59 protein-coding genes and 1 other RNA gene (1 of these 60 running past the window's edge) are annotated in these 57671 nt (G+C 40.3%); 9 read left to right on the top strand and 51 right to left on the bottom strand.

All coding sequences use genetic code 11. The features are described from left to right. Together HCJ66_RS03065 and HCJ66_RS03060 are read left to right on the top strand one after the other, a co-directional pair. Positions 1–181: the end of a CocE/NonD family hydrolase gene (locus tag HCJ66_RS03065; RefSeq protein WP_187131838.1), read on the top strand. 1580 nt of this gene lie to the left of the window's left edge; the window shows 181 of its 1761 coding nt (coding positions 1581–1761); its start codon lies beyond the left edge, outside the window; its stop codon occupies positions 179–181. 67 nt (positions 182–248) lie between these two features. Beyond that, positions 249–1148: a LysR family transcriptional regulator gene (locus tag HCJ66_RS03060; RefSeq protein ID WP_187131837.1), complete on the top strand. Its 900-nt coding sequence runs from the start codon at positions 249–251 to the stop codon at positions 1146–1148. Positions 1149–1242: 94 nt separating this feature from the next. Here the strand turns inward: HCJ66_RS03060 and HCJ66_RS03055 are convergent, their stop codons facing one another. The 10 genes from HCJ66_RS03055 to HCJ66_RS03010 all read right to left on the bottom strand — a co-directional run bounded on the left by HCJ66_RS03055 (position 1243) and on the right by HCJ66_RS03010 (position 10318). Continuing rightward, positions 1243–1503 (bottom strand): YiaA/YiaB family inner membrane protein, encoded by a 261-nt coding sequence (locus HCJ66_RS03055; protein WP_187131836.1) that lies wholly within the window; start codon positions 1501–1503, stop codon positions 1243–1245. A gap of 70 nt (positions 1504–1573) precedes the next feature. Next, a complete protein-coding gene (locus HCJ66_RS03050) occupies positions 1574–2056 on the bottom strand; it encodes a hypothetical protein (protein WP_187131835.1) in 483 nt (160 codons plus the stop codon). Between the two features lie 102 nt (positions 2057–2158). After that, positions 2159–2746: a hypothetical protein gene (locus HCJ66_RS03045; protein ID WP_187131834.1), complete on the bottom strand. Its 588-nt coding sequence runs from the start codon at positions 2744–2746 to the stop codon at positions 2159–2161. A 221-nt stretch (positions 2747–2967) separates the two neighbouring features. Then, complete coding sequence (locus tag HCJ66_RS03040; RefSeq protein ID WP_187131833.1) at positions 2968–3222, bottom strand: hypothetical protein; 255 nt, start codon at positions 3220–3222, stop codon at positions 2968–2970. A gap of 244 nt (positions 3223–3466) precedes the next feature. Then, positions 3467–3733, bottom strand: an RNA gene (gene ffs, locus HCJ66_RS03035) — signal recognition particle sRNA large type. A gap of 104 nt (positions 3734–3837) precedes the next feature. Next, positions 3838–6441 carry an alpha-mannosidase gene (locus HCJ66_RS03030; protein WP_187131832.1) on the bottom strand — a complete coding sequence of 868 codons (2604 nt, stop codon included), beginning with the start codon at positions 6439–6441 and terminating at the stop codon, positions 3838–3840. Positions 6442–6456: 15 nt separating this feature from the next. Further along, positions 6457–7563, bottom strand: coding sequence for a PTS fructose transporter subunit IIC (locus tag HCJ66_RS03025; protein WP_187131831.1), 1107 nt, complete (start codon positions 7561–7563; stop codon positions 6457–6459). A 12-nt stretch (positions 7564–7575) separates the two neighbouring features. Further along, complete coding sequence (locus HCJ66_RS03020; RefSeq protein WP_036060685.1) at positions 7576–7896, bottom strand: PTS fructose transporter subunit IIB; 321 nt, start codon at positions 7894–7896, stop codon at positions 7576–7578. Continuing rightward, a complete protein-coding gene (locus tag HCJ66_RS03015) occupies positions 7893–8357 on the bottom strand; it encodes a PTS sugar transporter subunit IIA (protein WP_187131830.1) in 465 nt (154 codons plus the stop codon). Before HCJ66_RS03015 ends, HCJ66_RS03020 begins: the two co-directional genes overlap by 4 nt. Then, entirely contained in the window at positions 8357–10318 is a 1962-nt protein-coding gene (locus HCJ66_RS03010) for a BglG family transcription antiterminator (protein WP_187131829.1), read from the bottom strand. The genes HCJ66_RS03015 and HCJ66_RS03010 overlap by 1 nt, the downstream gene beginning before the upstream one ends. A gap of 157 nt (positions 10319–10475) precedes the next feature. On the opposite strand from HCJ66_RS03010, the gene HCJ66_RS03005 reads away from it, so the two are divergent. Next, on the top strand, positions 10476–11333 hold the full coding sequence (locus HCJ66_RS03005) for a GRP family sugar transporter (protein ID WP_187131828.1): 858 nt from the start codon (positions 10476–10478) through the stop codon (positions 11331–11333). 193 nt (positions 11334–11526) lie between these two features. Beyond that, a complete protein-coding gene (locus tag HCJ66_RS03000; RefSeq protein WP_187131827.1) occupies positions 11527–12444 on the top strand; it encodes a hypothetical protein in 918 nt (305 codons plus the stop codon). Positions 12445–12635: 191 nt separating this feature from the next. Here the strand turns inward: HCJ66_RS03000 and HCJ66_RS02995 are convergent, their stop codons facing one another. The 6 genes from HCJ66_RS02995 to HCJ66_RS02970 all read right to left on the bottom strand — a co-directional run bounded on the left by HCJ66_RS02995 (position 12636) and on the right by HCJ66_RS02970 (position 17729). Then, positions 12636–12908 (bottom strand): hypothetical protein, encoded by a 273-nt coding sequence (locus HCJ66_RS02995; protein ID WP_187131826.1) that lies wholly within the window; start codon positions 12906–12908, stop codon positions 12636–12638. Beyond that, positions 12905–13267, bottom strand: coding sequence for a hypothetical protein (locus HCJ66_RS02990; RefSeq protein ID WP_187131825.1), 363 nt, complete (start codon positions 13265–13267; stop codon positions 12905–12907). Before HCJ66_RS02990 ends, HCJ66_RS02995 begins: the two co-directional genes overlap by 4 nt. Next, positions 13264–14499: a hypothetical protein gene (locus tag HCJ66_RS02985; protein WP_187131824.1), complete on the bottom strand. Its 1236-nt coding sequence runs from the start codon at positions 14497–14499 to the stop codon at positions 13264–13266. The genes HCJ66_RS02990 and HCJ66_RS02985 overlap by 4 nt, the downstream gene beginning before the upstream one ends. Continuing rightward, the gene (locus HCJ66_RS02980; protein WP_187131823.1) at positions 14499–14891 is read right to left on the bottom strand and encodes a DUF1310 family protein; all 393 of its coding nucleotides are present in this window, start codon (positions 14889–14891) and stop codon (positions 14499–14501) included. Before HCJ66_RS02980 ends, HCJ66_RS02985 begins: the two co-directional genes overlap by 1 nt. 588 nt (positions 14892–15479) lie before the next feature. After that, entirely contained in the window at positions 15480–15851 is a 372-nt protein-coding gene (locus HCJ66_RS02975) for a hypothetical protein (RefSeq protein ID WP_187131822.1), read from the bottom strand. Positions 15852–16181: 330 nt separating this feature from the next. Beyond that, entirely contained in the window at positions 16182–17729 is a 1548-nt protein-coding gene (locus tag HCJ66_RS02970) for a gluconokinase (protein ID WP_187131821.1), read from the bottom strand. A gap of 259 nt (positions 17730–17988) precedes the next feature. On the opposite strand from HCJ66_RS02970, the gene HCJ66_RS02965 reads away from it, so the two are divergent. Next, positions 17989–19101, top strand: a complete 1113-nt coding sequence (locus HCJ66_RS02965; RefSeq protein ID WP_187131820.1) for an S-(hydroxymethyl)glutathione dehydrogenase/class III alcohol dehydrogenase — start codon at positions 17989–17991, stop codon at positions 19099–19101. Beyond that, positions 19094–19936: an S-formylglutathione hydrolase gene (fghA, locus tag HCJ66_RS02960; protein WP_281384381.1), complete on the top strand. Its 843-nt coding sequence runs from the start codon at positions 19094–19096 to the stop codon at positions 19934–19936. The genes HCJ66_RS02965 and fghA overlap by 8 nt, the downstream gene beginning before the upstream one ends. A 47-nt stretch (positions 19937–19983) precedes the next feature. On the opposite strand, the gene HCJ66_RS16080 is transcribed toward fghA, so the two are convergent. The 9 genes from HCJ66_RS16080 to tadA all read right to left on the bottom strand — a co-directional run bounded on the left by HCJ66_RS16080 (position 19984) and on the right by tadA (position 29941). Next, complete coding sequence (locus HCJ66_RS16080) at positions 19984–20541, bottom strand: MFS transporter (protein ID WP_246438527.1); 558 nt, start codon at positions 20539–20541, stop codon at positions 19984–19986. Continuing rightward, positions 20528–21037 carry an MFS transporter gene (locus tag HCJ66_RS16075; RefSeq protein WP_246438524.1) on the bottom strand — a complete coding sequence of 170 codons (510 nt, stop codon included), beginning with the start codon at positions 21035–21037 and terminating at the stop codon, positions 20528–20530. The genes HCJ66_RS16080 and HCJ66_RS16075 overlap by 14 nt, the downstream gene beginning before the upstream one ends. Before the next feature lie 22 nt (positions 21038–21059). Continuing rightward, positions 21060–21860, bottom strand: a complete 801-nt coding sequence (locus HCJ66_RS02950) for an HAD family hydrolase (RefSeq protein ID WP_187131819.1) — start codon at positions 21858–21860, stop codon at positions 21060–21062. Positions 21861–21999: 139 nt separating this feature from the next. Continuing rightward, positions 22000–22992: an ROK family protein gene (locus tag HCJ66_RS02945; protein ID WP_187131818.1), complete on the bottom strand. Its 993-nt coding sequence runs from the start codon at positions 22990–22992 to the stop codon at positions 22000–22002. Between the two features lie 137 nt (positions 22993–23129). Beyond that, on the bottom strand, positions 23130–24869 hold the full coding sequence (gene cydC, locus HCJ66_RS02940; RefSeq protein ID WP_187131817.1) for a thiol reductant ABC exporter subunit CydC: 1740 nt from the start codon (positions 24867–24869) through the stop codon (positions 23130–23132). Then, positions 24869–26584 (bottom strand): thiol reductant ABC exporter subunit CydD, encoded by a 1716-nt coding sequence (gene cydD / locus HCJ66_RS02935; protein ID WP_187131816.1) that lies wholly within the window; start codon positions 26582–26584, stop codon positions 24869–24871. The genes cydC and cydD overlap by 1 nt, the downstream gene beginning before the upstream one ends. After that, complete coding sequence (gene cydB, locus HCJ66_RS02930; RefSeq protein ID WP_187131815.1) at positions 26584–27597, bottom strand: cytochrome d ubiquinol oxidase subunit II; 1014 nt, start codon at positions 27595–27597, stop codon at positions 26584–26586. The genes cydD and cydB overlap by 1 nt, the downstream gene beginning before the upstream one ends. A gap of 1 nt (position 27598) precedes the next feature. Next, positions 27599–29023: a cytochrome ubiquinol oxidase subunit I gene (locus HCJ66_RS02925; protein WP_181675900.1), complete on the bottom strand. Its 1425-nt coding sequence runs from the start codon at positions 29021–29023 to the stop codon at positions 27599–27601. A gap of 444 nt (positions 29024–29467) precedes the next feature. Next, positions 29468–29941, bottom strand: coding sequence for a tRNA adenosine(34) deaminase TadA (tadA, locus tag HCJ66_RS02920; RefSeq protein ID WP_187131814.1), 474 nt, complete (start codon positions 29939–29941; stop codon positions 29468–29470). 317 nt (positions 29942–30258) lie between these two features. Between tadA and HCJ66_RS02915 the strand changes: the two genes are divergently transcribed. The 3 genes from HCJ66_RS02915 to HCJ66_RS16450 all read left to right on the top strand — a co-directional run bounded on the left by HCJ66_RS02915 (position 30259) and on the right by HCJ66_RS16450 (position 32615). Then, positions 30259–31842, top strand: a complete 1584-nt coding sequence (locus tag HCJ66_RS02915) for an acetate--CoA ligase (RefSeq protein WP_187131813.1) — start codon at positions 30259–30261, stop codon at positions 31840–31842. 72 nt (positions 31843–31914) lie between these two features. Next, the gene (locus HCJ66_RS02910) at positions 31915–32355 is read left to right on the top strand and encodes a GNAT family N-acetyltransferase (RefSeq protein WP_187131812.1); all 441 of its coding nucleotides are present in this window, start codon (positions 31915–31917) and stop codon (positions 32353–32355) included. Continuing rightward, entirely contained in the window at positions 32352–32615 is a 264-nt protein-coding gene (locus tag HCJ66_RS16450) for a type I toxin-antitoxin system Fst family toxin (protein ID WP_425489602.1), read from the top strand. The genes HCJ66_RS02910 and HCJ66_RS16450 overlap by 4 nt, the downstream gene beginning before the upstream one ends. Before the next feature lie 133 nt (positions 32616–32748). Here HCJ66_RS16450 and HCJ66_RS02900 read toward each other — a convergent pair whose 3' ends face one another. From HCJ66_RS02900 to HCJ66_RS02775, 26 genes are all read right to left on the bottom strand, one after another. Beyond that, positions 32749–32979 carry a hypothetical protein gene (locus HCJ66_RS02900; protein WP_187131811.1) on the bottom strand — a complete coding sequence of 77 codons (231 nt, stop codon included), beginning with the start codon at positions 32977–32979 and terminating at the stop codon, positions 32749–32751. Further along, positions 32969–33532, bottom strand: coding sequence for a VanZ family protein (locus HCJ66_RS02895; RefSeq protein ID WP_187131810.1), 564 nt, complete (start codon positions 33530–33532; stop codon positions 32969–32971). Before HCJ66_RS02895 ends, HCJ66_RS02900 begins: the two co-directional genes overlap by 11 nt. Before the next feature lie 15 nt (positions 33533–33547). Continuing rightward, positions 33548–33976: a hypothetical protein gene (locus HCJ66_RS02890; protein ID WP_187131809.1), complete on the bottom strand. Its 429-nt coding sequence runs from the start codon at positions 33974–33976 to the stop codon at positions 33548–33550. A 397-nt stretch (positions 33977–34373) separates the two neighbouring features. Continuing rightward, a complete protein-coding gene (locus HCJ66_RS02885) occupies positions 34374–36080 on the bottom strand; it encodes a DUF6119 family protein (protein WP_187131808.1) in 1707 nt (568 codons plus the stop codon). A 441-nt stretch (positions 36081–36521) separates the two neighbouring features. Then, positions 36522–36773 (bottom strand): hypothetical protein, encoded by a 252-nt coding sequence (locus HCJ66_RS02880; protein WP_187131807.1) that lies wholly within the window; start codon positions 36771–36773, stop codon positions 36522–36524. Positions 36774–36779: 6 nt separating this feature from the next. Further along, on the bottom strand, positions 36780–38261 hold the full coding sequence (locus HCJ66_RS02875) for a T7SS effector LXG polymorphic toxin (RefSeq protein ID WP_187131806.1): 1482 nt from the start codon (positions 38259–38261) through the stop codon (positions 36780–36782). Next, a complete protein-coding gene (locus HCJ66_RS02870) occupies positions 38258–38473 on the bottom strand; it encodes a hypothetical protein (RefSeq protein WP_187131805.1) in 216 nt (71 codons plus the stop codon). The genes HCJ66_RS02875 and HCJ66_RS02870 overlap by 4 nt, the downstream gene beginning before the upstream one ends. A gap of 10 nt (positions 38474–38483) precedes the next feature. Next, the gene (locus tag HCJ66_RS02865) at positions 38484–38780 is read right to left on the bottom strand and encodes a TIGR04197 family type VII secretion effector (RefSeq protein ID WP_187131804.1); all 297 of its coding nucleotides are present in this window, start codon (positions 38778–38780) and stop codon (positions 38484–38486) included. 157 nt (positions 38781–38937) lie between these two features. After that, a complete protein-coding gene (gene mazE, locus HCJ66_RS02860) occupies positions 38938–39168 on the bottom strand; it encodes a type II toxin-antitoxin system PemI/MazE family antitoxin (RefSeq protein WP_187131803.1) in 231 nt (76 codons plus the stop codon). Between the two features lie 319 nt (positions 39169–39487). Further along, positions 39488–40195, bottom strand: coding sequence for a DNA alkylation repair protein (locus tag HCJ66_RS02855; RefSeq protein ID WP_187131802.1), 708 nt, complete (start codon positions 40193–40195; stop codon positions 39488–39490). A gap of 48 nt (positions 40196–40243) precedes the next feature. Beyond that, positions 40244–40708 (bottom strand): nuclear transport factor 2 family protein, encoded by a 465-nt coding sequence (locus HCJ66_RS02850; RefSeq protein ID WP_246438521.1) that lies wholly within the window; start codon positions 40706–40708, stop codon positions 40244–40246. A 194-nt stretch (positions 40709–40902) separates the two neighbouring features. After that, complete coding sequence (locus HCJ66_RS02845) at positions 40903–41142, bottom strand: hypothetical protein (protein ID WP_187131801.1); 240 nt, start codon at positions 41140–41142, stop codon at positions 40903–40905. 628 nt (positions 41143–41770) lie between these two features. After that, a complete protein-coding gene (locus tag HCJ66_RS02840) occupies positions 41771–42235 on the bottom strand; it encodes a MarR family winged helix-turn-helix transcriptional regulator (protein WP_187131800.1) in 465 nt (154 codons plus the stop codon). After that, the gene (locus HCJ66_RS02835) at positions 42228–42647 is read right to left on the bottom strand and encodes an SRPBCC family protein (protein ID WP_187131799.1); all 420 of its coding nucleotides are present in this window, start codon (positions 42645–42647) and stop codon (positions 42228–42230) included. Before HCJ66_RS02835 ends, HCJ66_RS02840 begins: the two co-directional genes overlap by 8 nt. Positions 42648–42883: 236 nt before the next feature. Next, on the bottom strand, positions 42884–43129 hold the full coding sequence (locus tag HCJ66_RS02830; protein ID WP_187131798.1) for an MFS transporter: 246 nt from the start codon (positions 43127–43129) through the stop codon (positions 42884–42886). Positions 43130–43240: 111 nt separating this feature from the next. Continuing rightward, positions 43241–44509, bottom strand: a complete 1269-nt coding sequence (gene ltrA, locus HCJ66_RS02825) for a group II intron reverse transcriptase/maturase (RefSeq protein ID WP_187131797.1) — start codon at positions 44507–44509, stop codon at positions 43241–43243. A 561-nt stretch (positions 44510–45070) separates the two neighbouring features. Beyond that, the gene (locus HCJ66_RS02820) at positions 45071–45796 is read right to left on the bottom strand and encodes an ABC transporter permease (protein ID WP_187131796.1); all 726 of its coding nucleotides are present in this window, start codon (positions 45794–45796) and stop codon (positions 45071–45073) included. Continuing rightward, complete coding sequence (locus HCJ66_RS16300) at positions 45786–46649, bottom strand: ATP-binding cassette domain-containing protein (protein WP_187131795.1); 864 nt, start codon at positions 46647–46649, stop codon at positions 45786–45788. Before HCJ66_RS16300 ends, HCJ66_RS02820 begins: the two co-directional genes overlap by 11 nt. Positions 46650–46983: 334 nt before the next feature. Further along, positions 46984–47223 carry a helix-turn-helix transcriptional regulator gene (locus HCJ66_RS02810; RefSeq protein ID WP_187131794.1) on the bottom strand — a complete coding sequence of 80 codons (240 nt, stop codon included), beginning with the start codon at positions 47221–47223 and terminating at the stop codon, positions 46984–46986. A 307-nt stretch (positions 47224–47530) separates the two neighbouring features. Next, complete coding sequence (locus HCJ66_RS02805) at positions 47531–48634, bottom strand: zinc-binding alcohol dehydrogenase family protein (protein ID WP_187131793.1); 1104 nt, start codon at positions 48632–48634, stop codon at positions 47531–47533. 11 nt (positions 48635–48645) lie between these two features. Next, entirely contained in the window at positions 48646–51381 is a 2736-nt protein-coding gene (gene lanM, locus HCJ66_RS02800) for a type 2 lanthipeptide synthetase LanM (protein WP_187131792.1), read from the bottom strand. After that, positions 51362–53533, bottom strand: coding sequence for a peptidase domain-containing ABC transporter (locus HCJ66_RS02795; protein WP_187131791.1), 2172 nt, complete (start codon positions 53531–53533; stop codon positions 51362–51364). Before HCJ66_RS02795 ends, lanM (HCJ66_RS02800) begins: the two co-directional genes overlap by 20 nt. Before the next feature lie 2 nt (positions 53534–53535). After that, positions 53536–56457 (bottom strand): type 2 lanthipeptide synthetase LanM, encoded by a 2922-nt coding sequence (gene lanM / locus HCJ66_RS02790; protein ID WP_187131790.1) that lies wholly within the window; start codon positions 56455–56457, stop codon positions 53536–53538. Between the two features lie 17 nt (positions 56458–56474). Continuing rightward, positions 56475–56663 carry a class II lanthipeptide, LchA2/BrtA2 family gene (locus HCJ66_RS02785; RefSeq protein WP_187131789.1) on the bottom strand — a complete coding sequence of 63 codons (189 nt, stop codon included), beginning with the start codon at positions 56661–56663 and terminating at the stop codon, positions 56475–56477. Between the two features lie 28 nt (positions 56664–56691). Next, complete coding sequence (locus tag HCJ66_RS02780) at positions 56692–56889, bottom strand: plantaricin C family lantibiotic (protein WP_222717392.1); 198 nt, start codon at positions 56887–56889, stop codon at positions 56692–56694. A 441-nt stretch (positions 56890–57330) separates the two neighbouring features. Further along, positions 57331–57671: IS3 family transposase (locus tag HCJ66_RS02775; protein ID WP_187131788.1), on the bottom strand; the 341-nt coding region annotated here is incomplete at its 5' end.

Below are 57671 nucleotides of genomic sequence, written 5' to 3'. Positions count from 1 at the left end.
TCCACTTGGTTTATCTTATGAAGCTGGCGAAACACTGCGAATTGTTGTCAGTACAAAAGACGAACTTGGATCGGTTATGCCAGGAACACCAGGCTGTACACCGGATAATAAAGGCATTCACATTCTTCATACTGGTGGAGAGTACGCTTCTTATCTTCAATTACCTGTGATGCCCAAATAACTTGTAGATTCAAGGGGTTAACTTTATAATAAAACTACTACCAATACTAGTTTGGAATGGAGTTATTATGAAGTTAACCACCTTGAATTATTTCGTTAAAGTTGCGACGGAGAGTAGTTTTACAAAAGCTTCTGAAAAGCTGTATATTTCGCAACCGACTTTAAGTAGGCACATACAAGAATTAGAGGCCGAGTTAGGTGTAGCGCTGTTTATTCGGCGTAACCACACGATTACATTAACACGTGCCGGTGAACAGTTTCTAGCAGAAGTGAACGATATTTTAACACGCGTTGAGAAGTTGGCTCACATGTTTGATGAGCAAGTGAATCTGGATAAAACAGCCCAAATTATAAAAATCGGTTATCTGCCCAATTTCAATATGAGCAAAATGTATGAACTATTGGAGCATTTTAAAATGAGCCATCCTCATGTTTCATTTTTAATGAAGCAAGATACACCGATGAAGCTAGCTGACGGGCTTTTGAGCGGCGAGTATGATTTGGTTTTTAATTTATTAACTTATTTTCAATCTAATGATGCGCTTGAGACAGCGGTATTCCTAGAAAATCATTTACAAATCGCTATGCCTGTTCATCACGCCTTAAGTTATAAGAAAAAGTTGCGGTTTTCAGATTTAAGTCAGGAAACGTTTATCTTACTTGAAAGACAGCAGTCGCCAGTTATTGTGGATTATGTAGTCGGACAAGGCCTCAAAAATGGGTTCAATTTGAAGGCGAATTCTTATGTGAAAGACCTTGATGAGGGACTATCTTTGGTTTCTGTGGGAAAAGGTTCGGCTTTCTTATATTCCGGGATGAATGACGGGACACTGGAGGACAAATATCGGATTAAGATTGTTGACTTAGAAAGCGATAGTGACGATCAAAATATTGTTGCTGCTTTTGATCGAGATCATGAAACCGATCTTCTTTTAGATTTATTCACGTTTATACAGAGGGATTTGTAGTTTAAAAAGATATAAAAAATGGTTCTATAATCAATATCGAGGCAAGATTAATCTTCCTTCGCATTGATTATAGAACCATTTTCTACGTCTCACCTTATTCCTCAGCGTCTTCTACGTCTTTCGCGCGGAACATCTGGTTGTAACGCTCTTCATCTTCTTGGTTGTCACGCACGACTTTAGCCACTGTAAAAGCAGATGAAATCAAGCCGATTGAACCCATGAGATAGTACCCTTTGACCATTAGTGGCTCTTTCAACGTTGCTAGACCAATGACTGTAAGTGTTAGGAACGCTAGGAACGAACCCCACGCTAACATAACAAATGCTGGTGAATTACGATATGCTTTTCTTTTCACATTATCACTCCCTCTTTATTAATTATACCAAGTTTATAGTAAAAAGGATAGGGAATTTTTACAGGGATTATTAGTTAGCTTTAGGATAGGAAAGTAGTGCGCTGTATTCTTGGGATTCTGCGTCATTAGGATCAATCCAATTCCCAAAAACGCTCATGTTCACGGTCACTTCCCCGCGATCGTAGTGAAAAATATAATACCAATCTGTACTTTGTGGGTCATTTGTATTTTTCTTTTCGCGGATTTCTTTGTTGTCCTTGTTGTAAGTGATGTAGTAATTATTTTCTTCGTGCTTCGGGTTTTCAAGATAGGCTTTCCACTTCGCCATGTCTTTTTTGGTCGTTATAATTCGACCGTAACCGCCGCTTTTAAAATCGTAGCTAAGTTCACTTATGTCAATAATATCATCAGTTGGAATGCCATATGCCGCGATTTTTTCGTTGATCGCGGTACTCGCCTTCGCTTTGTTGCTTGTGAAAATGGTGGCTGGGATGGCGATGATGCAGATGACTGCTAGCGCTACGATTCCCCATGTTTTTTTTGTGAACTTCATTTTTTCGACTCCTCGTGTGGTCAATTCGTGATTAACGCTATGATTCATTATAACACAAGATTACATGAAAAAAGCGCCCAAATTAGGACGCATTTTGCTTTATTAGTAGATTCCTTTTTCATTAAAACCGTTTACAAAAAGTTGAATATCCGAGAAATAAAAGGCATTCACATAATCTTCGTTTTGAATTGCGAAATCGTACTTGCCTTCTAGATTGGGTTTGGTATCGGAATGCGGATTCCATTCCACGCTTTGTTCTATGGAAAAGAATGTGTAAGGCTCGCCCGCAAATGCTTGGCTGTTTACCTTGATGCCTGCTTTAGCGGCTTCGTCTGTTGTTAGCTTTTTCAACTTCTGAGCAGGTATTGATTTTACACCTTCCACGACCATATTTTCAATAGAGATTGGTAATAGAATAGTGTAGTAGTAAGGGGTTGTGATGGTTTGGAATTTATCGTAAACAGTGTCTTTCATTGCTAGGATGACACTAAACTTCCCCTCGGTACTTGTCATTGTTTTTGTAAACTTAGTTAGAATAATGTTATCGATATCTATTTTGTCTTGCATATCATCGATGGTCACTACTTTTTTTGATGGTTTTAATGGTTTTTCTGAAGTATTTTCAGAGCATCCTGTGATGACGATGAGAGTAAGGATTAATAGTGTAGTTAGTAATTTTCTATACTTCATTATTAAAACTCCGCTTATGTACTTCTAATACTTGCATGTATATGATAGCTTTATTTCACTGTATTATCAACATCTAATGCACCCCTTTTGTTTGAAATGATCAATTATATCTAAATTGGCGATCTTTTTTAAATCACGAAAAGTTCCATTATTTTTGATGGGTTTACAGATCAGAATGAAAAACGCCAAACCATCAGAGGTCGGCGCTTCTGTTTCGTTGTTTATTCCTCTAACTCGACTACTCGATATTTCTTAAAGTTAACCACTGTACGTACTGGTGCATTGTGTTCTTTTTGCAAGTCTTCGTCAATCGCTACTATGGCTGAGTTGATTAGCATCTTTTCGATTCGGCCGAAGTACAATTTATCTTCACGTTCCCACGTCACATAATCCTCTATTTCCCCTTGTATTTCCGGGTTCAACTTTGGAGATTTCCGCAGTTCTAGTAAATTCACACCTTGATTTTCTGCTGGCATTTCATTCACCTCTTTTGTCTAGTATAGCCTATATTGGGGGAATTAGATAGGGCTGAGTGTCATAAGTGTGGTGGCAGGCGGTTACTATTCTTTGTTTGGAGGCGGTCGAACAGGCACTGGGGGATTACCTGCTCGCTTCGCTCTCATGCATATTGGAGTTGTAACTCACTTCGTTTGAACAACTCCAACAAAAAAGCCTCCTCTCAATGAAGAAAGAAGGCTTGTATCGTTTTAAATTATAATGCCATGCACCTTATTCTGGCGATGTATCCATCTGCGTTACCTTTGCAGTTAGCTCAGCCCAGGCGACCTCACGGCACATGGAAAGCACTGATTAATGCTGCTTCCTTCCGGACCTGACATGGTTCACAGGTTCCCATTGCGCAAGACCCAAACGTCAACACCACTTACAAAGGGCTGACCAAACAGGTACAAAGCCTCGATAAGGAATTCAACCCCACTAGAGCGGATTGTGGGTTACAGGGCTCCGCTACGTCCCCATCTAGCATGACAAATTAGCTGCCATTTCAAAAACGGCTCACTTATAAATATACCTTTATTTCATGGAAAAGGCAAGTAAGAACTTGATTTGTGTGTTGATTTTATCGTTTCTTTTTAAAATGGGAGTCGTAATGTGATAGCGTCATAGGCCGGGATTGTAAAGTCTTGGTTTGTGATGGGTTCTTCTAGTGCATTTATCAGCGTTATACTGCCTTTTGTTAGGTGCGATGGATCGATTGTTTGTGGTTTGTTCGTCGGGTTTTCGATTCGGATGATGTATTTGTCTGACTCGTAATAGGATGGGTAACAGGCGGAGATGAGGTAGGATTTTGGCATGTCGCTTAGTTGTAAGGTGCGTTTTAGGCCTCGTTTCCGTTCTGTTTTTTGGATTTTATTGTCCAAACGGTGCAGGAAATAGTTGTAGGATTGGCGTTGATAGGAAACTGTTGTTTGGTTGAATGCTCTGGTGCGTTGGGCGGTTTCATGCTCGTCGAATCCTTGTGTGCCTAGATAGATGGCTAGGGAGAATGTATGGTCGCCGATTAGTTGGGCGCCTTCTGTCGGGATTAGTACGTGACCTTTTTTTGTTGTGTCGCCTGATGCTCGGCCAGGACGGTAAGCGAGATTTGGTTTGCCGAGTTGACCTGTCGTTGCGAGTAGCGTCAGCGCCAACTGGTCGCCGGATTGTTGGTACTCTTTGATGCCTCGCGTGAAGATAGTACAGCTCTTCGTTTCGCTAGTCAGCGTCACACTTTGTTCGAGCGGCTCAATGTCGACCGGCTTTTCGCTGTATGTGTCTTGCCAATTCGCTGGGACGCCAGGCTGTCTCTTGATGTAGCCGAATGGGAGGGACGCGATATTCGTGTCGGTTTTCACGCCGGTATTTATTTTTAGACGCAGGCGGTGGCTGTTGATTTGATTATTCACTTCTAATTTGCAATGAAGTAACGCGCTATCTCGACTCAATTCCAAGGTCATTTTCACCCAAAGTTCGGCTTGTTTGCCGTCTGGTATGAGTCGGTCTTCCAGATCAAATGGCATCGCATGGACGCCGGTCAAAATTAATCGCTCAACTTGGCGTGATTTCTCTGTTGTTGCTTCTGTAAATCGGAAATCGCATGGGACATCGTTTGCTAATGGGGAATAGTCATAGGTATCACCTGCATTGGCGGCATCTTCTAACTCGATAAAAGCAGGGTGTTTCTCGCCAGTTGCCGTCTCAAGATGAATGGCGCTGTCTTCGAAAGTAATTTTGTAAAACGGGTTGCTAATGGAGGTATTCGTGACTGGTTTCATTTCTTCGAGTGCCGTTTCGCTGTCTTCAAAAGTCAGAACGCGGTAGCCCAGACCTGGAATCTCGATTTTCAGTCTCACTTGCAAAACATAGTATCCCGGCTCTTCAATAAAGCGATTTCCAGCTGGCGTTTCCTCTAGCACATCTTCTCTTGATTCGATATATTCCGATTGAACAACCATCGCATCTGAGCATTCTGGAAAGTGGATGTGCTTGTTTTTCGTGATGACTTGTACTTCTTTGTAGCTATCAAACGTGGCAAGTTCCGTATTGAAAACGAGGATTTCATTAGCTTCGAGTTCTAGATCGTCCGCGATTTTTTTCACGATGGTGTTCTCGATGCTGTCGCACAATTCGTCGGCTTCCTTCATTCGGTGCATGATATCTTCTACGACAGGGTCGGAAACGCATCCTGCCAAGCTATCGTGCGCCTGTCCTTCCAGTAGTTTTTTCCACGTATGCATCAGTAAACGTTCACTGATTGGGATTCCCGATGCTTTAGCGATAACGAGTAGTGGTTCGATGCGTGTCAGTAATTTTTGCTCTAATTCTGCGCTTTTCAACTTGATGTTCATGCGGCTGGAGCCAATCGTTTTGTGCACCCGAGCTAAAACTGGGCTTCTGAATTCGCCACGATATTCCTCCAAATCAGGCAATGTTTTGACGTACGCGATGAAATCTTGATATGTGCTGAGTTCGTAGGAATGGCGTCCCATCTTGTTTATTGCTGCTAATTTCTCTGAAAAATTAGTAATGATGTTCAGCTGGTCATTTCCCGATGGAATCAGGACTTCTTGCGTGGCGCTGTATTTTGCAATGAAATCAATTGCCGGATCAAGACGCCCATCCACATATGCCGTTGTCGGCTCAAGCAACATCCCCGTTCCGTATCCTTGCGGCATATTAATCGCGTAAATCTGCGCCGCGTCACCCAGCCCGCTCCATTTGAAATAGGTAGACTGGACTTGTTCGCCAAGATGAATCCCACGCCAGAATATGATGTTATCAAACCCCGCCTGACTAAGTAGCGTCGGCATTTGCGCGTTAAATCCGAACGTATCTGGCAAATAACCAATTTTCATATAATTGCCGTATTTTTTACTATCAAAAATTCCAATCATCGCGTTTCGCAAAATTGCTTCGCCATGCGCAAAAAACGCGTCTGTTTGCGTGAACCATGGCCCGATAAAAAGTTGTTTTGCGGCGATTAATTGCTTAATATCGTCCAGTTTTTCCGGATATAATGCGACATAATCGTCCAAAATCGATAATTGGCCGTCCAATACGAAATTTGCCTCTGGGTGTGCTTGCAATTCCTCGATAACCTCTGTAAAAAGTTGTTCGCTTAAAACCAGCGCGTCGGCGGATGTGAAATACCACTCGCGGTCCCAATGCGTATGATTGACAATGTGTGCTTTAACCATGATTACCTCCGTTTTTTAAGCTTCCCATTCTGCTTCATCAAAATCATCTTCCTCGACTGTGTACGATTCTTCCTGACCAGCGCTATCTTTCCGTAAAGCAACGGACATTCCTGCTACGACGAACGTTCCAACTGCGATTGCTAAAATATAGAACCACCAGTTTTGCACAGTGAACCAGCCATAAAAACCGCTGATTGGTGCTTGGTTAATCGCGCCAAGTCCTACTGCCAACGCACCGCCGATTGCCGAACCAATCACGGTTGCCGGAATGACTTTTAGCGGGGATTCTACAGCGAATGGAATCGCGCCTTCACTAATACCAACAAGCCCCATGATTAGAGAGGATTTCCCAGCTTCACGCATTTCAGTGTTGTATTTTCGTCTTGCAATCAATGTTGCCAGACCCAGACCTAGTGGCGGAATAATAATCGCGACTTGTGCGGCAGTATTCGGAGCATAAATTCCACTCGTCAAAAGGGCCATTGCGGTCGTAACTGCGGCCTTGTTTACCGGCCCGCCTAAGTCAAATCCAACCATCGCGCCAATAATTGCCGCCATCAAAATTTGATTCGTTCCTGACATGCCGTTTAACCAAGTTTCAAGCGCTTTATTCAAGTCGGCAAACGGAATTCCGACGACATAATTTATAATGAGTACAGTAATCAGCGTCCCAAAAACAGGCACTAAAAAGACAGGGACAATAGATGCTGCCGATTTTGGTAATTTGACGTATTTTTTAATCAATAGACACGTGTAGCCTGCGATCAAACCAGCTGCAAGTGCACCAAGGAATCCTGCACCAATATCACGGGCCAGCAAACCGCCGACAAGTCCAGGTGCGATACCCAATTTATCCGAAATCGAATAAGCGATAAACGCTGCAATGACAGGGAACATCATGCTTAGCGCCAGTCCACCAAAGCCATCTAAACTATGCAACAGCGAAATAATACCGTTCGTACTATCTGCATATTTCGGATCCCAAATGTCCGTAATTCCGTAAAATGAACCACCAACACGCGCAATCGCCATAATCACCGCACCCGCAATAACGAGTGGAATCATATATGAAATACCTGTTAAAACATGTTTTTTAAGCTCGCTCCCAATTTTTCTAAACATAGTCGTTTCCCCCTATTTCTCATCGATTAGTTTCAGTGCTTCGTTAATCACTTTTTCGGCGTCTTTAATCGGCGCGCTTACAGGAACTTCCAGAATCGTTTTCCCCGCAAAACGCTCGCTATTTCTCACTTTCGTATCCACTGCAAAAATCACAACTTCACCGATATTTACGTCTTTTTCGGTTAGTTCATTCTCGATTCCAGTCGCGCCTTGGGTTTCCACCTTGATTAAGTCGCCCATCTTCTTTGCGCCTTTTTTGAGTGCTTGCGCTGCCATATATGTGTGGGCTACACCTGTTGCACATGCGGTTACTGCGATTATTTTACGTTTCATACTTCTACCACTCCTTCGTTTAAAATACGGATTACTTCTTCCTTGGCTCGCGTTTCTTTCAACCCTACAACGATATCGTCATCCATAAGTTTGGTCGCGATTTCAGCTAGAATTTTCAAATGGGCATCGGTTTTGTCAGAATCGCTGATAGCAAGCAGGAAAATCATGTTTACCGGCTCGTCATCAAGCGACTCCCATTCAATTAGGTTGTTCGTGCGTGCAAAAGCAATCGCCGAACGCTTCACGCTATCGCTCTTACCGTGTGGAATCGCGATATTATTTCCAATCCCTGTCGTCGCGTGCGTTTCCCGATTCAAAACAGCTTGAATGTAGACCTCTTTGTCCGCCAGAATGCCTTTCGAGTCCAGAATCCCCGCCATTTCTCGAATCACCGCTTCCTTCGTTGTCGCTTCTAAATCGAATACGACGAGTTCTTTTGTCAATATATCCTTTACTTCCATTACATCCCATCCTTTATTAAATGTTCATATATTTCCTCAGCGGTATCAAGCGTCATCAGCTTTTCCAGCCACTTTTTATTATCAATATAATTGTAAAATTGCTCGTATACCACGTCTAAATTTAAACCATTATTCTCGGTTAGTGCGATGAAAAATACTTTATCCACGTCCACAAGCCCCCATTTCACAGGTTTCTTAAGTGTTGCAATAACAATCGTGGATTCCTTAATCAGCACCGGATCTGCATGCGGCGTCGCCATTTCGTCAAATGACGTGAACGACAATTCCTCCCGCAAAAGCGCGCTCTGAGCAATACCCGACTTCGCAATACCCCGCGCAACCAACAGCTCGCCAATTTCGGTAATCGCCGCTTCCATCGTCGTAACCTCAAGCCCTGCTAAAATATGTTCTGGCTGGATTAAATCTAAAAACGGCTGGCTCACATTCTTCTTTTGCCGCTTCAACTTTTCCATATGTCGCTCTACTTGTTGTAAATCTTCTTTACTCATCATCGGGCTCACCACAATACTTGGCACCGTTTCCAATTCGAGGTAAATCGTGCTAATGACAAGCTCAACATCGACATCCGACTCCATCATCGCTTGCACGGATAAGATTTTTTCAATCTGAATCATCGGGAAATATTTCTTAATTCTGGCGGCAAGTAACCTCGATGAACCTAGGCCAGTACTGCACACAAGCGCCACACGAATTGGATCAGGGAAGGAACGCATTCGCTCATGATACGCCTCGAAATGAAGCGCGATATAAGCCGTTTCATCTTCATTCACTTGCACCTCGTATTTCGCCTCCGCCTCCGTTTTCAAAAACAGCGCTTCCTCAAACGCTCGCGGGAAGTTTTGCTTAATTTTACTAAGGTACGGATTTTTAAAATTCATGCCGAGTTTCAATCGATTAATCGCCGACTTTATGTGTGTCGCCAAGCCTTCTAGCAGCTCTTGATCATACTCCGTTTCCACCAAACAGCCCCTCACAAATTCCGAAACATCATCTTGCGGTTGAGCATGATTGCTGGAAAAACGATTGTTTCGCTGGTTATAAGCCGCTGCGAGGTGAATCTGAATATAGCCAATTTCAAAATCAGGAATCATAATGCACAAACGAGTTTCGAGCATGTCAACGAGTATTTCAGTATTTTGTTGTTGGGAATCCAGCGCATCTTTCATTAGACCGTCCACCTGATCTCGTACGTACTCTTTTTCCCGAATCCGTTCTACCGCAATGGCTAGATGAATCACGATTGACTGAAAAGCATAGTCCGTAAACTTGAAATTGTATGTCTCGCTGAACTCGCGCACAATCGAAATAATCTCTTTTAGACCCTCTTCTGGAAAAATTCCGGTCACGTCCGCTTGAATCGTATCGAAAGCTTGGAATACTTTCTCGCCTTCTTGTTTCAAATACCAGTTGTCTCCCCAGAAATTACGGATGAATTTCGAAGTCAGGGCGCGTTTTTCTTGTTCGTTGACGAGAATTTTCATACCCTTGCTTGGCTTTTTATAAAGTTTGACGCTCTCTTTCTCAAGCATTTTCGTCACTTCAATCATGTCTTTTTCAATCGTTCCACGGCTAATGTAAAGCGCTTCGGAAAGTTCTTGAATCGTCACGTAATCGCTTGCTTTTAGTAGCGTACTGAAGATGTAGATGACGCGCTCTTCTTTGGTGGACGGAACGAGACTGACTTGGTTGCCTAGGAAGCGGGTGACTTGCGCCAAACCTTCGCTATCCCCATCAATATAGACACCGACTTTCGGTTTACGAACGACCGTCATACCAAATTCTTTTAGGAACAAATCGATTTCTTTCAATGAATTGGATACTGTTTTTTCAGAGAGACTTAAGTGATCCGCAATATCTCCCACGCGTGTCTGGCCTGCTTTCATTAAAAACTGAATGATATTCTTTTCGCGATTTGCAATCATTTTAGTTACCGCTTTCATTTTATATTTCCTTTCCCTGACCTTATTCTATTACAAAGCTACCTTACCGAAAACTACGAAATTTACTGCATTGAATACCGTAATTTTGGGATATTGCCGAGTCCTCCTACGCGTGATAAATTTAGGTGGCATTATTAATGATGAGAGGAAGCTTATTATGTTGATTTATTTTGTTGCCTTACTACCGATTCTTGGTTGGGGTTTTATGCCTATCATTGCGAACTTACGAAAAAGTACCCCGGAGGAGCAGTTACTCGGGACATCGATTAGCGCGCTTGTATTCGCTTTTATTTTATTTTGGTTTGTGTCACCCGAAATTACGCTAGCCTCATTTATTGTCAGCTTCATATCGGGTATTTTTTGGAGTTTTGGACAATTACTGCAATTTAAAGGAATCGCCGCGTCGAGCGTCGCCAAGGCGATGCCGATTTCCAATGGCACACAACTCGTTGGCGCTACACTATTTGCCGTCCTCATTTTCCACGAATGGCAGACGACGAGCGCTGTTTTGATTGGCATTTTTGCAGTGCTTATCATTTTGGTTGGGGTGGTAATGACCGGATTTCAAAAACGTGGGAATCAAATCAAGGAGTCAGTTTCCATTCATGTCTACGCTATCGTTATTCTATCTTCCTTCTTTTTAACGCTTTACGTCGTGACAAACCAGCTATTTCACGTGAGTGGTTTCGCTATCATCTTACCACAAGCCATCGGGATGCTGACATGCGCCATTGGCATTAATTTAACGAAAAAATCTGCCATTTCCCGCAAAAATGTGGCGTTCAATCTGTTGACTGGATTATCATGGTCGATCGCGAATCTCGGTATGTTTCTAGCGACTGCCGTGCTTGGCGTCGCGACTAGTTTCTCGATTTCACAGGCTTGCGTGATTGTGGCGACGATTGGTGGAATTCTGATTTTCAAGCAAAAAAAGAGCCCACTCGAGTGGACGTTTATTCTTTCGGGGGTTGGATTGATTATGGTTGGGGTTGTGTTGTTGAGTTTGTTGAAATAACTGTTTTAATTTCAATAAACTCTATTAAATTAGAAATAAATAGCTCCTAAACACATACATTTATTGAACATGACCTAACAAAATTCTCTACAATCTATTTTTTTCTTAAAACCCAAAGAAAACGCTTTCTAAAAAGATGCGAACGTGGTAAAATGTATACAATATAAACCTTAAACTTACAGGAGTGATGCGCATGGCTAAAATAAACGAAGCATACCACAAAAAAACAAAAACAGTTATTGATTTAAGTGTTATTTCCACAGCAAATGATTTTGAAGAATTAAAGCAAGATTTATTTTGTCCCACAGAAAATTGTGATGCTAAACTTGATTTTGTAAATGGTCACACAGAAACTTTCTTACGAACACACCCAAAAGAAAACCATACTAAAGACTGCCCTTATTTTTTTGAAAGAGATGCCTCTAAAAAAAGAAGTAAAAAACTGGTTGAAATCTCTGTTACTATGGGAGAGGAAGAGTCAGATAATAGGCTTGGCTATTTGTTTAAAACTATTTACAAAAAGAAAAAGAATAGTACATCCAGAAAAAGAAGTCGTCCAAATAAAACCACTGACAATAACAGTCACGAAGGAACCGAGCACATTGAAGCAGTTCTGGTTAATAGCGGCAGTGAAACGACGGATTTATCCACTCTAAAAGAATCTAGTACAACTATAGTGCGAGGTCCGAAAACGTATAATAGGGCTCTTAATCAGATAACCATTAATGATGCTTTTGTAAAAACATATGGATATGCTACCCACGCAATACTGGAAGATAACTCATGTGAGATTCATGTCCGTTTTGAAAAAAAAGAGGGCGTATTTATATTTCCTTCATCATTCTTTAAGGAATATGTTCAAGCCAATGAATTTATGGGTTCTTTATGTAAATACATAAATCAAGAATCTAACTCACGCTTCCCTATAATGCTGTTGGTTATGGGGGAGATTAAAAACATTCCAGAAAAAGATCAAGCCCAGCCTATCTATGTAAATAAATATGTATGGTTAAGTATCGTAATAGAGGAGTTTCAAGAACCCCCAAAAAGAATGAAGTTGGCTTCTTTTGTTGCACAAAAAAACACTGGAATTTTTAATAATAAATCTTAGCTATAGCGTATAATATTATAGGAATGAATTATAATTACTCTATAGAAATAATTATAATGAGCCAAATAGGAGTCGTGTGTATTCAATAAATGTAACACAAACGACTCCTATTTTTTGAGTTTTAAGAGCCAAACCTAAGCCATATCTCTGCTTATTCCTTCATAACTCAATTACAGCTTTACTAATTCTCCTTACTTTTCTTGGTCTGCTTTAAAATTGGTCATTTTCTTATCATAACTTTCCAACTTCTGTTTCGCGCTACTGCCCCACTTTCCTTTTAAAGAGCTTTCCAGATTCCCTGTTATTCCTTTCGTACTCTGCTGCGTTGTACTCGCCAATGTCTCTATTGTAATACCGACCATCTGCTTTTTATTTTGAGTTGTAGCAACTGCTGCACTGGCAACCGTATATCTGACAATCATCTTCTCCAAATTCTTCTTGATATCATCGAATATATCTATCATGTTTCCTCACTCCTTGCCTCTTGTAACGCTTGTTCATATGCTGATTGGCGCTTTCGATACTCTCGTTCTTCCGCTTCCAATTGTTGTTCTATGGATGTATTTTCTTTATTGTATAAAGTAGTTACCTCGTCTCTCGCCATACCAATCATTTGGAAAGCGCGATGTAAACCACTTCTATCTTCCACAAAATCTTGGAGATAATGGCGTGTCCTGTCAGCTAAATCATCCAGCGAGCGGAGGGTTTCTGTTTTTTGCTGGTATAGTTCCGCATCTTTGTCAGCTAATACTCTTTTTTTACGTAAAAATTGTTCTTCATCATCTTCTTGTTTCCTACGAATCGTTTGGAATTCATTTGTCATCCTATCTGTAACTCCTTCGCTAGTTCTTTATCTAGCGCTAATTGTTTTGTAACACTGGTCTTAATTTCTTCGACTAAATTTTGATAATCTGCCTTCAATTTCTCAGCTTTCGCAATCTTTTTTTCATAATATGTTGTTGCTTCATCTACAATACTTGCTTTCGTGGCACCTCCATCTGCTAGGGCGTCCATTACCTCGTAGTAATTTAGATGCGACGCGACTTCTTGTGCTCGCTGTACTGTGTCTTGCCAGTGTTTTTCGGTTTCGGTAATAGCATCTTTGCATGCTTTTACGATTTCTGAAAATCCTGATTCCACCATTCTGGCAATGCCCTCTGCAATAATCAACACTTCGCTACTTTCTAAATATATCTGCTCTGACGACGACAATCCACCACCTCTTGCTCTTAACTTGCCTGTTAACACGGTTAAATTCTTTAATTGATCTAAAATCGCTATCTCGGTTTGAGCCATTTTCACGCCCACTTTAGCGGTCGCCTCGATACGGATGTTGCCCTTTTTATCAAATTGGTACCCGCCCCACATGTGTTGTTGCATAACTCCTGTTTTTTTAGAATCAATTCGGATTAACATTCCGACTGTACTAGCGCGACTGTAACCTACTGTTATCAAGTCTTTGTCATCAATATAGTTAAAAATTCGATTCTGTAACTTCTCCGCTGTTTCTTGCTGTCTATCATTTAAAACAGTATGTATATTCGGACCTTCATACAAGTACGCAGAACGGATTCGCTCAGGATTTTCGGTGTCGGAAATGGCGTATTGACCATTCATCGAGCCGAGGGAATGCCCATATATATCAAAAGAAGCATTACTATAACGTCCCATCGCATTTTTTAATGTTTGCGAAGATGATTTAAGTTGTGCGGTTGGCATTTGTTGTCCGCCACCAATAACTTGGTTCGCCATTGGAACATCATTTTTAACCCAGTCTGTGACCCAATCATCGCCTTTCATCAGTTCCGTCGATCCGCGGTATAAAACCGTGACGTTTTGAACTTTTTCTAAATCAGCTGGTGTTGGGTTTTTGGGTAGTTTCTCTGGCGTGATTATGTATGTTTGTTCGCCTGTTTTTTTGTTGTTGATGGATTCTGAAACGTAACCGATTGTCCCTATATCTTTAATTTTCACCTTAGAGCCCTTGGAATAATCTTCATACTCCGCCCAAGCAATATTAATTCTGTCTCTATCTGAGAGATTAATGCTGTTCATTATTTAGTCTCCTTTTGCAAGTAGTCATCTAATTTTTCTGATTCACTAGAAACCCAACCTTCTATTTCGTCATATTCTGGAGTCCCCTCTTGAGAATTCTTATTAAATCCAGCAGTAAACTTCAAATTTTTATCATTTTCAACATATCCTTCGACCATTATTCCTCCCATCGGATTATGTTTAACGCTGTCATAGTCAATTGTAATATTTTTAATTTTGTTGAATTTATCATCACTTCTTAAATCTTCTTCAATCAGATGCTTGTTCTCCTTCACTACTTTCACCATATCATCTTGCAACTTTTTATCATCCATATAATGTTTCACTCCAAATCCAATTAGTACGATTACGAGAATTCCCGCCAATATTCCTATTATCTTCATTCGCTTCATCTGCACACCACTCTCTATATCCTAATACTCCTATTTTACCATATTCTATACTTTTTCGAAAAACATTATCTACATTTTCTAGCTAAATTATATAATTTCTAGTGTTTGTTCACTGTTTTTTCGTTGCCTGGATATATACTATTAAAGTAGACAGATTATTGCATAATATTAGTCTTTTTATAAAATAAGTTATTAAACATCAAACAGCTCATATTGTATCGCATTCAAAAAAACATATATATGATATAACAGCAATTAGCAGTCGGTTTCGGAAGTCTTTTGATTTCCTTAATTGCTCTTGCTATTGCATTGATTAAGCTTAACAACGATCAAAAAAATAACCATCCTCACTCCCACAAGAGTCGATAGCTATTTTTGTACCATATAAAATTATGTCACTGTCTTTTGCCGGAGCTACTGCTAGGGAGTCATGTTAGCGCATGACTTCCTTTTCTTGTCCTCATTATAGCATTTTTTGAAAATCTCGTCAAAATTACTTCCTTTTCCCACGAAAAAACACCTCCTGTATCTTCTCAAGTAAGAGAGTTAACAAGTGATGCTTTTATCCATATTGGTTTGTTATTCAGATCACCGTGGTGTGAAGTATGCGTACGATTTGTACGTTTGTTTATTGTATTTTACAACGATTTCTACTTTGACTTTATAGCCTTTTGTTGCTCGGCTAATCTTAATTTTATTAGCTACCCCTACCTTACCTGATACAGGAGTTTTAGTAGTCTTGTAATAAATTGTACCTGTATACGCTGTGTTTTTAGGTACACCTGATACGTTTAAAGTGATAGTACTGTTCTGTTTTGGTGTCGTTGTGCTTAGTGATACTTTGACTGGGTTCTTAACTGCCGCCTCTGCTTGGATGCTTGAAACGCCTGTAATTCCTGCTGAAACAGGTGAAAATACAACCAAAACTGCCATTAGAAATAACGCTATTTTATTTTTCATCGACGTGTTTCCCCTCTTTAACTAAGTATTATTTTTTACAAACCAATACATTACTTATATTACCATAATCATCTAATTTCTCAAAATTTAACTTCGATTGGAGGTATACAATTTTTTTGAGGTGATTTTTCCTTTGTGTTCAGTACGAGGAAAACACAGGAACCAAAAAAACTGGCCGAGGCCAGTTTTTTATGCGCTGAAATAAAATAAGTTTGCTAACACTGCAATCAATGTCCCTAAAAGACAAATTCCCACTAAAATGATTAGCGTCCATACTAATTTGCGGTTCATTCGAATCACCCCACGTTTTTTTTGCCTCCGATGCGCGCTTTATCTGTTATTTGTTTCTATCTTACCATTTACTTGACTTTTTTGCCAGTCAATTAGGCGCTCGTAACTTCCCATTAGCTGGGTCGTGATTTGTTGAAAAATCGGTTGGAGTTCTTTGTAAATCGCGACGTTCTCAGGATTGGGTTGGTAGATGTGACTTGGTGGTAATTTTTTCGTGAGCGCTAGTGTTGGCAAAATTTTCAATGTATGCAGGGCAATGATTGCGGCACCTAAACTTGAGCCTTCGATTGTGTGGGGTACGATGACTTCGCGGTTGAAAACATCGGCGACGAGTTGGCACCAAACAGGATGTTGGGAGAGGCCGCCGGTGACGTGAATTTTATCGTGTGGGTCGCTCATCACTTCGTAAACGTGTGCTAAATTAAACGCGATGCCTTCTAAAATGGCGCGGATGAAGTGGGCGCGTTTGTGGTTAATGGTGAGTCCGACGAAGCTACCGCGGATTTGGTCGGTCCAATAGGGCGCGCGTTCTCCTAGTAAATAGGGTTGGAAAAGGAGTCCGTTTGCGCCGGGTGGTGTTTGGGTGGTGCTGTTGATGAATCCGGTAAAATCGTTTGCCGCGCGCTCGGCGTCTGTGCCGAATTGTTCTAGTCCCCAGGCGAGGACCGCACCGCCATTGTTTACGGCGCCGCCTTGTACGAAGTAGCCGTTCGCGACGCCGTAGCAAAAGGTTCGCTGCCAATCGTCGACGTGATATGTTTTTGTGAGTTTGCGGACGGCGCCGCTTGTTCCGACGGTGAGTGTGACATCGTGTTCTCCGACAGAGCCGATGCCGACATTGGCAAGCGCGCCGTCACTGCTTCCTACGATGAAAAGTGTATTTTCTGCAATGACGCCGAGTGTTTCTTTCCACGCTGGTAAGATGCCTTGAAAGAAGTGCGATTCTGCGACTACTTTTGGCAATTGTGATGTGGTGATCTGCGTAATTTCGAGCGCGAGCGGCTCCCAGTCATGCGTCAACATGTTGTAGAGTCCTGATGCGGAAGCCGACGCCTCGTCAATCACGTATTCGCCGAACAGCGCGTGCAAAACATAACTTTTAATCCCGATATACTGATGCGCCCGCGACACCACATCTGGAAAATCATCGTGCAACCAGCAGAGTTTCGCGAAAGGGCTCATCGGATGAATCGGCGTCCCCGTCTTTTCATACACTTGATGCAAGTAAAAATCGCGTTTTCGTCGTTCCAAGGCCTCGCCGCTGCGCTGATCCGCCCACGTGATGCAATTCGTCAACGGCTCACCGTCCGCGTCCACCGCAATCAAACTATGCATCGCCGCGCTAAACGAAATCGCCTGCAAAGCTTCCGCCACGTCCACGCCCGCCGTCGCAACCACAGCCCGAATCGCGTCCACAACCGCGTCCAGAATCACGCGCGGCTCCTGCTCCGCCATCCCTGAGTCGTCCGTCAACAACGGATAGCCTCGCGATTCTCGCGCCACCAGCTCCCCACTCGCATCAAAAATCACCGCTTTCGTGCTCGTCGTCCCAATATCGACGCCCATTACATAAACCACATTTCCCATCCACGTCACCCTCAATTTTTCCTCATTTGTCCCCAATTATAACGATAAAAAAAGCGGAGTCAAGGTTTAGCCCTCGAATCTCCACTTTCCATCTAGCTAGATTACATTATTAACTGTATAAGTTATTTTTCATCACGCAAAAAAATGTAACAAAATCACCATCATTACCCTACCAATCCACATCTTTGTTATCCTGCCACGCCTTGTAGTATACTTTACATGTATGCTAAAAATAGCAATTGTGAAAGGAAGATAATAGATGAAATCACGTGCAGCAGTGGCCTTTGCGCCTGGAAAACCTCTTGAAATCGTTGAAATTGACGTAGAGGCTCCGAAAAAAGGAGAAGTTTTAGTTCAAATTACGGATACGGCGGTTTGTCACACCGATGCTTATACGCTTTCTGGTGATGATCCTGAAGGTGTTTTCCCAGCGGTTTTAGGACATGAGGGCGGCGGCATTGTCATCGAGATTGGCGAAGGCGTGACGAGTGTGGCGGTCGGCGATCATGTGATTCCGCTTTATACGGCCGAATGTGGCGAGTGTGAATATTGTACGTCTGGTAAAACGAATCTTTGTCAGGCGGTTCGTGAGACGCAAGGTAAAGGTCTGATGCCGGACGGAACGACGCGTTTTTCTTATAACGGTGAGCCGATTTATCATTATATGGGCACGAGTACGTTCAGCGAATACACGGTTATTCCAGAGATTTCGCTTGCAAAAATTAACCCGGAGGCGCCGCTTGAAAAGGCGTGTTTACTTGGTTGTGGCGTAACGACTGGAATTGGCGCGGTTCACAATACGGCGAAAGTTCAAGCTGGCGACACCGTGGCTGTTTTTGGACTCGGCGCGATTGGCCTGGCCGTAATTCAAGGCGCGGTGCAGGCTAAGGCTGGCCGGATTATCGCGATTGATACGAATCCAGATAAATTTACGCTGGCAAAAGAGATGGGCGCGACGGACTTTGTGAATCCGAAAAATCATGCGCGACCGATTCAAGAAGTGATTGTTGAGATGACGAATGGTGGCGTGGATTTTAGTTTTGAGTGTATCGGGAATACCGATGTGATGCGTTCGGCGCTGGAATGTTGTCATAAAGGTTGGGGCGAGAGCGTGATTATCGGCGTTGCGGCGGCTGGAAAAGAGATTAGTACGCGTCCATTCCAACTTGTGACGGGTCGTGTGTGGCGCGGGTCTGCTTTTGGTGGCGTGAAGGGGCGTAGTGAGTTGCCGGGTATGGTGGAGCAAGCGATGAAGGGCGAGATTCAGTTGGACCCGTTTATTACGCATAACTTACCGTTTGCAAGCATTAATGAAGCGTTTGACTTGTTGCATAACGGTGAATCGATTCGGACGGTGCTTTCGTATGACTGAAAAACTGGAATTGCTGGAGGAACATCGGAGTTTTGACGGTGTTCAGAGGAAGTATCGGCATTATTCGACGGTTCTCGGTTGTGACATGACGTTTAGCTTATTTTTGCCGAATCGGGAAAAATTTGAGATGCCACCGCTCGTTTGGTGGCTTTCGGGCTTGACGTGTACCGATGATAATTTTACGCATAAGGCCGGGGCTCAGAAAAAGGCCGGGGAGCTTGGCTTGGCGATGTTGATGCCGGATACGAGTCCTCGCGGGGATGATGTTGCGGATAGCGCGGACTGGGATTTAGGTCAGGGTGCTGGGTTTTATATGAATGCGACGCAGGAACCGTGGGCGCGGAATTTCCGGATGTATGATTATATCGTGACGGAGCTTACGGGGATTGTGCGCGACGAGTTCGGATTGACTGGTCCGGAGTCCGTGATGGGGCACTCGATGGGTGGACATGGCGCGCTGGTTATTGGTTTGCGCAACCCGGGACGCTTCCGTTCGATTTCGGCTTTTGCGCCGATTGTGAATCCGATGGAGGTTCCTTGGGGTGTTAAAGCGTTTGATGCGTATTTGGGCGCGGATCGGGAGAGTTGGTCGGAATGGGATGCTACGAAGTTGTTAGCGAAACATGACGGCAACACGCAGACGCCGATTTTGATTGATCAGGGAACTGGCGATGGTTTCTTTGATGGCCAACTGCAACCTGCGAAATTAGCGGAGATTGCGACTGAAAAAGACTATCCGTTGACGCTGCGCATGCAAGATGGCTATGATCACAGTTACTATTTCATTGCGAGTTTTATTGACCAGCATTTAGAATTTCATCAGACGCATTTATAAGCAAACTAAAAACCGTATCCAACGCAAATCTGGATACGGTTGTTTCACTATGCATTTTGCCGGATTTTCGCGACATTACTCGTAAATAATCCCGCCACACAAATCGCGATAAGTACAAAAATAAACGCATTCAGCAAGCCAAAATAATTCGCCAGGAAACCAAGCAACGGCGGTCCTGCAAGCGAGGCACCATAACCTGCGAGCGTCACCAAACTTACACGTCTCACCGCGTACCGACTCTCATCCCCAGCCGCCGAAATCGTCATCGGGAAGCCGAGCGAAGCGCCAAGTCCCCACAGGAATATCGCGATGACGCAGACTACGACGGAAATTTTCAGGATGACTAGAAGTAGGCCGATTGCAGCGAGTGCCACGGCGATGCGGAGTAACAACACGCGGCCATACGTATCGATTAAGCGCCCACTCACCAACCGCCCGCTAATCATGCCGGTCAGGAAAACACCATAAATAACCGTACTAAAACTATGCGAAACGTCGTAACCATCGACCATCGCAAGCGGAATCCAATCATTCGCCGACCCTTCAACAAACGCGAGACATAACGCCATAATCGCCAGCGCCACCGTCCGTTTATTGAGCCACAATCGTCAAATGCAGGCTGACTGAGATGCCTAATTTGATGCAAATCGCTCCGACTCCAGCTCCCACAAGCGTTCCAATACTAAACGCCGCATGCAATACTGGCAAAATCGTCTTTTTGATTCGATATTCAATCTCGGTTCCTTCTAAATTCATGGCGACGTTACACATTCCCGCCCCCATGCCAAAAATGAACAACGCCGCGAAAACCACGATTTGGCTTGCCACAATCGCACCCGCAGAAAGCGCAATGAATCCAGTAAACATGAAAAAGGCACTCGTCATAATCGCAAATCTACCACCCCGCGCCCGAACAAACACGTTGGCCAGCACCAAACCTAGAATCGAACCCATCGACAAACCGAGTAAAATAATCCCCATCGTTCCCGTCGTCGCGTGCAGCGCATCCCGCAACTCCGGCGTTCGCGAAATCCAGCTCGAAAAACTAAATCCACACGTCGTAAAAATAACTAAAATCGCATAATAGCACTTTTTCTCCATAAAAACTCCCTTTTCTCTCGGTTTACTGCAGCGCCAACATCATTTTAATCGTGTGCAGTACCGCGTCTTCATCATTCGACCGAGCAATAAAATTCGCCGCCGCCTTCGTTTCAGGAAAACCATTCCGCATCGCAAAACTATAAAGCCCAGCTTCCATCAGCTCCAAATCATTCAGCCCATCGCCGAAAACCATCGTCTCATCATACGTCACGCCAAGAATCTCCTGCAATCTCGCCACTGTCGTCCCTTTATGAACGCCAACATCCGAAATATCAATCCAAGCCCCTTCCGATGCAACAATATACGCTTTATCAAAAAATGCTTCAAGTTGCGTGCGCGTATGAAAACTGTCCTCTTTCTCATCATATACAGAAATTTTCACAAAATCAACATCAATTTCAGCAAAATCAGCTACCCGACGCAACGCCGAATACGAATGCTTCATCCGATTAAATATCGCATCAGGCACCGTATCCTTAACAATCGCGCCCGCCGACGTACACGCAATAATCACGTAATCCAGACGATACGCCTCCAATTTTGCAATCATCTCGAGCCCCAACTTATTCTTAATCAACGACTCATAAACAAACTCCCCATTCTGCTTAATCCTCGCCGCGCTATCTCCCAAAATCCACAAATCCTCCGTATTCTCAGGTCCAAAAAGTTGCTCCACACGGTCACATTGCTTCCCAGTACACGCCGCAAACGCCACATTTTTCTGTGCCATCAAGCCCTTAATTTCCTGATAAAACTCGCGGTTATACTCACCCTTACTATCCAAAAACGTCCCATCCATATCCGTAATCACTAATTTAATCATGCCCCTACCCCCATGTTTCTTATTTTCTCCACTAAATCTCTATTTATAATGCGATATGTACAACCCGCATCCGAAAAACCACCATTTCACCTGAAATTACCGCCGATATTCTTGTTTTTGCACATGCAGCAACTCCCTCTTATTTCAGATTCATAAACGCTAAATGCGACATCGCCAGCCACTGCAATCCCGCCATTACATCTTTATCGAACGAAGCCGCACAATGAAAGTTCGGCTTATTTGGCTGTTCTCGCAAAACATCATTTTCTAAAATCAGCTTTTCCAACTCCTGCTGACTTAAGCCTTCCATATGAATCACAAACGTATGCGGCGCCAAGAGGCTGTTGTAAATGCATAAGATATTCAGCAAATTCTGCGCCGACTCCTCGAACGAACGAGGTAATTCTTGAGCAATAAACTGCGGCAAATAACGAATTTCACCAGCCAAACCATCCTGCCCTCTAAAAAGTCCATTATTGTGAAAAAGGCTCGCGCCCGGCATGCTCATTGGCAAATAATAAATACCAACTACATAATCACGATCCGGAACCGCCACTTCTTTGCAATAACCTACTGTTGCGAGATTGGCATCATTTTCAATACGGACAGGAATGCCGAATCCATCGCCGATTTCTGTTTCTAAATCCCAACCGTCAAGTGCATCGTGCCAGCTCACTGCGATTTTAGAACCGATTTGTTTACCTGGAATCGAGATTGCGATATTCGTGATGGCTAGTTTTTGAGCGAGTATTCCCGTAACAACCTCTACCACCGCGCCAATTCCCACAACTTCCATCGGCTGATTTCGAGTTAGTTTGATGTCGCCGCGCATATTCACAATTTTAGCGACAATATGTAATTTCCCAGCCGTTTCTTGAATCGAAATCAATAAATAGTGCTCAAAATCGTAGTTAAAATGGTAGTGTACAGACGGACGACCAAGTTTAGGATGGATCAATTCGCCGCCAATAAACTCACCAGCCTCCACCAGTTCTTTGACGAGACCATTGACCGTGACCGTGCTTATATCCGACTCGCCAGCCAATTTCGCCTTTGTCGCGGATCCGTATTTAAACAACATACTTCTAACTTTATTCAAATTCGCCGCCTTCACGACATGCTTATTTTCCATTCATTTCATCGCCTCGCAATATATTTCTGAAACTTAATTAAGTAAATTAATTATATGGAATTTCGATAAAAATGTAAAGCATAAAAAAACGCTTACTATGCACAGATTTAGAATCCATGAATAATAAGCGTCCTTTTTCAAATTTTAATTGGGCGATCCAACTCATACAAATGACGGTAACGTTCTTCATTCGCTAGCAACTCCTGATGCGTTCCGTCCATAATCACATCGCCATTTTCCAAGAATAGTACCCGATCCATTTTCTCCACACCAACCAGATGATGCGTCACCCAAACGAGCGACTTCCCTTGCAGTGTCTCAAAAATCGTGCCCAGCAGTTCTTTCTCAGTAATCGGATCGAGTCCAACAGTTGGCTCATCTAGCACTACGATCGGCGTATCTTGTAACAAAATCCGAGCTAGCGCAATCCGTTGACGTTCGCCACCAGAAAAGCGCGCGCCCATCTCCGTCATTTGCGTATGATATCCATCTGGCATGCTCATAATAAAGTCATGCAGCTTCACCTGTTTCGCAACCTCCGCCACTTCCTCATCCGTCGCATCCTGATTTCCCATCCGAATATTGTTCAGCACCGTCGTGTTAAACAAATGCGCCTTCTGATTCAGCATCGATATCATCTCCGAAATCTGCGGCCGAAGCTTCGCGACATCCTCACCATTCAGCGTCACCGAACCCGACGTCGGCGCCAAAGCACCTTGCACAACTTTCAAAAAGGTCGATTTCCCCGTACCACTCCGGCCTAAAATCGCGACCTTCTCGCCCTGCTTCAACTCAAAATCCAAATCACGCAAAACAGGTTTGGAATCTGTGTAACCAAAAGTCAGTTTTTCAGTACGTAAAGTTACATTTTGCGTATCGATCGCCACTTTTTCAAGCGCGCCTTCCTCTTCCCAAGTCAGAAGTTCCGCGTCCTCAATCTCTTCCAAACGCGCAATCGAATCCTTGTAAAGCGAGCCATCACTGACCGCATTACTCACCGGAATAAAGCTCTCCGACAGGGCCAAAATCGCCAACACAAACGCCGCGATAAACGTCGGTTCAAAAACACCGTCCACGACTTGCTCGTTTGTCCAATACACCATCGACAGCACCATAACGCCAATAATCAGCTGCCCAACAAAGTCCCGCAACGTCGCAAAACGCGCCTGCTTCGTCTCCGCGGCAAGCAGTAATTTCTCGTCCGCCTCATAATCCGCGATAAAGCTTTTTTCACGACCACTGAACATCCAGTCACTAATCCCGAACACCGCGTCCGTGAATTTTTGATACAATTTGTTCCGTTCCTGCTTCATGTACGCATTTTTCCCGCGCGCGTAAAGTAGCGACACCCAAGGCATCACCAGCACAAGCAACGCGATATAAGCGAAAAATAAAATCGCAAACGGTATCGAAAAGACGCCGAGTGAAATCACAATGCCGCCGTACAGCACCATCGCCACAATATTCGGCAACAGCGTCGTCAAATAGTAATTTTGCAAATGCTCAATGTCATCCGAAAGCAGCCCCAAAATATCCCCCGTCCGGTAACGCGAACGCATCAACAAAGCTTGCGGCTCAATGATTCGGTACAAACGCACACGCATCTTCGCCAAAATCCGCAAAACGAGCGAATGACTCGCCAGCCGTTCAATGTAACGCGATACCGCACGCATGATTCCAAATGCCCGAACCCCAACGATCGGCACATAAATCAACAAAATCGTCTCCGGAATCGTCGCTGCCGTCGAAATCAAATACCCCGACGTAAACATCAGCGCTCCGGTTGAAAATACCGTCAGCAGACCAAGCAAAATAACCCAGAGGAAAAGCGTCCGATTTTGCTTAATATAAGGCCCAATCCAGCTACTTTGTCTCATCAGATCTCCTCCAATTGGGCTTTGATTAATTTCGCATAAAAGCCTTTTTTCGCGAGCAATTCCGCGTGCGTTCCAACTTCCACAATCGCGCCATGATCCATCACGATAATCCGGTCCATCTCAAGCATCCAATGCAAACGATGCGTCGCAAAAAAGACAAGACGATCCGCGAACAAATCAAGCATCGGCTGCTTCAACTCGTACTCCGTCTCAATATCCAAATGCGCAGTCGGCTCATCCATCAACACAATCCGTCGATCACTTAGGAAAGCCCGCGCAATCGCGATCCGCTGCTCCTGACCACCACTCAGCACACGGCCTGCCTCACCGACAAGCGTATCATAACCCGCATCAAGCTCCGCAACCAAATCGCGCAACCCAGCCGCATTCGCCGCCTGCTCCACCGCCGCATCGTCACTATCCGGCGCATAAAAACGAATATTCTCCCGCACCGTCTCGTGGAACAAATAAGGATGCTGCGGAATATACGTCACCTGACTCTGCCAAGCCGCATCACGCAACTGCACACGCTCCTCCTCATTCCACAAAAACGCACCGTCCGTCGGTTCCAAAAAGCCACTCAAAACATCGATCATCGTCGACTTCCCAGCACCCGTCGCACCAATAATCCCAATTTTTTCAAAACCAGTCACCGTAAAATTGGCCGCGTCAAGCGAAGCCTTCGAATCCGGCTGATGTTGCACCGTCACATTTTCCAAAGTAAACGACGTATTCGCATCAAAATCCAAAACCTGCCCCGTCGCGATTTCCGTCATATCCTTATCAATAATTTCCTGAATCACGCGCCCCGCCTCTTGTCCATCCAGCGTCGCGTGATAATCCGAGCCAACCTCACGAACCGGCAAAAAATACTCCGGCGCTAAAATAAGTATCGCGAGCGCAGGCTGCAAAATCATCGTAGACTCAATCAAGCCCAAGCCCAGAAACACCGCCACCGTCGCGACCGAAAGCATCGTAAAGAAGTCCAGCGCAAACGAAGACAAGAACGCCATCCGCAAAGTCCCCATCGTCGCCTTCCGGTAATCCTCACTCACCTTCGCAATATTCCCCTCATGCGAGCGACTAATTCCCAGATACTTCAACGTCTCCAGTCCCTTTAACGAATCCACAAAATGATTCGACAACACCCGATGCGTCTCAAATTGGCGATCCGCACTCGCCCTCGTTGCCAGCCCAATCATAATCAAAAACAGAATCAAAATCGGCAGCGTCAAAATCAGAATCACGCCCGACGTTGTATCTTCCATAAATACGTAGATTAAAATCATCACCGGAATAATCGACATATTCATCAATTTCGGCAAAAACAGCTCCAAATAACGACGGAAATCAGCGACACCTTCCATGACCATCGTCACGACTTTCCCTGTCCCCTCCGCACTCGTAAAACGCGGCCCAAGTAGAAACAGTTTCGAAAGCAACGCCTCACGCATCGCCGTCCCCGTTTTCGCAGCATAATCATACACAATTTTGCGTTTCCATACATTCAAAAAATGCCGTACGAGATAAGCCCCCGCAAAGAGGCCTAAATCGAACAGCGCGTCACCCCACGGATCCCCGTGAAATAGTGTTGTAATCGCAGTTGCTAAGTATTTTGCCATCGCGATGATAGCCGCGCCCTGAATCAAAGTCAGGACGGCTAACATAGCAAGGATCGGTTTTATACCTTGGTATTTCAATAAATCTCTACCCATTAGTACGTCATTTTCTCCTTACTGGATACACGCTTGCGGAACACATAATAGCTCCATATTTGATAACCTAGTACGAACGGCAAAAGCGTCAGAGCCACGATTGTCATTACTTTTAGCGAATAATCGCCGGATGCTGCATTGTGAATCGTTAAATCATACAACGAGCTGGTCGAACTAACCATGACACGCGGGAATAATCCTGCAAAAATCGAGCCAATCGTCCCAACAATTCCAAGTCCACTAAAGGCAAATGCCCAACCTTCGCGGCCCTTCCAAAGAGCAAGCGCTGAGATGACGTAGAACACGACCGTTGCGCCAATCATAATCGGCAACAAAATCGGACGCGCTTGGAAAATATCTGTGTAGAAGAACGCCATCACTACAAAAATCGCAAGTACAGGAACCGTTACGAACCACATCCGTTTTGCAATCCGATTCGCACGTTCACGAATGTCGTCATGCGTACGAAGCGTGATAAACAGCAATCCATGGAAATAACAGATCAATGTAACCGTCAATCCGCCCATAAGCGAGAACGGCGTAATGTAATCAAAGAATCCTGCATTCATATTCATTTCACTATTAATCGGCATCCCAGCAACAAGTGACGAGAACAAGACGCCAAGCAAGAACGGCGGCAAAATACTACCGATAAAAATAACCCAATCCCACGTCTTCACCCAAGCTTTTGTATCATGTTTCCCGCGGAATTCAAACGAAACACCACGGCCAATGAGCGCCAGCAAGAAGAATACAAGTGGAATATAATAACCACTAAACATCGTCGCATACCAGTTAGGAAACGCCGCAAAAATCGCGCCCCCAGCCGTCAGCAACCAAACCTCATTCGCATCCCAGAACGGTCCAATCGTATTAATTAAAACACGACGTTCCAAATCATTCCGAGCCACAAAACGAGTCGACATCCCAACTCCGAAGTCAAAACCTTCCAAGAAGAAAAAGCCAATGAAAAGTACAGCAACTAAAAGGAACCACAGTTCGTTTAATTCCATCTTATTTCGCCCCCTTTAGATCAAATGGATCAACAGACGCTGGTGTCTTCTTACCTTTTTTATCATCATGATCGTGTGCAAATGGCCCAGCCTTAATTTCACGAACAAATAGCCATACGAGTACAATCGCGAGCGCTAAATAAATCGCTGAAAACGCAATGAGTGAGAACAGTATCGCGCCTGCCGAGACATTCGGTGAAACCCCGTCCGCCGTTGACATGTAGCCAAATACTACCCACGGTTGCCGTCCAACTTCCGTCATAATCCAACCCATCGAGTTCGCGATGAACGGGAACGCAATCATTGGAATCATCAGACGTAGATACAATTTCGAAGTTGTTAAACGTTTGCGCCATGCAAGGAAAGCTCCCCACAAGCCGAATAGAATCATTAACATACCTGAGAGCACCATAATCCGGAAGCTCCAAAATGACGTTTTAACAGGTGGAATGTAGTTCATGTCCGCCCCGAAACGATCTTTATACTTCTCTTGATACTCGGCTTGTAGCGATTTCATACCTTGCACACTACCAGAGAACGTCGAGTAGGAAAGGAAACTTAGCGCATATGGAATATTGAGTTCCCATGTGTTTTTCTGGTTGTCAACATCAATACCCGCAATCATCGTCCACGGTGCCGGATCGGCTGTATCCTCCCAAATCCCTTCCGTCGCCGCCATTTTCATCGGTTGCGTCTTAACAAGATATTGCGCTTGTTGGTGACCACTGAAGGCCGTACCAAAACCACCGATAATAACGAGTACGAGCGCGATTTGGAACGATTTTCGGAAAAAGTCCACATCTTGCTTTTTAAGTAATTTGTACGCGCTGACCCCGGCTACAAAGAACGCCCCCGTCGCGAACGCACCAAAGATAACGTGTGGGAATTCCACAAGTAACTGTCCATTCGTAATAAGCGCCCAGAAATCGTTCATCTCCGCACGTCCATTGATTTCTTGGAACCCTACTGGATGTTGCATGAATGAGTTCGCCGCTAAAATCCAGAATGCGGAGAAAACCGTTCCAAGTGCAACAAGCCAAATACAAGCTAAATGTAATTTCTTGTTCAAGCGATCCCAACCGAAGATCCAAAGTCCGATAAATGTCGATTCCATAAAGAAGGCAAGTAGCGCTTCAATTGCAAGCGGTGCCCCAAATACGTCCCCTACGAATCTCGAATAATCCGACCAGTTCATCCCGAATTGGAATTCCTGAATTATCCCTGTTACTACCCCTACCGCGAAGTTAATTAAGAACAAATGTCCCCAAAACTTCGACATTTTTTTGTAGATTTCTTTTTTCTTCACAACATACAACGTTTCCATAAGAGCAACCATAAATACAAGTCCAATAGAAAGTGGTACAAATAAGAAATGGAACACGGTTGTTGAGCCGAATTGAAGTCTAGCTAAGAAAAGTTTATCCACCTTTTTTCCTCCTTTTGTGTTATTTGGGCGTTTAACCCCTTTTTGTTAGCGTTATTATAATTTGCCGATTGTATACTATACACGTTAATCGCTTGTGAAAAACTGTGAATACTGTTACGCTTGGTTGTGTTTTAATTCACAAATAATATTGCAAGAAAAGAGATCTTTGGAAATCCTCTGTCAGCGTGAAATTTACCTATATTTTCAGCTTTTGTCTATTTTCTCACATAAATATATACAGCTCGGTTCATTAGAATAAGTTTTACCTAGTTCTTATTCTATCTCATTTCGCCCTAGATTTGTTTAGTTCTTTTGGTTCTATTTTCATAAGGGAAAACGTGGAGGCGTGAAATGAGACAGGTAGCTCGCTTAAGTGGCATCAATCCATTGCGCATTTTTTCACATAAAAGGGGGTAATGGGTGTTACTTGCATTAAAATAGGTATTAAGGCTTCTTTTGCCGTTTTTTCTTCGCACGCAAATCTCGGAAAAAATTCGTCAAGGTGGCACCGCATTCATCGGCTAAGATTCCCGATTCGACTTCGCATTGGTGATTGAAGCGCGAATCTTGGAGTAGATTCATGAGCGTTCCTGCTGTTCCAGCTTTTGGATCGGGCGCTCCGTAGTAAACCTTGTCGATGCGGGAAAGTAGAATCGCACCGCTGCACATCGGGCAAGGCTCTAGCGTAACGTAGAGTTCCGCGCCTTCGAGTCGCCAGGCATCTTGATTTTTGCAGGCGTCTTGGATGGCTAGAATTTCAGCGTGCGTGATGGCGTTTTTCGTCGTTTCACGGAGATTGTGCGCGCGTCCGATGATTTCACCGTTAAGCACGACAACCGCGCCAATCGGGACTTCCCCTTTTTCGCGTGCTTTTTCGGCCTCAAGCAGAGCCTCGCGCATGTAGATTTCTTTTTGCATGGATGTTTCCCCTTTCGATATCTTCTTTATTTTAGCATAGGTATGCGGTTTGTGCCTTTTATTTGCTTTGATCCGATAGATATAGTACCATGTATTAGTATCTGGTACTAAAAAAGATGCTGAAGGCGCCCGTTAGCCTCGAAAAAAATTGTTAGAGGCCGCAGTGAAAAACCTCTTTTGTTTTTTGCGGAGGCCACGAAATTTTCGAGAGGCTGGCGCCTGAAGCTCGCTAAACAAGGACTCGAAACCGCCCAATCCGCCTATACGCCATCCATGGAAAAACACAAAACTAACCTAAACCAAGGAGATGTTACAATATGAAATCTGAAAATTTAATTGCACCTGAATTTTATAATATTACGGATGAAATTGCTCAGTTTGACTCGGAGAAAACAGCGCTAATTTGGCAGAATGAGGCTGGGGACGTGAAGGAATGGTCTTATCATCATTTGTTAGAGCAGGCGAACCGGTTTGCGAATGTGATGAAGGATGCTGGTATCGGGAAGGGCGATCATGTGATTGTGATGATGCCGCGGTTGTTGGAGACGTACGCGGTTTACATGGGGATTTGGCTGACGGGCGCGATTATTATTCCTGCCTCGGAGCTTTTGAAGGCGCATGATTTGGAGTATCGGATTCATCACGCCGGTGTGAAAGCCGTGATTGCGGACGTGAGTTGTACGGCGGAATTTGATAAGATTGTGGACGCGCCTAGTGTCGTGACGCGGATTGTTGTTGGGGCGGACGGCGAGCGTGACGGTTGGCTGGTTTATGAGCGGTTGATTGAGGACGCCGACGCTGAATTTGAGAAAGTAGCGACACGCAAGGATGATCCGTGTTTGCTGGCCTTTACGTCAGGCACGACGGGGAATCCGAAAGGCGTGGTGCACGTGCACGGTTGGGGTTACGCGCATATTCGGATCGCTGCGGACCACTGGTTGGATATCCGTGAGAACGACACGGTTTGGGCAACTGCTGGACCTGGATGGCAAAAGTGGGTTTGGTCGCCGTTCCTGTCTGTTTTAGGCAAAGGCGCGACGGGTTTCATTTATAATGGGCGTTTCCGTCCCGCGAAACAGTTGGAACTTTTGCAAGATAAGAAGATTAATGTGCTTTGCTGTACGCCGACGGAATACCGTTTGATGGCGAAGGCGGACCACTTGGATTCGTATGATTTGAGTCATTTGCGTAGCGCCGTTTCTGCTGGTGAGCCGCTGAACCGCGAAGTCATCACGGTTTTCCAAGACAATTTTGACATGAAGGTTCGCGATGGTTATGGCCAGACCGAGAGCACGCTTCTGATTGGGACGCTTGTGGAGTTTCCGATTCGTCCGGGCTCGATGGGCAAGCCGATTATGCCGGAGTACATGGCGATTATTGATGAAAATGGCCAGCCTGTTGGTGTCGGCGAAATTGGCGATATCGCGATGCGCAAAGATTTCCCAGCGCTGTTCCAGGAATATTACAAAGAGCCAGAGCGTCTTGAAAAAGCGATTCGCGGCGATTATTTCGTGTCCGGCGACCGCGCGTACCGTGATGAGGACGATTACTACTGGTTCCAAGGCCGCAATGACGATATTATTATTAGTTCTGGATATACAATTGGGCCGTTTGAGGTGGAGGATGCGTTGACGAATCATCCGAGCGTGAAAGAAGTCGCGGTTGTGGCGAGCCCAGATGAGATTCGAGGCACGGTTGTGAAGGCGTTCATCGTTTTGAAAGACGGTTTTGTTGGCGATACCGCGCTTGTGAAAGAGTTGCAGAATTTCACGAAAGAACACACCGCACCGTATAAATATCCACGACGCATTGAATTTGTAGAGAGTTTGCCGAAAACTGATTCTGGAAAAGTTCGCCGCGTGGCATTGCGTGACGCAGAATTCGCGAAAATCTCACAATAATCGTTGCTAAATCGTGCGAAATTGGGTACAATCATTCCAAGTAACTTGCTTTTGAGAGAGGGAATGGTACAGATGGAAACACGATTTATAGAAGCTAGCGAAACACACGATTTGCGCCACCGCGTACTGATTCCAGATCATCCAGTGGAGGCGTTGGTCTATCCGGGAGACGAGGATGAGATGACGTTTCATGTTGGGGTGTTTGATGACGAAGATCGGCTGGTCGCGATTGGAAGTTTTTACGAAGAGTCGGATAGTCATTTTGAAGGTGGGAAGCAGTATCGATTACGTGGTATGGCGAGCAATTCGAAGGCGCGGTTGCAAGGACTTGGTAAAGCTGTGATTGTGTTTGCGGAGGAAGAGCTCGCGCGACGCGATGCGGATTTACTTTGGTGTAACGCACGCGTGATTGCGACTGGATTTTATGAAAAAATGGGATTCTATTCGGTTGGAGAAGAGTTCGTGATTCCGAAAATCGGCGGGCATTATCGGATGGGGAAAGATTATAAATGAGGATTGGAATGCCTAGTTTGATTGGGCATTCCAATTTTTTATTGTGGGTAAAATCAAATTGTGATGAAGTCATGAAATCCATCCCTCTCAGCATGCTATACTTGAAGAGCCGTCTACCTCTAGAGACGAGAACAGCATCTAGGGAAGGAGGGGAACATGTGAATATCTTTTCTACCATTCTTGCGCCGGTCGTTGTTGGTTGCATCCTTGCAGTCTTCAATCACTGGTTAGAGACTCGGCGCAAGAAAAAAAGAAAGTAGACGGTTTGCTAACCAAAAAAGAAGCCCTCATCTCCTCACCCGAGATGGGGGCTTCGCTTTGGGTAACATATGAATATCTTTTTCCAGTTCCATTATAACATACCTATATGCATATGTATATTAGTTGTAATACCTAATACGGAAATTTATATGCATCCTCGCTCACAATCTCAAACTCAGGATAATAATTCTTAATTTGCGATTTATCCATCCCAATAGCTAATTTGCCAATCTCCTCATGTTCTAGCGAGGTCTCATTAATCGGCCAGACGCCCTTCGCCCATACAATTCCAATATAGGCGAAGAGTCCGACTAGCAGAATTCCAATAACCAATAATATCTTTTTCAGCGCCCTAAAATTCATACACATTCCATTTCTGAAAAAGAGGCTTACAAACGTAAAATATCGCGAATCCAATCATGCCGCCCGTCGTGTTAAGAATGAGATCATCCACGTCGATAGAATGCGGGATAGCTTGGTATAAAAGATTCTGAATCAGCTGCGCCATCTCGATCGAAAGTGTAAAAATAAACGCCATCATCAACATCCGCTTCCACGTCACGTGATATTTCGAGCATAGCGGATACAGACATCCGAGGGGAATAAACATAATGATATTCGCAACGACTTGAAAAAATGTGCCGTAGTTATCGAAATTACGGTACACATATATTTCGCTAATCGTCGCAAACGGAATCACATTAATCCACCGCGTATTCGTAAACATAGTCTCCCGAAGCTCCGGCTCAAGCTCGATTGGAAACAATGTAAAACCAACAACCCCTACCAAATAGACAAACAGGAAGCTTTTGAAGACAATTTTCTCGATAGGTGCTTTGTTTCTTATCCAACTAATCAAAAATGGAATGTAAATCAGTGGTGCTATAACGAGCAGTAATTCCGCTTTTATCGTCAAGTTGACCTCACCTGCCTATTTGTTTTTGAGTGTGCCATTTGCGGTTATCCAGTAGTAGCGATTGCTCTTGCTCGCGATTAAATAGTATTGAGACGAATCGCCATCCACATAATATTGGTGCGTTGTGGTTTTTCCAGTATAGCTTTTTCCTGGTATGAAAGTCCGTGTGCCATATGAAGAGTCAAAACCGAATCTTTCTTTTTTAAGTGTTATGGTGACTGGCGTAGCAGACTTCCCCTCAGCAGAAACAATGAGTTTTAAGTTCGCATATCCTTTTTTGAGTTTGTGATATTTACCGTTTTTAGCGCCGTTTACTACCTCATGTTGAAACTTGATATTCACGTTTTGGCTCACAGATGCATATGCCGTTAGTAGTGGTACACTCAACATCACACTTCCTAATACAAATGCTGTTATAAATTTTTGAACCTTGTTTTTCTTCACCTTTTCCAACTCCCTTTATTTAGTATCAATTGTTATTGTAAACGACTACATATAAATAGTCAAAATATTGTAAAATCAATGTATGAAAAGATACTAAATAAAAAACATAGACCAAAAACGTCGTGAAAACGCTGGTGGCCTATATTTTAAGAATTGCGATTAGTGATGCTGTGTTAATTGTTAGTTTAGCTTTTTCCCAATTAGTGCTAAAAATGTATAAAAACGTACTGCAGAATTCCAAGCTATTTCATCCGCCGAAAGCCCTTCTTCTAGCTTTATTGGATATGGCTTTATATTTATGCTAAAAAGACAATCGTACTTCATCGAATATACTTTTAATTCTAAACTAAAAATCTAGCCTACTTATTAATCCTATTGACTTGCTCAATCTATTTGGTCACCCTACTGTAGGTAAATCTAGCGCAAAATAAATTTTAGGGCTATACCCATTATCCTTTGTGAATGAGTACCAATCTATTATCTTAAGTTTAAGAAGAAGCGATCCGAACTGTAATAAATCAAATTTCTCATCCCTTACTCCTTCGTAGACATACTTAACTTTTTCATTTACAAGCCACAGCACACATGATGTTTTGCATACTAAAATTTCATCCAACATTTTATCAGTTAAATTAGGATACTTCTTACTATCGCTAAATTTAGCTCTATCATTATACTTACTCAACTCATCTCGCACCTTGAATTCTTGCGCGTTAGAAAGTACCTGCATTGATAGTAATGATTGCTCGAAACTATACAATGCCATAGAAGTCTCTGTCCCTCTTTTTATTGCCAATAATTCTTTATTCTTACGATTAAAAACATCCGCTATTTCAATTTTTGTTCCGTGAGTGTTTATATTTCGTTTATGAAGCTTTATCATGTGAGGCAATTTAGTTAGCTCTTCAATATATCCACCCTCTCCACTATACTCCCCTGAACTATCACTAATGTATCTACAACTGTAAGTGCTATCATAAAAAATAATTTCATTAATTTCTTTTATTTTTTCTTCAATTAAATCATAGAAACGATTATTAAAATAGCCCCACCTACCATTATCTAATAAATATATCTTTCCTTCAAACTGCATTTCACAATAACAAATTTGTTTAAATGTCATTTTTTCTCCTAGTTTATCATCTCCATCGTATACACTAAACTGCAGTTGAGAAATATCTTCTATCTCTTGCTTGTACCTTACTATATAATCATGTATTGCGCCACTATCAAGTGCAACCTCTTCCTCAGTATCATTTTTTCTATTAAGTATATAAATATGCATTTTTTTATCATTCTCTAACATGGTTATCTTATTATTTATTAACTGAATTTTATTGATATTGAAAGCTACCGACAAGTCTTCCTCACTTTTTTCGCTTTTCAACAAGTCTAGCACATGATTATCTAACTTACTATTTAACTCATTATTCTTTCGCACTTTTTTCAATCGAGGAATTGAAGATATTTTGTTTGTTAATGCCATTGTAATATCAATCTCCCCAAATAAATCTATAAAATCTCTTCCTTCTTCATCGTTATCGCATAGATTATAGTTCTTCACAAAAGTAATCCCTGTTCCACATGTAATATTACTCCCAAATGTAGTTTCAGATCTTGGCTTGCCACTTACACTAAAATAACTCTCGCTTGCTTGGGGGAACTCCGTTTGTTCTCTTTTATAATTAATCACACCTCGCATTTTGTTTCTTTGTACATAACTAACTCCTTTTAAAGAAATATCTTTGTCAAGTATTGCTTTTTCAGCAAAGTCTAGTCCAAAACTCATATCTGCAAGCTTTTCAACTTTCCTGAATCCTTGTCCCTGGGGGAGTAAATAGATAGATTTGTTTGTTCGTACAACTATAATAGCATTATATTGTTCTGGTGCTCCTTCATTCTCAAAATCTGGGGCATCAAAAAAATTCATTACTTCTCCTACCCAACCTGGAGCATTTTTTTCGTGAGTTTCCATATATAACTCCATCCTAAGAGCATTTTCACGCCAAAATTTTTGTTCCCCGATTGGTTCATAGCCATTGTCTCTAAGAAAAACTTCTACTTCTTCTATTGTTTTTTTTGATTTATACACTGTTAGTTTCATTTCTCCCTCTTTTCTTGAGTATCAATTAATATGAATAAACGTGGATACTCACCATTATTTCAATTTAATATTTGTCATTAATTTCACCCTCTCAACAAAGCGACTAAAATACTTCTTAGAATGGCAAAGGTGAGATTTCAATAATTCTACACTACTAATTAATAGCTGAATCAATTTCATAAGTCGAAAAATAGCTTAAACAGCCTGATTTTTATCTTATTTCTCTTGAAAACGAGTGGAAACCGCATCATATCAATGGGGAGGTAAATGGCCAATTTTAGTCATTTTATCTAATCCCTTATTGATATTGCAGCAATGTCATCTGAATTATGGGGAGGTAGTCCATTTTTGGACATTGAAAATCATTGGGCTGCAACGCTTTTGAATTATGAAATTGGTTCAGCTACCTTCATTAATTAAGAAAGGGGCCTCTAACAATTTTCATTTCTCAACAGAGGTCCTTTCTGGGAAAATACCACCTTCTCTCGCTACTATACGCACAATCCTTTCAACTACCCAGCGCTCATACGCTTCATCCGATACGCTAGCATCATTCACCTTTTCCGCTACCTCAAACTTCCTAGTCTCTTTATCAAACTCGATTTTACCCAACTTATCCTCATTCGGTCCAAATTTATACACTACTTTTTTATCATTTTCCATTTCTTTTATCATCATTACATAAACTGCCATAATTCCTCACTCCTTAAACGGGTCCCATATTCTTCCCGATTTAATTGTTTTATCGTGTGCTGTTCGATAATCTGTTTTGAAAATACCTTCAAACTTAGATTCGAATAACTCATGCTCTAACAAATTCACATCGTTTGTGGTGTATGTTCCTTTTTCCAGCCGTCCCCAAGCATCCGCGATTTCAATATCGCTATCAAATCGGCCGATACCGCTATCTTTTTTATGCTCTTTAAAGAAAACATGTTCTTTAATTTTTTTCACTTTCCATTCGGACCATTCTGTATTCTTCGCAATTATTGATACATCTGCCTTATTAGCCCTTATACTATCATACCGTGCATCTACTTTATCTAGATTTCTTAAATACTCTTCAAAATCTAAATCTCTACCACCAGTTTCCGCATAATTTTTAACATTCTTCTTAGCAATACTCAGCTCATTACTAGTCAATTTAATATTTTTAGGTACAGTTAATCCATTTTTTAATACTACCGAGCTCAACTCAGTAGATTTGATAACTTTCCCGACTTTGCCAAATGGAACAATACTCAGCAATGTGAAACCAGCCGCAATCGTTTGTTCAGAACCTTGTAGCTTATTTTGAGTAATTGGATCAAATCCCGTTTTCCAGCGATATACATCAAAAATAGGCGTCACCATATCAATCAAAAATATCGCATTCTCCATACCCGCCAAATAATGCGCTTGCTGCCATTTCGCGTTATCATACGTCGCTCTACCGTCCAACTTCCCGTCCTTCGTCACAAATCCCGCAAGATTCCCTTCAGGCACCACCGGCAACGGCCCATCTTCCGCAAGCTTAATCATGCGCGCCGTCTCCGCATCTTTCAACCCTTGCGCAATCGCTTTTTCCCGCGCTGTCCACTGTTCCTGCAACGCCGAGCTCCACGTCATATTCATCCCCATTGTGCTAAACGTCCCTGTTCCCGCCTGAAATCCCTTATCCTTCCCAATCTCAGCCAAGCCCCGCGCCACGTTCGCCGCCAAATCTGTCGCCCGCTCAAACGAAGTCGCCGTTTCTGCATCAAACCTATACAGCGCTTCTAACTTCTCTTGCAATTTCTGCCTCAAATCCACGAATATCGGTGTAATCAGCGCCATTCCAACCACATTATTGCTCAACTTTTCAACGTCCTGAATCTGCCCATCCAACTGCCGAATCTGGTTCCTAACCTGATCCTCAATCACATCCACCGTCGCAACTTCACCTTGAAAATCCCGCGGAATCGCCTCATTTTGCCGTATCAGTTCCTCGCACAAACAAATCATGCCCTGCGCCAATGGCCGGTACGTCGCGACAAAATACCGTTTTGCGCTTTCATACGTCTTCCCCTGCAACTCCTGGTCAAACGCGAATTCGTTCACAACCCGCATCACGTCTTCCATCGCCGCAATCGTCTCTCGGTAAAACGCAACCATGCTCTCCGTCTGCGCTTCCACCTCGCCTACAAATACATTCAAACTCATGCCCGCTCACCACCTAACGCCAATTTCCGGCGAGCCTCATAATAATCCGATTCCCTCTCCACCAGCATCCGTTTCTCCCGTTCCATCCGCGCCGGCTCCTCCGCAAGCCCACCCATCACTTGAAACAGCCAATCGCCTTGCCTATGTACATAATCGACCTCATCCTGCAACCTCTGATTCCACCGATCTATCTCTTTATCCACCTCATTCATCTACGCTGCCTCACTTTCCTAACCCCTGCAAATTCGAAAAACCCCGTCCAACTTCCCGATCCACCCGCTCAAATTCCCGCGCCACCGACCGAATATGAGCGATATCATTCTGAAAACTCTGCCCAAACTGCGTCACCATTTTTTTCATTTGATCCGCACTATGCTCCGACTCCTGATTCACCCGAACCGTTGTCCGACTTGCCTTTTGAATTGGCTTCGAGCTCGTATGACGCACACAATCCCCCACATGCCCCATCGAAGTTGCGATTTTGTTTGCGCTACCAATATTACTCTGTATCTCACCCATTGAAAAGACCTCCAATATCTACCTTCATTATATACAATAATTTCCTAGATGTATAGCTTTTTCTTAACCAACAAAAAAGACACCGCTCGCTAATTACTAGTGAACAGCATCTTTATCCCGTTAAAAGTCCCAGCATAAAATATCTCTTTGACTTGGCTTATAGTCCATTCTTTATATCCTCCTGTGCAGTTCCCACCCAAAACTCAGCATTTTTGTCTTCTTTATACTCTAGCTCTGATGTAAACGGATTTTCAATTTTAGGAGAAAAGATTAACCCACCATATCTACTTTTATTAGCAACGTATTCTTTCTCTACCTCTACTCCAAATTGACTTGGTATTGATAACACAGTACTTGTTCCTACTTTTCTAGTCGTAACTGTTAACATGTAATCATCTCTCTCTCTTATATAGTTTAGTTATATATCGTATAAGTTGTGTAAGAATAAACAAAACAGACGCAACCAGCAAACCCTGATCGCGCCATCATACTCACATAACCCTCACCCGCAAAACCCCACCCCTCCAAGCAATCCTAATTTATCACCTTTTCCCCATGTTCGATATGCACCGGCCGTGGCTTGCCATCAAACTCTGCCACACCCACTTCCACCGGCCGAAAAGCACAAAAAAAAAAAGCCCAGTAACCAATTACATAGCAATCCGTTTCCTGAGCTTTTAAAAGACGTCATGTTCACAGGCTTATATCTAACAAATCGCGCGCTTGCGTTTTTTCCCAACACGATCTTTTTCAATCACTTTTTCGATGTAACCCTTTGCTAGCGGGACCTTACACGAAGTATCACCCATATCTACATGAACTTGGCCGATATTTTCTGCAACGGAAATCGCTTTTTCAAGAAGAGGTGGATAGTAAGTTCCAACGCAGATGACAAATTGATTCATCGTATATTTAACACTATTTTTGGCAGCATGAATATTCTTTTCAACCTGTTCTAAAAGCTCCAGCACCTCAGTTTCGTTAATTTCCTCATTCGGCGCAAGGGATAAATAATTAGCGTAACAGCTCCATCCAGTGTCCTCAATTCGTTCTTCGCCAGACGCCATCCACGTTTTTGCAAGTTCCGTTGCATATGGCGTTTCCGCTGCAAGGCTCGCTACGATAGCTTCATTTATAGCAGTACAATTCGCAATCTCTGCCCAATTGAGCAATTCTTCTTTGGTGACTTCTTTCGGATTAATCGTTAGGCCAGCTAAGTACTGAGCATCATAGTTCCCAGTTGCAAAAAGCTCCAGCGAGACATCTTGATCCTTTATTTTCTTAACTAGAAATTTCTTCATGTCCCCAATTTTAACACCGAAAATAGGCTCGTTCGCGCCATGTTTGCAAAGGGTCTTTTTCGTTTGCTCAGAACCGAGAGACTCGAGTTGCTGCATCACTTCATTTGTATTCATGTGGTTCTCCTTTTTGGACTTATTATTTTATAGTATAGCCATTTCCCCTTAACTCCAAAAATCATCCTCGATCGTCTGCTCGGAAGAAAATAACCATACTTCTTGAATTTGACCATTTTCTATCTTGAATAAGTCGATGCCATTCATGTCTAACTTGTCCCCATTACTATGCTCCGCAACAAAAGTAACATTTGCAGCAACGAAACAATCATTACTCGAAACCCAGTTAGTTATAACCTTAAATGTGCCATTGCTTTTTTCAGCGAATTTCCCAAGATGTTGACCCAAAGCCTGTTTCCCAACAATTACTCCAGAAAGTGGGCTATTCCCTGGTTGATGCCATATTATATCATCAGCCATTGTTTCAAAAACTCCTTCAAAATCTCCTTGGATTAGTGCCTCATTGTAAGCGTTGAATACACTCATTGCATCTTTATTCATAACGACAGTCCTTTCATTTGTATTGGGACAATATGCTACTTCCCTTGCTGCAGACTTCTCTTTTCGCGCCATTCTACTATTACCACTTAAGCATCCATCTACGTTAGTCAAAATATAAATCCGCGACTGAAGGCTCCCATAAAAAATGATTCACCACCATTGTAACCGCATTCATTTATACTGTCAATTATTAGAAAACACCGGAAAGGATACTATGCATATATGACACATCGTATATTTTGAATTACAGAAAGAGCATCACTTTTTCAGCGCGCCCTTTCTGTATGTTTGCCTTGTTCGTTTCTATTCTTCATTTTTTTGACTCGCCTCTTAGCCTGTAACAACAAAAATATAGTATAAAATATTATTCCATAAATTGCTGATCCTATAAAATCACGATTTACTGTATACTCTATCAAAATACCTAGCACACTACCTCCAGCAACTGCTATCAAGACACTCCGATAAGGATGCTCATCATACAAATGATTCAATTTCTTAAACAATATCCTCACCTCCATTAGCCATTGTAGTATACCACATAACCCCACTTCGTGTATTCGCAAAAAAAATAATTTCTATTTACTCCTTATCCGTATCATCACTTTTTTCTTAAAATAAGGCCGTGTTCGCGATATTTTTGTCGCAATCATTTCATAATACATACTCGCATAAACCGAATAAATGATATCCATCACGTACAAAGCTGCCGCGAGCGGTTACAAATATTTCGAAACCGGTTTTCACTGGACGAAAAAATAGCATCGTGCATTTCAGTATGGCTTGTACGTTTTCATTTTCATGAAATTCTTAGATTTTCTTCCTTTTGTTTTCATCCACTTTCTGTAATATAGTAAATGTAAACACGATAGCTTTTACGTTTTCCCCCTTTTTCGTAATTGACTATCCTATCCTTTTTTCAAGCTAGTTCCCCTGCTAGCTTGTTTTTTTGCGCTCATAGGAAACTATTAAATAGACAAAAAACAAACGTATTTCAAAATTGAATAGGAGTTTCTCATGCTAGGCAAACGAAAAACACGCCTTTTCAGACGTGTCTCGATATCGAAAAAATGCCATTACGGACGCTTATTTCGCATGTTGCTGTCCTAATTCTTGATACAAAACCGAAAATACTTAACTCTCCTCTATATTCCTGTCAATCAATTTTAATAACAAAGTGTTAAACTCCTGTTGTTCTGTTTCTAAACTACCAAAGAAATCATTGTCCACACCCTCGACTAAGGGGAGTGCCTTAGACAAGGCTACACGTCCATCTTCTGTAAATTTAATTGACTTTGCTCGAGTATCAGTTGGTGACTCTTGACGAATTAATAACTGCGCCTGTTCTAGCTTTCTAATGATTGTAGATACTGTCATTGCATCTATATCAGCTTGTTTGGCAATATCGACTTGTGATATTTCTTGATTCGTTTGACTAAGATACCCCAATGATGCTAATACCGTGAACTGCGGATGAGTTAAATCCACACGCTTTAACTCATCTTTAACTGATTTATGCCACAGATTATAAACTTTTATAAATAATAACCCGGTTGACTCATTGGGTTTAGACCGAAATTCAGATGGAAAACTATCCATTAGCAACCTCTATAAGCGAACAAACAGATTTAGGAACTGAAGCAAATACGCGTGAAATAAGTGTCAAATCTTCAAACGTAGCCTCTCTATTAAGCGGAACAAATTCAACAGAATGTTTCACTACTGTTTTACTCTCAGCCTCAGAAAGTTCATGACTGAAATAGATTTCTCCAATAGATGGAATCACTGTCTTATTAGTAAATTCCTTATTAACCGTAACAGAAGTTAATACAAATGGCGTCTGCGGTCTCCCAACTAGTTTCATTGTGCCACTTGTGCCTGTTTTAAATCCACTTTCTAAAACTATCTCTTCTAAATCTGCTTCCCACGAGAACCATTTATTCACATCCTCGTATAAACCCCAAATTTGTTCCATGCTTGCCTCGGTTTTCAATTCAAAGCTAAATTTCATTATAGTAACCTTCCCTCTTTTTAATAAGTACACTTATATTATATACACTTATTAATTAGATGTCAATAACCAATCAGGGACACATACAAAAAAAGCATAAATACCGCCCTTTACTCCTAGATATATTATATGATTCAGCGTTTTAACCAACCATTTATTAATGTAGCTATCGCAGTCGTCTTCATAGCGCATCAAAAACAAACGCAACCAGAAAATTTCTGATTGCGCCTACTCGTTTATTCTTCACTCTTCAATTTCGCGTTACGTTCCGCCAACTCTACAAGATACATCTTCTCCTGCTTATCGGCTTTATAGAACATCAACGCTATCGCTGCTATCGCGAAGCCGACAATCGGAATCCAAATAAAGTTGAACTCAATCGCATGGAGCGCGCTTGTAGATTGAACTTTATTCGCTTGGTAACCACCTGCTGCCAAAATTCCTGCCGTCATCGCGCCGCCAATTCCCATTCCGAATTTCATTATAGACTATTAAATAGACAAAAATCAAACGTTTTTCAAATCGAGTAGGAGGAGCTCCGACCTCTCACACCCACCGTACGTACGATCCGTATACGGCGGTTCAATTTTATACTAGACATGTATGTTGCTATAATGCTCCGTTACGGATAATAGAACAAATTTAGCGAGTCGTTGAGTTGTTAATATCCACGAATAAGCCACTCTATCGTAGGATTTGCTGGTGTAGCTGTATTTGTAAGCTTCGTAATGACTCAGTCCAAGCATTAAATTTTTCCGCCTGTTCCTAGGTGCCTTCCACTGTTTCCGTATACATATTCTTAAACCCATGCGTATATTTGCATCTAACTGTTTTAAACGTTTCTGCATCTTTCCGATTCTGAAATAGTTCACCCAGCCACGAAGAAGAGAATTAATTTTGGCTACTCGATGCTTTGTTGATATTCCCCAAGCTCTCCTAGTAAGACGTTTCAGTTTAAATTTCAATTCCTGTAAAGACAATTTATGTGGCCTTGCTTTGTATAAACGGTCTTGCCAATCATAGTAAAATCCAAATCCTAGAAACTTCGTTTCTTCATCTTCTGGCTTTCTGACTTTACTCTTCGTCACATTGACAATAAGCCCTAATGTTTCCTCAATAAATTTGCTTACGGAACGCATGACTCGTCGGGCAGCCATATCACTTTTCACAAAAATAATACAGTCATCTGTATACCTTACAAAACGTAAATCTCGACTTGCTAGTTCTTTGTCTAGCTCATTCAGCATTACATTGCTAAGTAGCGGAGATAGATTTCCTCCTTGTGGAGTGCCAATAATCGTTTCTTGGTACTCATCCTGTATCATGACGCCACTTACTAGGAACTTTCTCACAAGTGATATAACATCCCCATCTTTGACCGTTCTCGCGACAATGTTCATGAGTCTGTCATGATGCACGGTATCAAAGAAACGCTCTAAATCAATGTCAACGAGCCATTCATACCCATCATTCATGTTCTCCAGCGATTGGAGGATAGCCATTTCTGCATAACGCTTAGGACGAAATCCGTAACTATTTTCATGAAACTGCTTATCGAAGATAGGTGTCAGAACTTGCGCAATCGCTTGTTGGATAAAGCGGTCTGTGACCGTTGGTATCCCCAACAACCGTACGCCTCCGTTTGCTTTGGGAATCTCCACGCGTTTGACTGGTCGTGGCTTGTATTCTCTTTGCTGTATCTGATGAATAAGCATGTCCTTGTGGAGACTTAAGTGCGCTTTTAAGGCGGTAATAGGCATATCATCTACACCCGCAGCTCCTTTGTTTTTCATGACTTGTTTGTAAGCCTGATTTAAATTATCTGGATTTACTATTTGCGAAAGCAATGTTGGTTCATACATGTCTGTTATTCCTTCCTTTTCTCGTGAAATTAGTATCCACTTTCCTGCATCGATTGCAGTGGTCTTTTGCTATTTTCCAATCTTGAATATCCTAACGATAAAATTGTTCCACCCTTCGCTCTTTCTTCCTTTCGGAAGATGTCTTCACTACTATGGTTTCTGCTGACTTCTCACAATCCAGACTTATATCGCTATAAGCTTTTGGGACAGAGTCGTGAGACCTCCCCAGTTAAGATGCAAACTCTTTCTCTCCATCTATCCGCCACATTTACACCATGCAATGTTCCTAGTAGTTATTGGACTTTGGCTTCTCTTGCAGCCTTATCCTTACATGGCGCCTTCTATGTGATTTCTGTTCGTCGGACCAGAGATTTGCCTCGAGCTTCCTTCAGATTCCACGTCACCATGGACACCCTTGCTGTTGGCTAGGTGCTTACCACTACTCGGTCGCACTCGGGACTTTCACCCGTTAGAGTTTGCCCATGCTGGGCAAACAAAAAACACGCCTTTTTCAGACGTGTTTTGATATCTTAAATTATCATTGAACATATCAACAGGATTTTAAATTTCTATATATTTGCTCTTTTTAAATACTAACATCAAGAGGAGTAATAATAATACGCTGCTTATAACATATTGCATCGCTGTAAGAGAATTAGACGCAACCATTACTGGATAATAATACCCAGGGAAATTTTCAATTATGAACCTCAACGACTTATCAGTAACGCCCTCTATAATATTAGCTAAAAAATTAGGTATAAATAGAAGCATTGCTGTTAATATAAGGTATACCGCTCCACTTTTCAAGCCGTAAATAATAAGTACATAACTGCATAAATAATATGTTAACACTAGTAAAAAAATATTGATAGCAAAGTCACTTAAAAAAAATACATCCAAATCACCTGGGATCCCCATTTGACTTGCAATGAGCAACAATGCAATTCCTATAATAATATAAATTACTATATATATAGTCGTAAGTATTAGATTAGCTATAACATATTTCTCACGATTTTTCCGAGTATTATTAACTAGTAGTATAGTTTTAGAATTATAATCTCTGCTTATAAAGTATAACGGATGTATGACAGCTACTAACATGCCTAGCATACAATAAAAATTGGACACATGCTTTATATAGAAGGGAGTACCTAATTTTAGAATAGAATAGCAAATGATAATGGCCGGAGTCAAAGCGATAATGAGCCCTATTAAAAGATATCCCTTTTTTAGACTTTCTAAAAAATTTAACTTTACATAATTTTTAATATTAAACTCCATCTTTCGCTCCCCCTAGCTTATTCATGTAAATATTACGAAGAGAATTCCTTTCCGTAGAAAAGTCCTTTAATGTAATCCCTAGACTATTCAATAAATTAAATATTTCCGAAGTATTTGCAGTGGATAGTAACCGTAGACTATTATTTTCAGAGAATGTAATTTCCCCCAGATTTTGTTCTCTTTCAAATAGATATTTTTCTTTTTCTGTATGAAATTCAAGATGTATTAAATTATTATTATCAGATTCTGAAAGTTGATCAGAGACTACCTTGCCATCAGCAATGAATATAAAACGATCGCATATTTGTTCTATGTCTTCTAAATTGTGGCTTGATATTAAAATTCCTATATTTTGTGCATTTGCTAAATTTTTCAGTTCAAATAACAGTTCATATGATGTTTCAATATCCATACCATTTGTAGGCTCGTCTAAAACTATGAATTCAGGATTATTTATTAAACTGATAATTATACCCAATTTTTGACGCATACCCAGTGAATAAACTTTTACTTTTCTCCTAAGAACGTCGTACATACCAATTTTTTTAAAAAATTTTTCATACGTTCTCATTTCGAACTTACTGCCATATATCTTTGAAAAGTAATTAAGGTTTTCAACACCTGTTTTATTATTATATAGTTTAGGCTCTTCTATTAGGTAACCTATGTTGTTATTATTTTCAATCGTGCCTTTGTATACCTGAATGTTTTGTGTAACTACTTTCATAATAGTACTTTTCCCTGCACCATTTTTACCTATTAATCCAATAATTTCTCCTCTATTAAAATTAAAACTACAATCATTTAACGCTATACTATCCTTATATTTTTTCGTTATGGATTTAATTTCCACTAGATTTTATTCCTCCTAATTGTAAAAATTCTAAATGCCTTTGTGATATTGTATTGAGAGGTACACACCACATACCCCAAATGAGAGTCCATATTTATATATATATATAATTTCCCACATATCCCCTTTAGGCAATACTATATCTAATATCGTGAGACTAATTAATATGGCAAAAAGACTTCTTAAGTATATAACGGCTGTTCTCTCGTCTGATTTACCAATTTTTTTCTGATAATATAAAATAAGTATCACACTGAATGCCAATATAAAAAGGCCAAACAATAGAAGCGCATTCCAATTGCTATTTGAGCTCTCAACCCAGTTGTATAAACTACTATAAATCATTATCATCAGTCCTTTTTATATAAGTGAAAATATTAGTGATATCTGTTTCAAAAAAATCAGCTATTCTAAAAGCTAATAAGAGCGAAGGAGTATAATTTCCTTTTTCCATGATAAATATAGTTTGTTTAGAAACACCTATTTGATCCGCTAAATCTTTTTGAGACATTTTAGCTAAAACACGATATTCATAAACTTTATTTGAAATAGAACCATCTTTATCTTTCTTCATATATCCATCTTCTACCCTTCTCTTTAAATGACCTATTTATTTTTGTATGAATTTATATACAGTGAGACCTGAGATAACTGCCACAATACCACCTATTATTCTTGCAATCCATACTTTATCCATAATATTTTCAAGAATTTGATCAACAAATGATCCTATGACGATAGCGATGAAAAATAAAATTAACCACTTAAAAGTCGTTATGGTAATCACTCCTAATTTTTTATAAAATTAATCATACTATTATATTAACCTTATACAAGAAAAAAGTAAAGAAAACTTTGTTAAAGTATAAGTATAGTTATGCTTAATCTGTCTCTATAACTGATTTACCAAATCTTGTTGCATCAAAGAATGATGATTTGATAAATTCAATAGATTGATTAAGACTATAAACCTTATCCAGTATTAAACCTTTGTCGGAAGTATTTTGTATACGAATCGCATCTACCAAATCCTGATGACTCCCTAAACAATTCCCTTTCATTATGATATTTTTCATTATTATCATGGATAATGAACCTCTAATTGATGATAAAATATCATCTGAACTTTCTGAAGTCATTTTAGGATGTTGATCTCTAAGTCCGCATGTGATATACACCCCTGAGTATCCTAGTAAGTACAAACCATATTCCATGTTCATATCGCAAAAAGGGTCAAACACATGTGTTATATCTTCTTTTACCATTTCGACTCCCTCTAAGACCTCCGTTAAATTTAATATTTTACATGGATAAATCCGTTGCTTATCTTCTTGAGTCCAATTGGAAGTGGTCAGACATATCGGTATAATATCGTGGGATAGTAGTTGTTGAATGATAAATAGTGACGTATTTGATCTCGAACTTAATACAAGTGGGGTCCCACCATTTTTTAGTATCTCAGATTTATTGATCATACCAGTAGCAGTTTGAGCACCTAACGAAAATGCTGCAGCTTCTGAATTTGTCAAACTGGCAGGTTTTTTAATTATTTTCTTTTTATGAAGCCTTAACCAACCGAGAGAGGAAAAATTGGTTGCAACACCAGGCTTTACACCAGATTCGCCGCTGTGTGGGTATGAATTATCAGCCATTACAACATCTCCAAAATTAAACTCATGAACATACTTACCTACCTTTATAACTTCAGCACAAAACTCTGATCCAAACGGAAGAAATGCTCTATTATATTTTTGTAAAGAAATATAATTTTCAAGAAGAAGAGCCTTGTCTCTGTAATTACAACTAAAAGATTTAACCTTCAAAAGCACAAAATCATTATTTGCCTCATCTTCTATATTAAACGTTGGTTCACTTACTTGAATAACTCCAAACTCTATTATTGTATCTCCAAAACTCAAACCTCCTAGTGATGGTATTTTTTGGGCTTGTTCATGGCGAGGATTTATTGCTACTACGGTCTTCATAATTTCATCTCCTAGTGAATTTCGTTCTGATAGCTAAATGAGCTAAGATTTAGCGGAAACCAGACTTCTTTTTTTTGATTACACATTTTTAGTAACAATGAAGAATCTGCTATACCTCCCCACCCCAAAAAATATCCTAATATATAATCTCGACTATGTTCTCCAGTATAAAATTCATTTTTTTTAGCTTTTTTTAGTACAGCTCCCCAATATTGGTTTGCTAACAATAATAAGTCGGAATCATCAAATAGATTATAAACGTATAGCAAGCTCTGTAATACGCCGGACGCTCCGTGACATACTGATAAATCAATTGCATCTTTTTCAGGTAATTTAATAGCCTCTTCAATATATGGGCCTAAATCGATATCTATAGATAACTTTTTCGACATTTCAGCTAATACCATTAGTAATCCAGCATATCCATTACACCATCCGGAATGACTCAATTTGATGTCTTGTACTTCATAAAAGTACTGTTTGCACTTCTCAAGTTCATTTAATTTGAAGGACAACCTAAATTTAGTCCATATCGCTCCTAACTCTCCATGAGCGATACCCTTTTCTTCGAACGTATAATCCTTGGATTTAATTTTTGTACTTACTAATTCTAAGGCGATAAAAGAAGTTTTTTCAAAAGAGGAATAAACTAAACCAATTCCTAAAACCCCCAGAAACACATCCCCCAAAAGAGTCGTTTCAGACATGTCTAAAATGACTTTTTCTAACTCATTTATACTATCTGATTTGAAATTCAGAAGATATTCAATAGATTCCCGCCCAGATATTATAGATTGACTATGGCCTACATTTTTTGAAAAATATTTTTCTTCTAATTCTATAAGACCTTTCTTAGTACTATCGAGAAGTTTTTTTTCTTGGTGGCATGGTTGGAATTTTACCAGATGATCTAGTAAAAAAACAATTCCGCCCACATCATGAAAGCTACAAAGGCTAGTAGACTGATATGAAAAAGGGATATTACCGTAGATTCCCCCAATCCAACCAGTACTCGCGTCTGTCTCATTGGTTGAAATCGAAAGCCTAAGCAATAGATTGATTAGAGGTCTAGGATTATCTATAGTCATCTCTTCTAAAGTCTCCATGAACAAAGGAGAATTATGAATTTTTTTCACCCCCGATACATTAGATATATGTTCTCTAATTTCTGAAAACCCCTCAGCGATTAGTCGTTTATCCATTAATAAAGTGAATTCAGAGATATTTCGAAGTCTTCTTTTTAGATTATCTATAGGAGAAAGTTCGAAAGCCTGTTGAGATATAAACTTGCCAGCTTCTATTTTAGTCTCATCTACATTAATATAAAAGCTTGGAATATCACCATTTTTCAATATATTCATCTCTTCTATTAAAATATCTGAAGTTACTTCCTCCTTAGGAAGTCTCGAGGGTTTCATATATGATAATATTTTGTTTAACCTAACATAATTAGTTAAATTTTCAGGGAACAAGCATGCATCTAACATAAGGAAATACTGTACGGTTGGCCTTAAAACAATTCTTAATGGGAAATTCAATCCTATTATAAAGGATAATATTTCTTCTTTTTTAGATATAACTTTTTTGTATGCTACTGAGTACCCGTTTAAAAAATCTCTTTGATAAGATAGAGGGTTTGGAGCCTTTCCACCATGTAAGGTGAGAGGTATAGTTAAACGCTTAATTTCTTTTTTCTCTTTAGCTATATCGACTGCATCAGTACCATAATTTTTCATACTAAAAATCATTTCTGTTGTCTCTTGACTAAATGGCGTGTTAATAGCTCCTATCAATAAACTTTTGGGCATACTCATCATTTTGGCTGGAATTATAGACGTACCTACTATTGAATGTGACAGTACCTCACTTAGTTCATTTGCTAAATTTGTGCTATCGACACTGGCTGATGGCTGCAGGCTTGTTTCAAGATCTATGAAGTATGGATTAGCGGCATTGAATAGGATATTTTCATCATGTAAGTCAGTTGTACCTATGCAACTAAATAAAGCAGAAGTCAATCCGAGATTATAAAACGCATTGTTTATTTCACCATGTTCTACTGGATGTCGTTCAATACACTTTTGCCATCCATATCCCTTTTTAGGCAATGTTTTAGGTACGGGAGTGTAATTATTTAGCTCACTAAACCTTAAGATTTTTTTGAATATCTTATCAATGACTATATCAACATCTACAGATCTAGGTTTGTATAGTACTTTATTATCATCCTGAAACTCAAAGCAAAGCATCACTTTCGCTCCATTGTGAGGATCAGAATCTAAGTGAGTAACTGATTGTAATTTTGAACAATCACTAATAAAACCTTCAGATGATAGTGTATCTAAATCCTTGAAGAAATTTTGACACACTTCATACATAAAAAAACAAATATTTTTAATTGTCTTAGTGAGTATATCTTTTAATACTTTATATTTGTTAAACCATACCTCTAAAGTATGTTTATCAATTAATTGGACAAACTGATTAAATGCCTTAGAAGACAAAGGGTTGGCAGGGATAGATACAGATTTTCTGTACTCATGGAACTCATATACAAAGGTTTTGTGACATAGTCTCCACACAGAGGTTTCTAAGAGCGAATCTAAACATTTTTCTAATGAAATACTAACATTAGAAATTTCTCTATGTTCCATACACAATCTATCTATCTTTTGCAATGTATCTGATAGTTCTTGTGAGTAGTATTGTTTTATAGAACACAATAATTTATTTGAGGCTATTTCCATTACTAGTCCCCCTTTTAATTTCGGCATCAAATAACTGCTGATATAGCCCATTTTCGCTAATAAGCTCCTCATGAGTACCAGTCTGTATTATCTCTCCCTTACTCATGACAAAGATTCGATCTGCATTTAGTATAGTAGCTAATCTATGCGCTATTATTACTTTTGTACACTTAAGTTTTGAGAGTTCCTCATATACTAATAGCTGAGATATATTATCTAAAGATGAAGTTGCTTCATCCATAATTAAGATTTTTGGGTTTTGAAGTAAAATCTTAGCTATGTGTATACGTTGCCTCTGTCCACCAGATAAATTTGCTCCCATTTCTGATATCACGGTATTATATTTCATAGGTAATTCATGAATAAAATCTAAAAATGGTAGTGAGCCGCAAAATTGAATTATGGAATCTTCATTTAATTCGTTACCAAGTTTTAGATTTTCTATAATAGTACGGTTATGCAAATTTGCTTCTTGGGGTATATAACCGATGTATTTTCTTAAATCGTTTAAGTTGTACAAATCAAAATTGATAGAATCATATAACAAAGTGCCAGTACTTGGATGAAATAAACTACAGAGCAATTTCCCAAGTGTTGTTTTCCCAGAACCAGAACCACCAACTAATGCAATAGTCTCTCCGTCACTAATTTCTACATCAATATTTTTAACAGCATAGACTTTATCGGAAGCATAACTATAAGACAAATTATTAGTTTTTACATTCCCCGATGATAGACAAGAAAAATCACCGTTCATATTTTCAGCGGGATAATCAAATATGTCTTCGGCAAGCTCTATATAACGACTAGCAACTTGAACTTCAGCGTAGGTAGAAAAAATTGAATTTATATATACAAATAGCAAAGAAACTATGGATTGAGCTGCAACAGCTTGACCTAACGTCAGTTCCTTAAGATGTACCAAATATAAACTCACCACTAATATTATTAATGGGGCAAACATCTGGACTCCTGATAAAATTGAACCAACTAATCCTTTCTGTATTTTTACACGATAAGTCATTGCGTTAAGAAACTTATTATAGCTGCTCTCCCAATCATTTATATATGATTGAATATAGCCCCCTAACTTTACATTATTAATTGACATTACAGCATCTAACTGTATACTTTGGGCATGAGTACCTTCGTGAAGCTCTCTATCAGTTAAATTCTTAATTAAACGTTGAGTCGCTATTAGAAATACTAAAGTTAATAGAGATAAAGTAGTTGTTACAGTTCCTATGATTGGAGATATGAAAAAGATATAGATTAAAATTGATACACCGCTAATCAAATCAAGAAAAGTTTGCACTATAGTTGTTCCCAAAACATCTTGAATTCTTGTAAGTGAATTTAATCTGAATATTATTTCTCCTGGAGCACGAACCGTGAAATACTTTGCCGGTAGAGAAAGCAGGCTTTTAAACGCTCCATTCACCAGATGTTTGCTAAATCTATAAATTAATTTTATTGAAAGAAGAGTACGTAAATATGTAAGTATAATTAATAGTATAGCACTCCCTATTAGTATAGATAAAAGAAACAAAAGATTTTTTTCACTATTAATTCTGTAATCAACAAGATATTCTGTGAATATTGGAATAGAAAGAGTGATTGCAACCATAATAATGCTTATACAAAGTAATAACAGATAGGTAGATAGCATATTTTGGGGCCAAATATATTTTTTTCGCCATTTTTCGGTTTTACTTTTACTTCTTTTATTGAAATTTACAGACAACGACGGTATTAAAATATAGTAACTAAAATCTCTGAAGAACTCATCTTTTGAAACTTTAATCCTTCCAATAGAAGGATCCATTATTATTACATGATTTTCAGTAAATGATTCAATACAAATAAAGTGATAACCTTTCCAAAATGCAATGACTGGAGATGACAAAGTATCAAAAACTTTAGAATTTTTCACCTTATAAATATTCGCTTCTAGCTTAAATTTCTCCAACAAATATTTGATTTTTTTAAAGCTGAGACCATCTCTTCCAGGTTCTTCAAATTGTCTTAATTCCGTCAATGAAATTTCATAGCCGAAGTAATCTAATATTGTTCTGCTACAGCAAAGTCCACATTCAGTTTGAGCTAACTGTAAAGTAGGTTTAAGTTGTTTCTTCCCTTTGAACATACTCATATTTACTTACCAATAACAACAGGGGAAATATTAAGATTAGAATTTAATATTCCACTAAGATATAAGATTCCACCTGCTTGACCAGACATTATACCTGGGCTCAATGGATATCTCCCCTTACTATTTTCAAAATATTGGTAGATATATTCAGGTGAACAGAATGTTTCCTCTAACTCTTTTATCATAGCAATCACAACCTCCTCGAAGTCAATTTTTATATAGTTAAGAACTTCTATAATTCCTAAGCTGCCATGGCATAAAATAGGTATTTTCGAGATAGGGGTACCTCTCAATTGCTTTATAATTTTTTCAACTTCCACCTTTGATATACAATTTGCTTTGTAAGCTTCATAGTAAGCAAGTAGTATCCCACTTAAACCATTGCACCAAGTCGAAGAAATTTGATTTTCCAGACCACAATAAATATTTATAACATTATTACTATCAGTATATTTTTCTTTCATTATGCTTACAGTATCCGATATAATTTTCTTTACCGAGTCATTAGGTTGTCTCTGTTGTACCTTAGCAAAAAACAAAATAACTTGCCCAAGACCATGAGCTAATCCAGAAGTCAAATTTTCATCGTTAGAATTAATTTTCATATACGCATTTTCTATTAATTTTTGAAGGAATATTTCATCTAGATAGTAATTTTGATCCATTTCTAATTTCATTATGATAGCACCACTCTTACCTGAAATCATATCAAAGTAATTGGAATCTATATCTTCTAAATAACTATCTAACAGTTTCATAGATGCAATAGCCGTTCTCTTCCATCGCATATTTTCTATTAGGCAACCTGCTTTGAAAAGCGACCACAAAAAACCAGTGACACCTGTATACGCTCCTATGCCAGACATCATTAAATTTCTAAGTTCGAAGCTTTTTCCTTCTAAAATATCGGCAGATTTATCAAAAATATCAAATCCAATATTATAAGCCTCATCGTTCGACAATACTTTTGATGATGCTAATAAGGCTAAGGCAATACCTGTTCTTCCACTGTATAAATCATACCCCAAAACACCAGGTGTCCAACCTTCTCCTTCAAATCGTGCCACTGGTCCAAGCCAAGTCTTAGGAAGATGCTTATATCTATCATCTAATACTGTACAAACAAGATTTTTTGTGAAGTAGTCTAAAACTTTTGTAATTGATTGAGTACGGCTAGCATCTAAATACATATTTTTCTTCTCTCTAATGTCATCCGAATATTCTTCATAATAATCTGCCTTGCCATCTGCATGAGGATCTGAAAGTTTTGCTACAAACGCTAATCTTATAAGCTTAATTTGTCTATCTAAGTCTTCACCAGACAAATTATTAACCTTAGACAAGAATTGAGATTTTGGACTTCTTCGCAGTCTAGATATTATTTCATGATTATGATATACGTCGGCCTCATTAAACTTCACCGTAAAATATGGGATATCTCCATCCCAAAGTTGCTTGCATTCTGATATAACAATACTATTGTCACTTGTCATACTTAAAATTCCGTTGCGCGACAAAAGAGCTTGTGCGATGGAAAGATTTTTAGACGGATAGGCGTCAGTCAAAACTCTAAGTGATTGCTCATATCTGTAGGTCATATTATGCAAATAGCGTATCTGGGTATTTTCAAAGATATCTAAGACTGTTCTTCTGAATAACTCTTTATTATCTAGAATTTTCAGGTACAGAAAGGAAAATCCTCTGATTATTTTATCACTATCTTTAAATATCTTTTTTTCTAACTGTTTATCATTAGAGAGCGATCTATCAACTGGCTGTACTTCCCACACAATCTTTATATCAGGTGAAAAACCATTGATAACTGTAAAATTTTTAAACGGACTCACACTAAATTCATCTCTAATACCCGTAAAACCAACATCTACTGTTTGTTTTACTGATTTCTTCCCAATTGAAATAGGTAAGACGCCCGTTCCATAAACAGACTTTTCAATAGCCGTATAGGCACTATTTTCTGATTCATCTATTCCCATTCTAATTCTACTCGGTTGAAACAACGTCTCTAAATCAACCGGTAGAGGGCCCTCAACAGTCCACAAAATATTACTATAGTGCATATCTGAAGCATCTAGTAAATACATCAAACAAGCCATCATTCCAGCACTATACATATCATTTTTAGCATTTATTGATTCCCCAAAATTTGTGAATCCGCAGTTATCATAGTCTAAAACATCTAAATGTGGCATTTGGGGAGATATAAATTCATTGATTTTTTTTATAAATCGAGAATAGTTTAACTCACCTGATACAGAACGTGGCTTAAAAATAATTTTTTCATTATTCTCAAAGGTAATAATGAAAACTGAATATCCTTTGTTATGGGTATCTCCACCAGACTCAATCATTTTTATTTTACTAGATTGCGAGATATGAAATTTTTTGTGAATATCATATCTATATTTTTTAATTAAGTTTACAGATTTCATCAATGCCAGTATTCTATTTTTTAATACATTATGGATTCTAACCCACCCAACTTTATACTTAGAGGAAAATTCTCTCATATCATCTTTTTGCAAATAATCTATATATGAAGAATATACTTCATCTTTGGGTAGGTTCATTTTATTAAAACTCTTAATGTCTTCAGCAAATGATCGAATTAGATATGAGAAAACTATCTGTGAAAATATCTCACAGATAGTTTTCTTGAACAAATCAGGATCAAGAAATTGCTTATCTATATCATTATCCCAAAAATGATTAAATTTCCCCTGAGAGATATTCATGCATATATTTTGATACGGATACTCTTCTTGCATCAATATTTTAGAAAATAATATTTTGGGTATTTCATCATCTATTGAGAGCTTACTTAAATCTTCACTAAGAGGCATAATGTGTTCTTCAAAGTCAGACTTTTCAAGCTCTGGATACAAATTTTTGCTGTAGATAAACATAATTCTCTACTCCTTTATTAACAAGCTCTTGTACAGGATGTTGTAGGGCATGTATTAGTTGAGATGTACCCAGTTACAACCGTTATAATAATTGTTGGTGTAATCCCACCTACAACCTCATCATCTGTCATTGAAATCATATCAGATTCAAGGTATTTACCAAGTTCTAGTTCTACTTCTGATTCTAAGTTCTTATCATTAAACATAGACTTATCCACCTTTCTTAATCTAAGATCATTTACACCAACTCATACACTCATGTGTTGCAGTACACCACCCACCATTATTCCCCCAATAATCGCTTAAAGAGAATGTATTAGTAGTGCAAGCACCAAAGATATCGTCATCAAACTCTTGATCCAATACTTCCTTCATCCAGTCGATTTCAACCAGATTTTTTTCTATTTGTTTAGCTTCGATATTATTTTTCAAGGTATTCACCCCCTTATATATTATTACTCAATTACTAAAAAACTCCTGTTTGCACAAGCATTATTTTATAATTGAGTGAAAAGCTACTGATTTAATCATATCCCCGATAGAGCTCCTACGAAATATAATAACGCTTTCATTACTATTACCTCTCTATTGTTACCTAATAATACCGGGGAATTTTTATTCTAGGTTTTATTTCCATATATGTTATCTCAATAATACTTTGGTTTCCTTTTTGCAACCACAAAAAGGAAAATTCACAATTTTAACATATTATTAAACAAAAGAGTCCATTTTACCCTGGGAATAATAGGAAAAACAAAGAAATACTACAGCTCACAACCTTGGAATATGAACTGCTCCCTGTCAAGTAGACAGGCTAAAAAACAAAAAGAAATAATATGACTTGGAACAAAAATACCATATTTATCTGTTCGACTACGCTTCATTGATGGCCTTATTTCGATATTCACTCGGAGTAAGGCTATTAAATTTGGCGATAATACGTTCGTGTTGGTAAAAATTGATATAATTATGAATCCCTCGGATTAACTCCTTTTCGGATACAAAGGAATGAAGATAATAATATTCTGCTTTCAGTATGCCCCAAAAATTTTCTATCGGTTGGTTGTCTAAACATTTGGCAACACGTGACATGCTTACCTTAAACCCAAATTTATTTTTGAGGTCTCTATAGGCATTGCTCGTGTATTGAAAACCTCGATCACTATGAATCACGGGCTTTACTTTGGGATTTCGCTTCTTGGCTAATTTAATGG

Origin of the sequence: Paenilisteria portnoyi (assembly GCF_014322795.1) — a bacterium.
Taxonomy (GTDB): Bacteria; Bacillota; Bacilli; order Lactobacillales; family Listeriaceae; genus Listeria_A; species Listeria_A portnoyi.
This window is presented reverse-complemented; position numbering and strand designations above follow the sequence as displayed.

What these genes read in the sequence shown, in the direction of transcription:
- HCJ66_RS03060 (WP_187131837.1), top strand. Translation starts at nt 249, where the DNA reads ATGAAGTTAACCACCTTGAATTATTTCGTTAAAGTTGCGACGGAGAGT.
- HCJ66_RS03050 (WP_187131835.1), bottom strand. Translation starts at nt 2,056, where the DNA reads ATGAAGTTCACAAAAAAAACATGGGGAATCGTAGCGCTAGCAGTCATC.
- HCJ66_RS03045 (WP_187131834.1), bottom strand. Translation starts at nt 2,746, where the DNA reads ATGAAGTATAGAAAATTACTAACTACACTATTAATCCTTACTCTCATC.
- HCJ66_RS03040 (WP_187131833.1), bottom strand. Translation starts at nt 3,222, where the DNA reads ATGCCAGCAGAAAATCAAGGTGTGAATTTACTAGAACTGCGGAAATCT.
- HCJ66_RS03030 (WP_187131832.1), bottom strand. Translation starts at nt 6,441, where the DNA reads ATGGTTAAAGCACACATTGTCAATCATACGCATTGGGACCGCGAGTGG.
- HCJ66_RS03025 (WP_187131831.1), bottom strand. Translation starts at nt 7,563, where the DNA reads ATGTTTAGAAAAATTGGGAGCGAGCTTAAAAAACATGTTTTAACAGGT.
- HCJ66_RS03020 (WP_036060685.1), bottom strand. Translation starts at nt 7,896, where the DNA reads ATGAAACGTAAAATAATCGCAGTAACCGCATGTGCAACAGGTGTAGCC.
- HCJ66_RS03015 (WP_187131830.1), bottom strand. Translation starts at nt 8,357, where the DNA reads ATGGAAGTAAAGGATATATTGACAAAAGAACTCGTCGTATTCGATTTA.
- HCJ66_RS03010 (WP_187131829.1), bottom strand. Translation starts at nt 10,318, where the DNA reads ATGAAAGCGGTAACTAAAATGATTGCAAATCGCGAAAAGAATATCATT.
- HCJ66_RS03005 (WP_187131828.1), top strand. Translation starts at nt 10,476, where the DNA reads ATGTTGATTTATTTTGTTGCCTTACTACCGATTCTTGGTTGGGGTTTT.
- HCJ66_RS03000 (WP_187131827.1), top strand. Translation starts at nt 11,527, where the DNA reads ATGGCTAAAATAAACGAAGCATACCACAAAAAAACAAAAACAGTTATT.
- HCJ66_RS02995 (WP_187131826.1), bottom strand. Translation starts at nt 12,908, where the DNA reads ATGATAGATATATTCGATGATATCAAGAAGAATTTGGAGAAGATGATT.
- HCJ66_RS02990 (WP_187131825.1), bottom strand. Translation starts at nt 13,267, where the DNA reads ATGACAAATGAATTCCAAACGATTCGTAGGAAACAAGAAGATGATGAA.
- HCJ66_RS02985 (WP_187131824.1), bottom strand. Translation starts at nt 14,499, where the DNA reads ATGAACAGCATTAATCTCTCAGATAGAGACAGAATTAATATTGCTTGG.
- HCJ66_RS02980 (WP_187131823.1), bottom strand. Translation starts at nt 14,891, where the DNA reads ATGAAGCGAATGAAGATAATAGGAATATTGGCGGGAATTCTCGTAATC.
- HCJ66_RS02975 (WP_187131822.1), bottom strand. Translation starts at nt 15,851, where the DNA reads ATGAAAAATAAAATAGCGTTATTTCTAATGGCAGTTTTGGTTGTATTT.
- HCJ66_RS02970 (WP_187131821.1), bottom strand. Translation starts at nt 17,729, where the DNA reads ATGGGAAATGTGGTTTATGTAATGGGCGTCGATATTGGGACGACGAGC.
- HCJ66_RS02965 (WP_187131820.1), top strand. Translation starts at nt 17,989, where the DNA reads ATGAAATCACGTGCAGCAGTGGCCTTTGCGCCTGGAAAACCTCTTGAA.
- fghA (WP_281384381.1), top strand. Translation starts at nt 19,094, where the DNA reads ATGACTGAAAAACTGGAATTGCTGGAGGAACATCGGAGTTTTGACGGT.
- HCJ66_RS16075 (WP_246438524.1), bottom strand. Translation starts at nt 21,037, where the DNA reads ATGGAGAAAAAGTGCTATTATGCGATTTTAGTTATTTTTACGACGTGT.
- HCJ66_RS02950 (WP_187131819.1), bottom strand. Translation starts at nt 21,860, where the DNA reads ATGATTAAATTAGTGATTACGGATATGGATGGGACGTTTTTGGATAGT.
- HCJ66_RS02945 (WP_187131818.1), bottom strand. Translation starts at nt 22,992, where the DNA reads ATGGAAAATAAGCATGTCGTGAAGGCGGCGAATTTGAATAAAGTTAGA.
- cydC (WP_187131817.1), bottom strand. Translation starts at nt 24,869, where the DNA reads ATGAGACAAAGTAGCTGGATTGGGCCTTATATTAAGCAAAATCGGACG.
- cydD (WP_187131816.1), bottom strand. Translation starts at nt 26,584, where the DNA reads ATGGGTAGAGATTTATTGAAATACCAAGGTATAAAACCGATCCTTGCT.
- cydB (WP_187131815.1), bottom strand. Translation starts at nt 27,597, where the DNA reads ATGGAATTAAACGAACTGTGGTTCCTTTTAGTTGCTGTACTTTTCATT.
- tadA (WP_187131814.1), bottom strand. Translation starts at nt 29,941, where the DNA reads ATGCAAAAAGAAATCTACATGCGCGAGGCTCTGCTTGAGGCCGAAAAA.
- HCJ66_RS02915 (WP_187131813.1), top strand. Translation starts at nt 30,259, where the DNA reads ATGAAATCTGAAAATTTAATTGCACCTGAATTTTATAATATTACGGAT.
- HCJ66_RS02910 (WP_187131812.1), top strand. Translation starts at nt 31,915, where the DNA reads ATGGAAACACGATTTATAGAAGCTAGCGAAACACACGATTTGCGCCAC.
- HCJ66_RS16450 (WP_425489602.1), top strand. Translation starts at nt 32,352, where the DNA reads ATGAGGATTGGAATGCCTAGTTTGATTGGGCATTCCAATTTTTTATTG.
- HCJ66_RS02900 (WP_187131811.1), bottom strand. Translation starts at nt 32,979, where the DNA reads ATGAATTTTAGGGCGCTGAAAAAGATATTATTGGTTATTGGAATTCTG.
- HCJ66_RS02885 (WP_187131808.1), bottom strand. Translation starts at nt 36,080, where the DNA reads ATGAAACTAACAGTGTATAAATCAAAAAAAACAATAGAAGAAGTAGAA.
- HCJ66_RS02880 (WP_187131807.1), bottom strand. Translation starts at nt 36,773, where the DNA reads ATGGCAGTTTATGTAATGATGATAAAAGAAATGGAAAATGATAAAAAA.
- HCJ66_RS02875 (WP_187131806.1), bottom strand. Translation starts at nt 38,261, where the DNA reads ATGAGTTTGAATGTATTTGTAGGCGAGGTGGAAGCGCAGACGGAGAGC.
- HCJ66_RS02870 (WP_187131805.1), bottom strand. Translation starts at nt 38,473, where the DNA reads ATGAATGAGGTGGATAAAGAGATAGATCGGTGGAATCAGAGGTTGCAG.
- HCJ66_RS02865 (WP_187131804.1), bottom strand. Translation starts at nt 38,780, where the DNA reads ATGGGTGAGATACAGAGTAATATTGGTAGCGCAAACAAAATCGCAACT.
- mazE (WP_187131803.1), bottom strand. Translation starts at nt 39,168, where the DNA reads ATGTTAACAGTTACGACTAGAAAAGTAGGAACAAGTACTGTGTTATCA.
- HCJ66_RS02855 (WP_187131802.1), bottom strand. Translation starts at nt 40,195, where the DNA reads ATGAATACAAATGAAGTGATGCAGCAACTCGAGTCTCTCGGTTCTGAG.
- HCJ66_RS02850 (WP_246438521.1), bottom strand. Translation starts at nt 40,708, where the DNA reads ATGGCGCGAAAAGAGAAGTCTGCAGCAAGGGAAGTAGCATATTGTCCC.
- HCJ66_RS02840 (WP_187131800.1), bottom strand. Translation starts at nt 42,235, where the DNA reads ATGGATAGTTTTCCATCTGAATTTCGGTCTAAACCCAATGAGTCAACC.
- HCJ66_RS02835 (WP_187131799.1), bottom strand. Translation starts at nt 42,647, where the DNA reads ATGAAATTTAGCTTTGAATTGAAAACCGAGGCAAGCATGGAACAAATT.
- HCJ66_RS02830 (WP_187131798.1), bottom strand. Translation starts at nt 43,129, where the DNA reads ATGAAATTCGGAATGGGAATTGGCGGCGCGATGACGGCAGGAATTTTG.
- ltrA (WP_187131797.1), bottom strand. Translation starts at nt 44,509, where the DNA reads ATGTATGAACCAACATTGCTTTCGCAAATAGTAAATCCAGATAATTTA.
- HCJ66_RS02820 (WP_187131796.1), bottom strand. Translation starts at nt 45,796, where the DNA reads ATGGAGTTTAATATTAAAAATTATGTAAAGTTAAATTTTTTAGAAAGT.
- HCJ66_RS02810 (WP_187131794.1), bottom strand. Translation starts at nt 47,223, where the DNA reads ATGAAGAAAGATAAAGATGGTTCTATTTCAAATAAAGTTTATGAATAT.
- HCJ66_RS02805 (WP_187131793.1), bottom strand. Translation starts at nt 48,634, where the DNA reads ATGAAGACCGTAGTAGCAATAAATCCTCGCCATGAACAAGCCCAAAAA.
- lanM (WP_187131792.1), bottom strand. Translation starts at nt 51,381, where the DNA reads ATGGAAATAGCCTCAAATAAATTATTGTGTTCTATAAAACAATACTAC.
- HCJ66_RS02795 (WP_187131791.1), bottom strand. Translation starts at nt 53,533, where the DNA reads ATGAGTATGTTCAAAGGGAAGAAACAACTTAAACCTACTTTACAGTTA.
- lanM (WP_187131790.1), bottom strand. Translation starts at nt 56,457, where the DNA reads ATGTTTATCTACAGCAAAAATTTGTATCCAGAGCTTGAAAAGTCTGAC.
- HCJ66_RS02785 (WP_187131789.1), bottom strand. Translation starts at nt 56,663, where the DNA reads ATGTTTAATGATAAGAACTTAGAATCAGAAGTAGAACTAGAACTTGGT.